At 73.9% G+C, this 56162-nt stretch carries 52 protein-coding genes and 2 tRNA genes; 30 read left to right on the top strand and 24 right to left on the bottom strand.

Annotated elements, in window-relative coordinates:
- Positions 1-71: 71 nt before the first annotated feature.
- From ACFV0O_RS10040 to ACFV0O_RS10015, 6 genes are all read right to left on the bottom strand, one after another.
- Positions 72-155, bottom strand: a tRNA-Leu gene (locus ACFV0O_RS10040).
- Between the two features lie 70 nt (positions 156-225).
- A complete protein-coding gene (locus ACFV0O_RS10035; protein ID WP_380338883.1) occupies positions 226-630 on the bottom strand; it encodes a type II toxin-antitoxin system VapC family toxin in 405 nt (134 codons plus the stop codon).
- 9 nt (positions 631-639) lie between these two features.
- Positions 640-837 carry a hypothetical protein gene (locus ACFV0O_RS10030; protein WP_380338881.1) on the bottom strand — a complete coding sequence of 66 codons (198 nt, stop codon included), beginning with the start codon at positions 835-837 and terminating at the stop codon, positions 640-642.
- A gap of 109 nt (positions 838-946) precedes the next feature.
- Complete coding sequence (locus ACFV0O_RS10025; RefSeq protein ID WP_380338879.1) at positions 947-1141, bottom strand: DUF397 domain-containing protein; 195 nt, start codon at positions 1139-1141, stop codon at positions 947-949.
- Between the two features lie 20 nt (positions 1142-1161).
- A complete protein-coding gene (locus ACFV0O_RS10020; RefSeq protein ID WP_380338876.1) occupies positions 1162-1293 on the bottom strand; it encodes a DUF397 domain-containing protein in 132 nt (43 codons plus the stop codon).
- Complete coding sequence (locus tag ACFV0O_RS10015; protein WP_380338874.1) at positions 1256-2203, bottom strand: Scr1 family TA system antitoxin-like transcriptional regulator; 948 nt, start codon at positions 2201-2203, stop codon at positions 1256-1258. Before ACFV0O_RS10015 ends, ACFV0O_RS10020 begins: the two co-directional genes overlap by 38 nt.
- Before the next feature lie 159 nt (positions 2204-2362).
- Here ACFV0O_RS10015 and ACFV0O_RS10010 point away from each other — a divergent pair, with 159 nt between their 5' ends.
- From ACFV0O_RS10010 to ACFV0O_RS10000, 3 genes are all read left to right on the top strand, one after another.
- Complete coding sequence (locus tag ACFV0O_RS10010) at positions 2363-2827, top strand: ATP-binding protein (protein ID WP_380338871.1); 465 nt, start codon at positions 2363-2365, stop codon at positions 2825-2827.
- A 15-nt stretch (positions 2828-2842) separates the two neighbouring features.
- Positions 2843-3415, top strand: coding sequence for a hypothetical protein (locus tag ACFV0O_RS10005; protein WP_380338868.1), 573 nt, complete (start codon positions 2843-2845; stop codon positions 3413-3415).
- Between the two features lie 85 nt (positions 3416-3500).
- Positions 3501-4619 carry a hypothetical protein gene (locus ACFV0O_RS10000; RefSeq protein ID WP_380338865.1) on the top strand — a complete coding sequence of 373 codons (1119 nt, stop codon included), beginning with the start codon at positions 3501-3503 and terminating at the stop codon, positions 4617-4619.
- A 101-nt stretch (positions 4620-4720) separates the two neighbouring features.
- Here ACFV0O_RS10000 and ACFV0O_RS09995 read toward each other — a convergent pair whose 3' ends face one another.
- On the bottom strand, positions 4721-5557 hold the full coding sequence (locus tag ACFV0O_RS09995) for an LLM class F420-dependent oxidoreductase (RefSeq protein ID WP_380338862.1): 837 nt from the start codon (positions 5555-5557) through the stop codon (positions 4721-4723).
- Between the two features lie 287 nt (positions 5558-5844).
- Between ACFV0O_RS09995 and ACFV0O_RS09990 the strand changes: the two genes are divergently transcribed.
- The 3 genes from ACFV0O_RS09990 to ACFV0O_RS09980 are packed head-to-tail and all read left to right on the top strand — an operon-like array spanning position 5845 to position 9523.
- Positions 5845-6048 carry a hypothetical protein gene (locus ACFV0O_RS09990; protein WP_380338859.1) on the top strand — a complete coding sequence of 68 codons (204 nt, stop codon included), beginning with the start codon at positions 5845-5847 and terminating at the stop codon, positions 6046-6048.
- Positions 6049-6103: 55 nt separating this feature from the next.
- A complete protein-coding gene (locus ACFV0O_RS09985) occupies positions 6104-7732 on the top strand; it encodes an AMP-binding protein (RefSeq protein WP_380338857.1) in 1629 nt (542 codons plus the stop codon).
- Positions 7733-7792: 60 nt separating this feature from the next.
- Positions 7793-9523: a DUF885 domain-containing protein gene (locus tag ACFV0O_RS09980; RefSeq protein ID WP_380338854.1), complete on the top strand. Its 1731-nt coding sequence runs from the start codon at positions 7793-7795 to the stop codon at positions 9521-9523.
- A gap of 191 nt (positions 9524-9714) precedes the next feature.
- Here the strand turns inward: ACFV0O_RS09980 and ACFV0O_RS09975 are convergent, their stop codons facing one another.
- Positions 9715-10497, bottom strand: coding sequence for an alpha/beta fold hydrolase (locus tag ACFV0O_RS09975; RefSeq protein WP_380338852.1), 783 nt, complete (start codon positions 10495-10497; stop codon positions 9715-9717).
- Positions 10498-10923: 426 nt separating this feature from the next.
- On the bottom strand, positions 10924-11886 hold the full coding sequence (locus ACFV0O_RS09970) for a GlxA family transcriptional regulator (RefSeq protein ID WP_380338849.1): 963 nt from the start codon (positions 11884-11886) through the stop codon (positions 10924-10926).
- A 95-nt stretch (positions 11887-11981) separates the two neighbouring features.
- On the opposite strand from ACFV0O_RS09970, the gene ACFV0O_RS09965 reads away from it, so the two are divergent.
- Entirely contained in the window at positions 11982-12578 is a 597-nt protein-coding gene (locus ACFV0O_RS09965; RefSeq protein ID WP_380338846.1) for a cysteine hydrolase family protein, read from the top strand.
- A gap of 12 nt (positions 12579-12590) precedes the next feature.
- Here the strand turns inward: ACFV0O_RS09965 and ACFV0O_RS09960 are convergent, their stop codons facing one another.
- Together ACFV0O_RS09960 and ACFV0O_RS09955 are read right to left on the bottom strand one after the other, a co-directional pair.
- Positions 12591-13115 carry a hypothetical protein gene (locus ACFV0O_RS09960; protein ID WP_360262397.1) on the bottom strand — a complete coding sequence of 175 codons (525 nt, stop codon included), beginning with the start codon at positions 13113-13115 and terminating at the stop codon, positions 12591-12593.
- Positions 13116-13203: 88 nt separating this feature from the next.
- Positions 13204-14016: an SDR family oxidoreductase gene (locus ACFV0O_RS09955; protein WP_380338843.1), complete on the bottom strand. Its 813-nt coding sequence runs from the start codon at positions 14014-14016 to the stop codon at positions 13204-13206.
- A gap of 103 nt (positions 14017-14119) precedes the next feature.
- Between ACFV0O_RS09955 and ACFV0O_RS09950 the strand changes: the two genes are divergently transcribed.
- Complete coding sequence (locus ACFV0O_RS09950) at positions 14120-15052, top strand: sigma-70 family RNA polymerase sigma factor (RefSeq protein ID WP_380338841.1); 933 nt, start codon at positions 14120-14122, stop codon at positions 15050-15052.
- A gap of 123 nt (positions 15053-15175) precedes the next feature.
- Here ACFV0O_RS09950 and ACFV0O_RS09945 read toward each other — a convergent pair whose 3' ends face one another.
- Positions 15176-15739, bottom strand: coding sequence for a DinB family protein (locus ACFV0O_RS09945; protein ID WP_380338838.1), 564 nt, complete (start codon positions 15737-15739; stop codon positions 15176-15178).
- 127 nt (positions 15740-15866) lie between these two features.
- Positions 15867-16442, bottom strand: coding sequence for a nucleosidase (locus ACFV0O_RS09940; RefSeq protein ID WP_380338836.1), 576 nt, complete (start codon positions 16440-16442; stop codon positions 15867-15869).
- 386 nt (positions 16443-16828) lie between these two features.
- Between ACFV0O_RS09940 and ACFV0O_RS09935 the strand changes: the two genes are divergently transcribed.
- The 10 genes from ACFV0O_RS09935 to ACFV0O_RS09890 all read left to right on the top strand — a co-directional run bounded on the left by ACFV0O_RS09935 (position 16829) and on the right by ACFV0O_RS09890 (position 30567).
- Positions 16829-18322, top strand: coding sequence for a hypothetical protein (locus ACFV0O_RS09935; protein WP_380338833.1), 1494 nt, complete (start codon positions 16829-16831; stop codon positions 18320-18322).
- Positions 18323-18344: 22 nt separating this feature from the next.
- Complete coding sequence (locus ACFV0O_RS09930; RefSeq protein WP_380338830.1) at positions 18345-19298, top strand: glutamate ABC transporter substrate-binding protein; 954 nt, start codon at positions 18345-18347, stop codon at positions 19296-19298.
- A 393-nt stretch (positions 19299-19691) separates the two neighbouring features.
- Complete coding sequence (locus tag ACFV0O_RS09925) at positions 19692-21053, top strand: hypothetical protein (protein ID WP_380338827.1); 1362 nt, start codon at positions 19692-19694, stop codon at positions 21051-21053.
- A gap of 5 nt (positions 21054-21058) precedes the next feature.
- The gene (locus ACFV0O_RS09920; protein WP_380338824.1) at positions 21059-23701 is read left to right on the top strand and encodes a tetratricopeptide repeat protein; all 2643 of its coding nucleotides are present in this window, start codon (positions 21059-21061) and stop codon (positions 23699-23701) included.
- 3 nt (positions 23702-23704) lie between these two features.
- Positions 23705-25024: a PP2C family protein-serine/threonine phosphatase gene (locus ACFV0O_RS09915; protein WP_380338821.1), complete on the top strand. Its 1320-nt coding sequence runs from the start codon at positions 23705-23707 to the stop codon at positions 25022-25024.
- Positions 25025-25132: 108 nt separating this feature from the next.
- The gene (locus tag ACFV0O_RS09910) at positions 25133-26488 is read left to right on the top strand and encodes a VWA domain-containing protein (RefSeq protein WP_380338819.1); all 1356 of its coding nucleotides are present in this window, start codon (positions 25133-25135) and stop codon (positions 26486-26488) included.
- A 73-nt stretch (positions 26489-26561) separates the two neighbouring features.
- Positions 26562-27845 carry an FHA domain-containing protein gene (locus tag ACFV0O_RS09905; protein ID WP_380338816.1) on the top strand — a complete coding sequence of 428 codons (1284 nt, stop codon included), beginning with the start codon at positions 26562-26564 and terminating at the stop codon, positions 27843-27845.
- Positions 27846-28001: 156 nt separating this feature from the next.
- The gene (locus ACFV0O_RS09900) at positions 28002-28919 is read left to right on the top strand and encodes an ABC transporter ATP-binding protein (RefSeq protein ID WP_380338813.1); all 918 of its coding nucleotides are present in this window, start codon (positions 28002-28004) and stop codon (positions 28917-28919) included.
- Entirely contained in the window at positions 28916-30061 is a 1146-nt protein-coding gene (locus ACFV0O_RS09895; RefSeq protein ID WP_380338810.1) for an ABC transporter permease, read from the top strand. Before ACFV0O_RS09900 ends, ACFV0O_RS09895 begins: the two co-directional genes overlap by 4 nt.
- A gap of 101 nt (positions 30062-30162) precedes the next feature.
- Positions 30163-30567, top strand: coding sequence for a globin (locus tag ACFV0O_RS09890; RefSeq protein WP_380338808.1), 405 nt, complete (start codon positions 30163-30165; stop codon positions 30565-30567).
- 140 nt (positions 30568-30707) lie between these two features.
- On the opposite strand, the gene ACFV0O_RS09885 is transcribed toward ACFV0O_RS09890, so the two are convergent.
- From ACFV0O_RS09885 to ACFV0O_RS09865, 5 genes are all read right to left on the bottom strand, one after another.
- Positions 30708-31400, bottom strand: coding sequence for a hypothetical protein (locus ACFV0O_RS09885; RefSeq protein WP_380338806.1), 693 nt, complete (start codon positions 31398-31400; stop codon positions 30708-30710).
- A gap of 44 nt (positions 31401-31444) precedes the next feature.
- Positions 31445-31957, bottom strand: a complete 513-nt coding sequence (locus tag ACFV0O_RS09880) for an acyl-CoA thioesterase (RefSeq protein WP_380338804.1) — start codon at positions 31955-31957, stop codon at positions 31445-31447.
- A gap of 128 nt (positions 31958-32085) precedes the next feature.
- Positions 32086-33750: an energy-dependent translational throttle protein EttA gene (ettA, locus tag ACFV0O_RS09875; RefSeq protein ID WP_360262381.1), complete on the bottom strand. Its 1665-nt coding sequence runs from the start codon at positions 33748-33750 to the stop codon at positions 32086-32088.
- A gap of 370 nt (positions 33751-34120) precedes the next feature.
- Positions 34121-35560 carry a Cys-Gln thioester bond-forming surface protein gene (locus tag ACFV0O_RS09870; RefSeq protein ID WP_380338801.1) on the bottom strand — a complete coding sequence of 480 codons (1440 nt, stop codon included), beginning with the start codon at positions 35558-35560 and terminating at the stop codon, positions 34121-34123.
- A gap of 353 nt (positions 35561-35913) precedes the next feature.
- Positions 35914-36525 (bottom strand): single-stranded DNA-binding protein, encoded by a 612-nt coding sequence (locus tag ACFV0O_RS09865; RefSeq protein WP_380339125.1) that lies wholly within the window; start codon positions 36523-36525, stop codon positions 35914-35916.
- A 643-nt stretch (positions 36526-37168) separates the two neighbouring features.
- Between ACFV0O_RS09865 and ACFV0O_RS09860 the strand changes: the two genes are divergently transcribed.
- Positions 37169-37244, top strand: a tRNA-Arg gene (locus ACFV0O_RS09860).
- A 269-nt stretch (positions 37245-37513) separates the two neighbouring features.
- Here the strand turns inward: ACFV0O_RS09860 and ACFV0O_RS09855 are convergent.
- Positions 37514-38125: a TetR/AcrR family transcriptional regulator gene (locus ACFV0O_RS09855; RefSeq protein WP_380338800.1), complete on the bottom strand. Its 612-nt coding sequence runs from the start codon at positions 38123-38125 to the stop codon at positions 37514-37516.
- 76 nt (positions 38126-38201) lie between these two features.
- On the opposite strand from ACFV0O_RS09855, the gene ACFV0O_RS09850 reads away from it, so the two are divergent.
- Positions 38202-38750, top strand: coding sequence for a GNAT family protein (locus ACFV0O_RS09850; protein ID WP_360262378.1), 549 nt, complete (start codon positions 38202-38204; stop codon positions 38748-38750).
- A gap of 151 nt (positions 38751-38901) precedes the next feature.
- On the opposite strand, the gene ACFV0O_RS09845 is transcribed toward ACFV0O_RS09850, so the two are convergent.
- Positions 38902-40416 (bottom strand): MFS transporter, encoded by a 1515-nt coding sequence (locus ACFV0O_RS09845; RefSeq protein ID WP_380338798.1) that lies wholly within the window; start codon positions 40414-40416, stop codon positions 38902-38904.
- A gap of 169 nt (positions 40417-40585) precedes the next feature.
- On the opposite strand from ACFV0O_RS09845, the gene ACFV0O_RS09840 reads away from it, so the two are divergent.
- From ACFV0O_RS09840 to ACFV0O_RS09830, 3 genes are all read left to right on the top strand, one after another.
- A complete protein-coding gene (locus ACFV0O_RS09840) occupies positions 40586-41281 on the top strand; it encodes a TetR/AcrR family transcriptional regulator (protein ID WP_380338796.1) in 696 nt (231 codons plus the stop codon).
- 35 nt (positions 41282-41316) lie between these two features.
- A complete protein-coding gene (locus ACFV0O_RS09835; RefSeq protein ID WP_380338794.1) occupies positions 41317-42126 on the top strand; it encodes an enoyl-CoA hydratase/isomerase family protein in 810 nt (269 codons plus the stop codon).
- A gap of 177 nt (positions 42127-42303) precedes the next feature.
- Positions 42304-42906: a hypothetical protein gene (locus ACFV0O_RS09830; protein ID WP_380338793.1), complete on the top strand. Its 603-nt coding sequence runs from the start codon at positions 42304-42306 to the stop codon at positions 42904-42906.
- A 70-nt stretch (positions 42907-42976) separates the two neighbouring features.
- Here ACFV0O_RS09830 and ACFV0O_RS09825 read toward each other — a convergent pair whose 3' ends face one another.
- Positions 42977-44203, bottom strand: coding sequence for an acyl-CoA dehydrogenase family protein (locus ACFV0O_RS09825; RefSeq protein ID WP_380338792.1), 1227 nt, complete (start codon positions 44201-44203; stop codon positions 42977-42979).
- 146 nt (positions 44204-44349) lie between these two features.
- On the opposite strand from ACFV0O_RS09825, the gene ACFV0O_RS09820 reads away from it, so the two are divergent.
- Both ACFV0O_RS09820 and ACFV0O_RS09815 read left to right on the top strand, forming a co-directional pair.
- Positions 44350-44976 (top strand): TetR family transcriptional regulator, encoded by a 627-nt coding sequence (locus ACFV0O_RS09820; protein WP_380338790.1) that lies wholly within the window; start codon positions 44350-44352, stop codon positions 44974-44976.
- Between the two features lie 115 nt (positions 44977-45091).
- A complete protein-coding gene (locus ACFV0O_RS09815) occupies positions 45092-46546 on the top strand; it encodes a cellulase family glycosylhydrolase (protein ID WP_380338787.1) in 1455 nt (484 codons plus the stop codon).
- 36 nt (positions 46547-46582) lie between these two features.
- Here the strand turns inward: ACFV0O_RS09815 and ACFV0O_RS09810 are convergent, their stop codons facing one another.
- Positions 46583-48607 (bottom strand): M3 family metallopeptidase, encoded by a 2025-nt coding sequence (locus ACFV0O_RS09810; protein ID WP_380338784.1) that lies wholly within the window; start codon positions 48605-48607, stop codon positions 46583-46585.
- Between the two features lie 153 nt (positions 48608-48760).
- On the opposite strand from ACFV0O_RS09810, the gene ACFV0O_RS09805 reads away from it, so the two are divergent.
- A complete protein-coding gene (locus ACFV0O_RS09805; RefSeq protein ID WP_380338782.1) occupies positions 48761-50488 on the top strand; it encodes a bifunctional 3'-5' exonuclease/DNA polymerase in 1728 nt (575 codons plus the stop codon).
- Positions 50489-50519: 31 nt separating this feature from the next.
- Here ACFV0O_RS09805 and dhaM read toward each other — a convergent pair whose 3' ends face one another.
- On the bottom strand, positions 50520-50915 hold the full coding sequence (gene dhaM / locus ACFV0O_RS09800) for a dihydroxyacetone kinase phosphoryl donor subunit DhaM (RefSeq protein ID WP_380338779.1): 396 nt from the start codon (positions 50913-50915) through the stop codon (positions 50520-50522).
- A gap of 193 nt (positions 50916-51108) precedes the next feature.
- Between dhaM and dhaK the strand changes: the two genes are divergently transcribed.
- Both dhaK and dhaL read left to right on the top strand, forming a co-directional pair.
- Positions 51109-52104 carry a dihydroxyacetone kinase subunit DhaK gene (gene dhaK / locus ACFV0O_RS09795; RefSeq protein ID WP_380338776.1) on the top strand — a complete coding sequence of 332 codons (996 nt, stop codon included), beginning with the start codon at positions 51109-51111 and terminating at the stop codon, positions 52102-52104.
- Between the two features lie 12 nt (positions 52105-52116).
- Complete coding sequence (dhaL, locus tag ACFV0O_RS09790) at positions 52117-52869, top strand: dihydroxyacetone kinase subunit DhaL (RefSeq protein ID WP_380338773.1); 753 nt, start codon at positions 52117-52119, stop codon at positions 52867-52869.
- A gap of 216 nt (positions 52870-53085) precedes the next feature.
- Here dhaL and ACFV0O_RS09785 read toward each other — a convergent pair whose 3' ends face one another.
- Positions 53086-54258 (bottom strand): PP2C family protein-serine/threonine phosphatase, encoded by a 1173-nt coding sequence (locus tag ACFV0O_RS09785; RefSeq protein ID WP_380338771.1) that lies wholly within the window; start codon positions 54256-54258, stop codon positions 53086-53088.
- Between the two features lie 223 nt (positions 54259-54481).
- Here ACFV0O_RS09785 and ACFV0O_RS09780 point away from each other — a divergent pair, with 223 nt between their 5' ends.
- Both ACFV0O_RS09780 and ACFV0O_RS09775 read left to right on the top strand, forming a co-directional pair.
- Positions 54482-54700: a cation transporter gene (locus tag ACFV0O_RS09780; protein WP_360262357.1), complete on the top strand. Its 219-nt coding sequence runs from the start codon at positions 54482-54484 to the stop codon at positions 54698-54700.
- Positions 54701-54774: 74 nt separating this feature from the next.
- The coding region (locus tag ACFV0O_RS09775; protein WP_380338768.1) for a heavy metal translocating P-type ATPase at positions 54775-56162 on the top strand (1388 nt) is incomplete at its 3' end.

Below are 56162 nucleotides of genomic sequence, written 5' to 3'. Positions count from 1 at the left end.
GCTCGGCGGGTCGTGCGCGACCAAACACCCCGCGGGCCGGCGCCTCACCCCCCCCCCCCGGCCGTTCGCTGTGCGCGAGGGGGGAGTTGAACCCCCACGCCCTTTCGGGCACTGGAACCTGAATCCAGCGCGTCTGCCTATTCCGCCACCCGCGCATCTGGGTGATGGGTTAACTATAGACCATCCCGAGGGGTACCTCCGACCACCTCCGGGCGACGGGGTGCACTACTCCGCACCCAGCACGCGCAGCCCGTGTTCCTCCCTGAAGTACGCATAGTCCTTCAGGTTCAACGTCGCCAGCGGAAGGTCGTAGGTGAGACAGCAGGCCGCGATCCACATGTCATTGACCGGACGCGGAAGGCCGGCCTTCAGGCCTGCGGCCGAGAGCCTGCCCCAGGTAGCGGCCACCGCCTCGTCGCCGGGGAGTACCGGGATGCCCGACAGCCAGTCCGCGAGCTCCTGCCGGCGCCTCCCGCCCCAGTCACGAACCTCGCTCCACTTCGCCAGTTCGCCGAAGGTCACGAACGTGATCACCGGTCGCCGACCCACCAGGCGGCTCGCCAGCGGATCGGCCAACCTGCGCTTGTGAGTCAGCGAAGCAACGTCGGTGTCCAGGATGACAGGTTGCACCTTGCTCCCTCAGGCCACATTCCGCTGACGTTCGGCACGCACGAATGCCAGGAACTCGTCCAACTCCTCGTCCGACTCGAAGGTGTCGGCTTGGAGATCGTCGAGAGAGCGGATCGGCTGCGTGTTCTTGGCAGCCAGCAGTTCTTCCACCGTGACCCGGGGGCGCACGGACGGGTAGATCGGGCGTTCAGCTTCCGCAGCGCTCATGGGTGACCTCCCGCTGGCGATCGGCTGGGACTTACGGGAACCATGATAGGGCCCCACCACGGTGGGTGACTTCGTCGGCACTGAACGCGAAGGCATCGGGGCCGAGGAGTCAGTCGCTGCCGGAGAGGACGCCGGTGCGGACGGCGCAGAGGAAGGAGTTCCAGGCGGAGGCGGGAAAGACGAGGACCGGGCCGTCCGGGTCCTTGGAGTCACGAACGGGGATGAGGCCGGGAAGTCCGGGGGCCACCTCGATGCAGTTGCCGCCGTTGGTGCCGCTGTAGCTGCTCTTCCGCCAGACCAGCATGGCCAACTCCCTGGTGAGCCCTACGCCGGAAAGTCGCCCTCACGGACGGCCGTCACGAAGGCTTCCCACGCGGCGGCCGGGAAAACGAGCGCCGGACCCTGCGGGTCCTTGGAGTCACGAACGGGGACGAGGCCGGGGAATCCGGGGGCCACCTCGATGCAGTTGCCCCCGTCGTTGCCGCTGTAGCTGCTCTTCCGCCAGACGGTCACGGCGAGCTCGTTGCTCATCATCTCTGAACCCCTCCAGCGCATCGGCGATCAGCCGAAGCGAATCGCGCTCCGACAGGCATTCGGCACGGAGCTGATCATAGTGGCGCTGGTACTTGGCCACAGTGGCGGAAGAATCGCTCAGATGCCCCTGTTCGAGGCTCTCCGAGTAGACCAAGTGCTGTCCATCCGGCAGCTCCAACAACACCATAGCCGTCTTGATGAGCCTCCGCCGATGCGCGAACGGCATCACATGCACGATGATGTTCCGGAGCTGAGCCACCCTCAACAGGTGCTCCATCTGGCATCTCATCACACTCGGCCCACCCACGACCGAACGGATGGCACTCTCGTCGAGAATGACGAGCAATAGCGGCCCATCCGGAACAAGGAACCGGCTCTGGCGACCGAGTCGAGCCCTGGTCAGCTCCTCGATCTCCTGGGGCTTTCCAGCTGCGTCGCCAGTCTCGAAGAGCGCACGCGCGTACCGCTCACACTGCAGCAGGCCGTACATGGTGCCGTCCTGCCACACCCTCATTCCGATGGAGATGGCCTCCACGTCCGCATATGCCTGGAACCAATCCGGGTGCTCGATCGATGCGCTCCAGTCGACCCGGCCGTACAGCCGCATCAGCAGGTCCCCGGCGTTCAACAGCTGCGAGACCTCCTCGACTTCCTCGATCGACGGCTTCCGCTTGCCGCTTTCGATCCGCGAGAGCACCGTCCGGTCGCAGTGCAGGAGCCTGCCGACCGCTTCCTGCGTGTAGCCCGCCGCCTCGCGGGCGTACTTGAGTTCCTCGCCGAACATGATCGCGGAGCTGGCGGTCGTCCCCCGCTTGGTCTTCCGCTGTGCCATGACTGCCCCCAGTTGTGCTCCGCACGTCCCGCACGTCGTTCTGGCGTCACCGTACCTCCGCAGCCTCGATGATTGACACCAGAACGCAGTCATTTGCATGCATAGCGTGATTGCGCACTACTCTCGCGCTCCCTCATACGCCCCCTGAGGTACTTCGCCATGCCCGTTTCGCGCCGCCCCCGCATGTTCTCTGCCCGGCTGGACTCCCGCACCGCCTCCACGCCGCTGGCCCGTCTCTTCCTGCGGGCCTACCTCGCCGGCCTCCCCTCCGGCGAGCGCTACGCCGACACCGCCGAACTCCTCCTCGGCGAACTCTTCGCCAACGCCGTCCAGCACTCCGACGCGCCCGACGACCGGTTGATCGGGGTCCGCTTCGCCGTCATCCGCGACCGCCTCCGCATCGAAGTCCACGACGCCGGCACCGGCCGCCCCTCCCTCTCCACCGCCCCCGCCGACGCCGACGCGGAGTGCGGACGCGGGCTGTTCCTCGTCAACGCGCTGGCCGAGCGCTGGGGTTGCTGCCCCCGCTCCGGCGGCATCGGCAAGTTCGTCTGGGCCCTGATCGCCCCCGCCCCCGCACCCACGCCCGCCCCCGCGCCCACGCCCGCCGCCCACGCCGTCTGAACGGAGGCCCCCACCATGCGACTCGCCCACACCGCCCGGCACCTCCTCGACGCCGCCGTCACCCCCGCCGCCGCCTACGCCACCCTCGCCCGCCGCACCGGCCACCCCCTGCGTGCCGCACAGGCGGTCTGCGCCGCGCTCGGCATCCCCGCCGCCGAGGCCACCCGCCGCCTCGACGACTGCCACGCCGCCCTCCTCGCCCACCCCCGCCCGGGCTCGGAGGCCGACACCGGCGAACTCCTCGAAGCCCTCGGCGTCTTCGACGTCCCCGCCGCCCTCACCGACACCGACCGCGCCGTCATCGACCTCTTCCTGACCGCCATCGACGCCATGGGCGGCATCCGCCCCGGCCACCGCCACGGCCTCGACCGCTGGTTCACCACCGGCAACCTCACCACCGCCTACCTCTCCCTCGCGGCTGCTCACCCCATGCCCCGCACCGGCAACCCGGCCCGCTACTGGACCACCCTCGTCACCGCCGGTGAACTCCTCGCCGCAGCCCCCACCCCCGACAGTCGCATCACCTACGCCCTCACCCACTGCCGCGCCCAAGCCACCACCCACACCACCCACACCACCAACCCCTGAGCCGGATCAGCCGCCGGAGATTCCCAACCCGCCCCGGGTGGTAGGCACTTCCACAACCACACCGGATCGGGAATGGGGCTGTGGCGTGCAGTGGGTCGAGTCGATGGTGCTGGCACTGTTCCCGCCGTTCGTGGCAGGGGTGCTCTACCGGCCCGTCATGGCGGTGTTCGACGTCCTCGACGTGTGGAAGGGGTGGTGGATCCCGCCGCAGATCGCCGGCCGCGTGCCGCGTGCCATCGTCCCGAGCACGGCCGACATCAGCGGTTACGGCCGCGACCTGCCGGCGCCGGTCGGATCAGCCCCGGCAACACTGCAGGAGCACTGGTGCCGTGGAATCCGGCGGTCCTGGGGAATCGAGACCTGGCTCCTGGTCTTCGCCATCCTTCCGGCAGCAGTGGCCGCCATGTTCGCCCTGACCGGCCTCTACCTCATTGTCTTCCCGAGCAGTGCGGAGGAGGCGGCGCTCTTCCGGGGCAATCTGCTGCAGACCTTCTCCTTCTGTGCCGGGATGGGCAGCGCGGCCGTGCTGTGGGTCTACCGTTCGATGCTCCTCTACCGGCGGCGGGTCGGCGAGAGTCTTCCGCTCACCTCAGCCGTCGACCTCGCCCGGCTGCTCCGCAAGTGCCAGGAGGCCTCCGTCGGGACGCTCCCCCTGCTGGAACTCGACCGACACGTCGCGCGCCACACCAACCGGCTGGGCTGGTTCGCCACGTACGGTGTCGACCGCGAACGGAGGCGCACCGCTCTGCGTCCGCACATCGCCGGGGTGCAACAGGCCCTGGAACGGGAGATGTCGACCGTCCTCCGGGAAGGGCCGGACGCCGTCCCCTGCCTGGCCCGGCTGGTCGCCACCCTGCTCGACCGGTCGGTGCAGGGCCGGTGGATGGGCCTGCTGGACGAGGCGGACCTTCCCGAGACGCCCACCGAACTGGTCACCGCTCGGGAGGACAGGCACGATCGCGTGGTCGTTCTGGCCGGCAGCGTCGCAGCGGTGGTCATCGTGGCCGCCGCGACCGCCGCCGACCTCCCGGCTTCGGTGGTCGCGCCGGCCGCGCTGACCGCTCTCATCGGCCCCGCCGCGATGTGGGGAAGCGAGAAGCTCGGCAGCCTGCGTGAACACCTGGGCACCGTACGGTCCGGCATCGGCACCCCAGCCGCCGAGCCGGCGGCAGGCACCCCGGAACCGCCCGCGCCCGCCACCTGACGGATCCGGTGTCGGCTCACCCATGCGTGGGCAGTCGACCCCGCCGACTTCCCACGCGTCACCTCGGCCCGGGCGTCGCCGTCCGGAACACCTCACCCGCCTCAGTGGGGCAGGCTCGCGTGCCTCTCCAGGAACGCGTCCACCTCGGCCGGGTCCTCCAGTGGCAGCGGGTAGACCAGCAGCCGGTCCACGCCGAGTTCCGCGTAGCGCAGTGCGGCGTCCGCTTCCACCTCGACCGGGTCGATCTGCACGAAGTTGATCTCCAACCGGCCGAGCCGGGCCGGGCGGGGCACCTCGGCGGCGGCCTTGCGCAGCCCGTCGAGGTGGGTGGCCAGGGCCTCCGGGGAGGGGCCGGCGCCGATCCAGCCGTGCCCCTTGGCGACCGCCCGCCGGTACGCGGCCGGGCTGTGCCCGCCGATCACGATCCGCGGGCCGTCGGGCCGCACCGGGCGCGGATGCGCGTCCACGTGGTCGAAGTTCGCGTACCTGCCGTGGAAGGCCGGCTCCGGTTCGGTCCACAACTGCCGCATCGCGTCCAGGTACTCGTCGGTCCGGCCGCCACGCTCGGAGAGCCGGACGCCCACCGCGGCCATCTCCGGTTCGAGGTAGCCGGGTGCGACGCCGAGGAGCACCCGGCCGCCGGACAGCACGTCGAGACTGGCGACCTGCTTGGCCAGGACCACCGGATTGCGCTGCGGGAGGATGAGGATCCCGGTGCCCAGCTCGATCCGCTCGGTCAGCGCGGCCACGTAGGACAGGTGCACCAGGGGGTCGAGGATCGGGTCGGTGGGTTCCATCGGCGATTCGGACACCCGGGGGCTGGGCAGCACCACGTGGTCCCCCACCCACCAGGACCGGTACCCCAGTTCCTCCGCCCGACGGGCCAGCCGCGCCGTGTCCGCCGGCCCCACCGTCGCCTTGGCACTCAGTCCGAACACACCCAGTTCCACGAGCCCCTGCCTCCGTCGATTCCCGTCCTGCGGCCGCCGGACGGCCTTGCACACGCCGTGCCGTCCGTCGACACGACCAACCGGCCGACTCGACCGCCCATTCCCGGCCGGCGCGCGACACTGACTCCAACCTGCCGTCCCCGCCCGTCCGTTGGGAGCGCGCCGGGTATCGCGACGACAGCCCGCACAAGCTGATCGACTCCCTCACCACCGCGCAGTCCCGACCCGCCACCATCCTCGCCGACCCGGGCCGTATCGACCCCCAAGCGACGCTCGTGCCGCCCGACACCGTCACCACCCCCGGCGTGCTCCGCCTCGACCGCGCCCCCACCGCCGTCGAGGTCCACCACGGCCCCGGCTGCCGCAGCGCACTGCTGCCCCGGCTCCCCTACCAGCCGGGGCACGCGATCGTCACCGCCCCGGACGAGCACTGGGCCGCCGTCACCGAGCACGCGTTCCCCTCCCCCTCGGCGTTCTGACCCGGACGGGCGAAAACTCCCGATCGGATACGAAGCACGGGGCTAGTCTGTGCCCATGGTTGCGAACGAAACACACCAAGTAGCCACCGAAGAGCCGGAGTTCGTCAGCGCCCCGGCCCTGATCCTCCGCTCCCTCGGCGCCGATCCCGGCCGGCCGGCGATCACCACCGCCGACGGCGACGTGATCACCGCCGGCGACTTCGCCGCCGCCACGTACCGCCTCGCGCACGAGTTCCTCGCCCGGGGCGCGGCCCGCGGCACCACCGTGACCCTGCTGACGGGCAACACCGCCGAGGCGCTGAGCGCCCGCTACGCGGCGGGGCTCGCGGGGGCCCGGGTGGTGAACCTGTACGACGGCATGAGCGCGCCGGTGCTGGCCGAGATCACGACGAGCGTGGACACCGGCATCCTGCTCGTGGACGCCGAACGGTACTCCACGGCCGCCGAGTTGCTGCCGCTCGTCGACGTCCCGACCGTCCTCACCCTCGGCCCGGGCCCCGAAGCGGCGGGAAACGGGACGGCGGGGAACGGAGCGACGGGGAACGGGGCAGCGGGGGGCGAGCCGATCGGCGAGGACGTCGTCGCCGCCTCCGCCCGCCGGCCCGCCGAGCCGCCGGCCGTCCGGATCGGCCCGGACGACGACCTCGGCATCCGCCACACCGGCGGCACCACCGGCATCCCCAAGGGCATCCGCAGCCTGCACGGCCCGTACCGGAGCGCCTTCGACGTGGCGTACGGCGGCGGCCGCGACGACGTCCCGCCCCGCCTCCTCGCCGCCACCTCGCTCGCGCACCTCGCCGGGGTGCTCGCCGACCTGACGTTCCACAGCGGCGGCACCGTGGTCATCCAGCGCTCCTTCGACCCGGGCGAGGTGCTGGCGGCCGTCGAACGCGAACGCATCACCGACCTGTGGGTCCTGCCGCCGCTGCTCTACCGGTTGCTGGACCACCCCGCGATCGGCCGCACCGACCTGACCAGCCTGCGCCGGGTCTCCTACGGGGGCTGCGCCGCCTCGCCGAGCCGGATCCGCGAGGCGATCAAGGTGTTCGGGCCGATCCTGGTGAGCGGCTACGGGCAGTCCGAGGCGCAGAACATCGCCGTGCTCCCCCCGCACGAGCACGACCGGATCGGCCACGGCGGCCGGCTCTCCGTCGGCAAGCCCCTCCCGGGCGTGGAGGTGGCGATCCGCGCCGCCGACGGCACCGGACTGCCGACCGGCGAGCAGGGCGAGATCCACATCCGCTCGACCACGGTGATGGCCGGGTACTGGAAGCGGCCCGACCTCACCGCCGAGGTCCTGCGCGACGGTTGGCTGAACACCGGGGACATCGGTTACCTCGACGAGGACGGCTACCTCTACCTGGCCGACCGCCTCAAGGACAAGATCATCGTGGTCGGCGGGCACGTCTACCCCGCCGAGGTGGAGGAACTGCTGCTCACCCACCCGGCGATCGCCCAGTGCGCGGTCTACGGCGTGCGCGACGCCCAGGAGGCGGAACACGTCCACGTCGCCGTCGTCCCCGCACCGGGGCAGCGGCCCGAACTCGACGACGTCCGCGCGTTCGTCACCGCCCACAAGGGCCGGATGTACGCGCCGGAAGCCCTGCACCTGCTGCCCGCGATCCCGCTGACCGCCGTCGGAAAGCCCGACAAGAAACTGCTGCGCGACTCCCACACGGGCTGACGACCACCCATGACGGCCGTACCCGTCGGCAAGCCCCGACGGTTACGCCATCATGGCGCCATGGCAGATGAAACGATCACCGCTCGCACCATCGCCGACCGCCACCTCGACCAGGTGGCCGCCCACGACCCCCTGGACGCAGCCTGGTTGGGCCTGCACCCGGGCGACGACCGGCAACCGGACCTCTCCCCGGAAGGACTCGACGCACGCGCCGACATCGCCCGCCGCACCCTCACCGCACTCGACGCCGCCACGGCCGGGCCCACCACCGCGGACCCCACCGCGGCCGGCACCGCCGCCGACCCCGCCGACCCCGCCGACCCCGCCGACCGCACCTGCGCCAGGCTGCTCCGCGAACGCCTGACCGCCGAACTCGCCGTGCACGACTCCGGCGAGAACTACCGCCAGCTGCGCAATATCAGCGGGCACGTCCACCAGGTCCGGGACATCTTCACCTACATGCCGACCGCCACCGACGACGACTGGGCCGCGGTGGCCGGCCGGATGCGCAACCTGCCCGCCGCGCTCGACGGGTACCGCGCGACCCTCACCGAGGGGATGTCCCGGCGCCTGCTCGCCGCACCCCGCCAGGCGTCCGCCGTCATCGACCAGCTGACCGCCTGGACCGGTGAGGACGCCGGAACCGCCGGGTGGTTCACCGACTTCGTCTCCCCCGGCCCCGAACGGCTGCGGGGCGAACTGGACGCCGTCGCCGTCCGGGCCACCGCCGCCGTCGCCGGGTTCCGCGACTGGCTGCGCGACACCTACGCGCCGGCCACCCTCGGCACCCCCGACGCCGCGGGCCGCGACCGCTACCGGATCGCCGTACGCCACCACACCGGCGCCGAACCCGACCTGGACGAGGCCTACGCGTGGGCCTGGGAGGAGTTCCACCGCACCGCCGCCGAGATGCGCACCGAAGCCGACCGCGTCCTGCCCGGTGCCGGAGCCCTGGAGGCGATGCACCACCTGGAACGGAACGGGCACGCGGTCGAGGGCGAGGAAGCGGTCCGCGACTGGCTGCAGCAGCTCATGGACGGGGCGATCACCGCCCTCGACGGCACCCACTTCGACATCACCGGCCCGCTGCGCCGCGTGGAGTCCAAGATCGCCCCGGCCGGGAGCGCGGCCTCGCCGTACTACTCCAGCCCCAGCCTGGACTTCAGCCGGCCCGGCCGCACCTACTTCCCCACCCTCGGGCGGGACTCCTTCCCCACCTGGCAGCTCGTCAGCATCTGGTACCACGAGGGCGTCCCCGGCCACCACCTGCAACTCGCCCGATGGGTCGCTCTCGCCGACCGGCTCAGCCGCTACCAGACCACCCTGGGCATGGTCAGCGCCAACGTCGAGGGCTGGGCGCTGTACTCCGAACGCCTCATGGACGAGCTGGGCTTCCTCGACGACCCCGCCCACCGCCTCGGCTTCCTCGACGAACAGATGCTGCGCACCATCCGCGTGATCATCGACATCGGCATGCACCTCGACCTGGCCGTCCCCGCCGACTCGGGCTTCCACCCCGGCGAACGCTGGACCCCGGAACTCGCCACCGAGTTCATGGCCACCTACAACGGCAGCCCCGCCGAACTGCGCGACAGCGAGATCGTCCGCTACCTCGGCTGGCCCGGCCAGGCCATCGGCTACAAGCTCGGCGAACGCGCCTGGCTCCAGGGCCGCGAAGCCGCCCGCCGCCGCCAGGGCGCCGCCTTCGACCTCAAGACCTGGCACATGAAGGCGCTCGCCCAGGGATCCCTCGGCCTCGACGACCTGACCGGCGAACTCGCCGCACTCTAGGACCCGATGTCGGACCCGCGTCCGAGGAACGTCGCAGGACCTTCGCCGAACCCCACGGAGATCCCCACCTGCTTTCACCCCACCGTGGGGTTTGGCTCAACGAAGTGCCACCCGGGTGCCGAGAAGGCAAGAGGGGTGGCGGCGCTGAGGGCCGCCACCCCTCCCCACCGGATCCACCCCTCCCCACCGGATCACCGGGACTCCAGGAACTCCCGAACCGTGCACGCCAGTTCGTCGGCGGCGGTGACCGGCAGCAGGTGGTCGCCGGCCAGCTCGACGGCCACCGTCGCGGGCCGGCGGGCGACCATCTCAGCCGCCTGCCCGGCCGGCACGACCCCCTCGGTGCCGCGCACCAGCAGCGCGGGGCAGTCACTCGCCGTCCAGTCCGCCCAGTGGTCGCCGTGGACCAGCTCCTCCGAGTCATACATGTCCTCCGGGTGGAACGGCAGCCGCCAGCCGCCGTCCGCGTCCTGCCGCAGCCGGTCCGCGAAGAACGGCGCCGCGGGCCCGAGCCCGGCGACCAGCTCCTCCCGGCTCGGCGCCCTGTACGCCAGCCCCAGCAGGAAGGCCAGCGGGTTCGGCCCCTCCAGCCCGAGCACCACCGGCGCCTCCACGTTCACGAGCGCCTCGACCCGCCCGGGGTGCCGGGCGGCGAACTGGTAGGCGTTGATCCCGCCGAGCGAGTGCCCCACCAGCACCACCCGCTCCAGCCCCAGGTGGTCCAGCAACGCCTCCAGGTCGGCCAGGTAGCCCTCCCGCGAGTAGTCCCCGGCCCGCTCCGACTCCCCCTGCCCCCGCTGGTCCGGCGCGATCACCCGCCACCCGCCACCCAGTTCAGCCGCGAGCCGCCCCCACACCGCCCCCTCCGACAGGTGCCCGTGCAGCGCCACCAACGGCCGGCCGGTCCCACCGAAGTCCAGGTAGGACAAGCGGCGGCCCTCGATGACCAGTTCCTCGCGGACGACGTCGTTCATTCCTGGTTCCCCCTCGCGCAGCGGCTGATGGGACGACCGTACGCCCGATTCATACGAATGTGCAAGACATGCGTGCAAGACAATCGTCCAACCCCGGGAGGCAACACCCGAGCACGCGCCCGACGGCCGCTGCACGCTGTTCCACGCCGTCCACGCCGACGTCCCGGACGACCAGCAGAACGACGTCCTCCGGAAGGTCCGGGACCTGCTCACCGGCGAAGGGCTCAAGGTCACCGAGTACCGGGAGAACCCGGCCGACAGCCCCTCCACCCAGCCGATCGCCGCCTTCTCCGCGCGGCACCCGAGCAGCCGGTACGTGGTGGACGTGGACAGCACGAAGGGGCACAACCGGATCTCCCTCGCCGTCCGCACGCCCTGTCTGATCCCTCCGCCCGACTCGCCGTCCCCCTCCCCGACCGGCACGCCCTAGTCCTCCTCCTCCCGCCCGCGGAAGGCCCGGCGGTACTCGCGCGGGGCGACGCCGACCCGGGCGGTGAAGACCGGGCGGAGGGAGACGGCCGAGGTGAAGCCGCAGCGGGTGGCGACGGTGTCGACGGGGAGGTCGCTCTCCTCCAGGAGGCGCTGGGCGGTGAGGACGCGCTGGTCGAGGAGCCAGCGGGTGGGGGTGGTGCCGGTGGTGGCGGTGAAGCGGCGGGCGAAGGTGCGTTCGGACATCAGGGCCGCGGCGGCCATGCGCGGCACGGTCCAGGGGGTGTCGAGGGAGGCGAGGACCTCGGCCCGGACACGGGAGAGCGGGTCGTCGGCAGTGGGGGCCGGGACCGGGGTGGGGATGAACTGGGCCTGGCCGCCCGCCCGGAAGGGGGCGGTCACCATGGAGCGGGCGATGGCCGCGGCGGTCTGCTGGCCGTGCGCGGTACGGACGAGGTGGAGGCAGAGGTCGATGCCGGCCGCGACGCCGGCCGAGGTCCACAGGCCGCCGCCGCCGGTGAAGAGCACCTCGGGGCGGACCGTCACCGCGGGGAAGCGGCGGGCGAGTTCGGGGGCGAGGGCCCAGTGAGTGGTGGCTTCGCGGCCGTCGAGCAGGCCGGCTTCGGCGAGGACGAAGGCGCCGGCGCAGAGCGAGGCGATGGGGACGCCCCGATCGCGGGCGGCCCGCAGGGCGGCGAGGAGGGCAGGGTCGCGGTCGGCGCCCGGGTCCTCGACGCCCGGGACGACGACCAGGTCGCAGTCGGCGAGCGCGGCCAGTCCGTGGTCGGGGACGCGTTCCAGTCCGCCGCCCAGCCGTACCCGGGCGCCGTCGGGGCCGCAGACCCGCAGGTCGAAGGCGGGCAGTCCGGGCCGGGTGGTCCGGTTCGCCCAGACCTCGCCGATCACCGCGTAGTCGAAGGTCCGGACGCCGTCGAAGATCAGGCAACCCACGGTTCGCATGGCAGGACCCTACGGCAGACCGGTGGCAGAAACCTATCGATGGGTGACTTCTCTGCCTCTCACGGCCCCGGCACCCACCCGAGCACGATGGACACATGACGAACACCGACGCCTTCGACGCCCCGCTCACCCTCGACCCCGACGCGGTCCTGCTGCTCATCGACGTCCAGAAGGGCTTCGAGGACCACGAGCACTGGGGTCCCCGCGACAACCCGCAGGCCGAGCAGCGGATGGCCGAGCTGATCGCCGCCTGGCAGGCCACCGGCCGCCCGGTCGTCACCGTGCAGCACGCCTCCGCGGCCGGGCCGCTGGTCCCGGGCACGCCGGGGTACGAGCTGAAGGACTTCGTCGCCGGGCTCACCCCGGACCTGCACATCACCAAGACCGTCAACAGTGCCTTCTACGGCACCCCGGACCTGCACGCCTGGCTGCAGGAGCGCGGCGCCCGCCAGCTGGTCGTCACCGGGATCATCACCAACGTGTGCAACGAGACCACCGCCCGGATGGCCGGCAACCTCGGCTACGACGCGATCTTCCCGACCGACGCCATGCACGCCTTCGACATGACCGGCCCCGACGGCACCACACTCACCGCGGCCGAACTCGCCCGCGCCACGGGCACGGTGCTGCACGCGATGCGGTTCGCCAAGGTGGTGACGACGGAGCAGGTACTGGAGGCGGCCAAGGCCTGAGGGCCGGAAGGCTCAGGCCCGGAGCAGCGGCTCGTACGCGTTGCCCTCCTCGGCGTTGAGCAGCACGTACGACGCCCCGAGACCGAACGCGACCTCCCGCAGCCGCGCCAGCGCCTCGGCCTCGGACGGGACTTCGAGGCCGAGCGCGGCGGCGGCCGCGTCCCGGTCGGCGTAGTGCCCGGGCTCCTCCTCCAGGTAGTCCTCGGCGGCCTCCGCGCTCTCCTCCACCGTCAGCCGCCGGCAGTCCCGCCACCACGGCACGGCCAGCAGCAGCCGGACCAGCTCCGGCACCCCGACGGCCAGCAGGGCGGCGCCGCCCTCGGAGTCGGCGTACAGGACGGGCCGTTCCTCGCCGCCCTCGCCGCACAGGAAGTAGGTGCCGCCCCCGCCGTCCTTGGCGACCGGCTCCAGGGCCTCACCGGAGGCGAGCACCACCTCCTCGACGTGCTCGTAGCGCAGGGAGGGGTCGAACTCGCCCGTACAGGTCAGGTAGTCGGCCGCGGTGTCGTTGGCGCGGATCGCGTCGAGGAGGGACATGGCGGCCACCCTACGGCGCACCACCGACAGCCCCGGGCCGCCCGCACGCCCCCACCACACGGACGGAGGGCCGCCCGCCCGGCGGCGCTCAGGCCGCCAGCCGCTCCGCCAGGAACTCCTCCCAGGTCCGCCGCCCGTGCTCCGCCCCGGCCGGGGCCAGGTTGTCCCCGGCCCGGTAGGCGCGCCCGACCTTGCCCGGCACCCGTACCGGCAGCTGCCGACGGCTGCGGCCCCGGGCCTGCAGGTACCGGCGAGTCAGCTCGCGCATCTCGTACACGGCGGGGCCGGCCAGGTCGGGCACCGCCCCGGCCGGTTCGGCCAGCGCCAGTTCGACCATCCGGGCGGCGACTTCGCGCACGTCCACGGGCTGCCAGCGGACGCCGCCGGGCGCGGGGACGACCGGCAGCTTCGCCAGCTTCTCGACGACGGTGAACGCCAGGTCGTGGAACTGGGCGGCCCGCAGGACCGTGTACGGCAGGCCGGAACCGGCCACCGCCTCCTCGGCGGCGTGCTTGGCGCGGAAGTAGCCGAGCGGGATCCGGTCCGCGCCGATCACCGAGATGTGGACCAGGTGCCGCACGCCGGCCTGCCGGGCGGCGGCGACCAGCAGCCGGGTGGCGGCGTCGTCGCCCTTCGGGCCGCCCGCGAGGTGCAGCACGGTGTCGACGCCGGCCAGTGCCCGGTCCAGCCGGGCGGCCGTCTCGGCGGGGTCGCCGAGCAGGTCGACGCACGCGTGGGACACGCCGTCGGCGGCGGGGCGCTCGTGCCGGCTGAGCACGCGCACCGGCCGCCCGGCGGCGCGCAGCAGCGGTACGACCTGTCGGCCGAGGGTGCCGGTGCCGCCGGTGACGAGCACGAGGCCGTCCGCCGCGGGCCCACCGTTCGCCGGGTTGTTCGTCACGGTCGTCTCCGATTCGTCCCGGGCGGGGAGTTGATCTCCCCGCCGCAGCCGTTGTTGGGTGGCTCCTGCTGCCCTGACCCCCGGCGACGAAGGAACGTGACACGTGGACGACGCGGTGGACGAGAAATCTGCCCGGACCGTGCTCTTCGAGGAGCAGCGCCCGCACCTGCGCGCGGTCGCGTACCGGATGCTCGGGTCGGTCAGCGAGGCCGAGGACGCCCTGCAGGAGGCGTGGCTGCGGTACGACCGCACCGACACCTCGGAGGTGGCGAACCTCGCCGGCTGGCTGACCACGGTGGTCTCGCGGGTCTGCCTGAACCTGCTGCGCACCCGCGCGCTGCGCCGCGAGGAGCCGCTGGAGCCGGCCGGGCCGGGCGGCGAGCCGGGGCCGCCGCGCATCCCGGACCCGCTGCTGCGGCGCGAGGGCGTGGCGGACCCCGAGCAGGAGGTGATGCTCGCGGATTCGGTGGGGCTGGCGCTGATGGTGGTGATGGAGTCGCTGTCGCCGGCCGAGCGGGTCGCCTTCGTGCTGCACGACCTGTTCGCCGTGCCGTTCGACGAGATCGCCCCGCTGATCGAGAGGACGGCGGCGGCGACCCGCCAGCTGGCCAGCCGGGCCCGCCGCAAGGTGCAGGGGCAGGCGCCCGCGCCGGACCCGGACCTCGGGCGTCAGCGGCTGGCCGTGGACGCCTTCTTCGCGGCCGCCCGCGACGGCGACCTGGACGCGCTGGTCGCCGTGCTCGACCCGGACGTGGTGCTGCGCTCGGACGGCGGGGCGGTGCTGGCCCGGCACACGGTGGTGCTCTCGGGCGCCGCCACGGTGGCCGGCCAGGCCGTCCTGTGGGGCACGCTGTCGCCGTTCGCCCGCCCGGCGCTGGTCAACGGCACGGCGGGGGCCGTGGTGATCGGCGACAACGGGCGGGCGCTGTCGGTCATGGCGTTCACGGTCGTGGACGGCGCGATCGTCGCGATCGACGTGCTCACCGACCCCGAGCGGCTGGCCGCGCTGGACCTCTCGGACTTCCGCGACCGGTAGGTGCCCGGAGCGGGCCGGGGCGGGCGGGCGGGAGTGGCCCGGAGCGGGCCGGAGCGGGCCGGAGCGGGCCGGAGCGGGCCGGGGCGGGCGGGCGACCGCCCTCCCGCTCCCGCCCGGCCGCGGTCAGCGCCCGACCGCGCCGTCCAGCTGTTCGCGGATGATGTCCGCGTGCCCGGCGTGCCGCCCGGTCTCCTCGATCATGTGGACCAGGACCCACCGCAGCGACGGCCCCTCGGCGGCGTCCGGCCGCAGGGAGCGCACGCCCGGCCGGTCGAGGTCCGGGGCGGCCGCCGCCACCGCGTTGGACCGGGCGATCGCGTCGCGGTAGGCGGCGACCTCGCCGGCGACGGTCGCGCCGTCCAGCGGGGCGTCGTCCGACGCGCGCGGCTTCTCGCCCTCGCCCTGGTAGGCCCACGCGAACCAGTTGTGCTCGACCACGGTCAGGTGCCGCACCAGCCACAGCAGGCTGGTGCCGGAGGCGACGCCGGGGCGGCGGGCGTCCTCGTCGGAGAGCCCCTCGACCTTGGCGATCACCGCCCCGCGCAGGTAGTCGAGGAAGGCCAGCAGGGTGGTGGGCTCGTCCGCGTTGGTGCTCGGCGGGCGGGTGTCGGTGAGCTTGCTCGGCGCGGTGGCCGCGGTGGCGGCGGTGGCCGCGGTGCTCCCGGCGTTCTCGGTGTTCTCTGTCACCGCGCCACCCTAGCCATCACCCGCGCTGCGGAACACGGGGTTTGAATGTCCGTCACCGATCGCCGCCACCGGCCGGCGTCACCACCCCGGACCGCTGCCCCCGTCGCCACCCGGACCGCTGCCCGCGTCACCAGCCCTGCGCCGCGACCCAGTCCGCGAGGTGCCGGGCGCAGTCGTCGACCGACTCCCGCCAGCTGTGCCCGGCGCCCTCCCCCGCCTCGTCGCTGACGTGCTTGACCAGTCGCACCGGCACCCCGGCCCGGTGGGCGACGGTGGCGACGGCGTAGCCCTCCATGTCGACCAGGTCGGCGTGCTCGGCGAGCCGGTCGCGGGCGGCCGGGTCGGAGACGAACAGGTCGCCGGTGGCCAGGACCGGCCCGTCGCCCTTGCCGATGACCAGCGGGGCGCCGTACTGGCGTCCGGTGAGCGCCTGCAGGGCGGCCGTGTCGAGGTCGTGCTGGATCACCTGGACCACGTGGTGGGTGCCCTCCCAGCCGGGGCGCAGCGCGCCGGCCGTGCCCAGGTTGATCACCTCGGCGGGCTTCTGCCCGTGCGCGAGGACGGCGGCCAGCGCGGCGGCGGCGTTGACCTTCCCGATCCCGGTGAGCAGCACGGGCAGTCGGTCGTCCAGGTGGGCGGCCTCCTCGCGGACGGCGACGACGAGCAGCGGGCGGTCGGGCGAGATCGTTCCAAGCAGGCGCATGTGTCCATCGTACGGAGCACGGGGGTGCCGCACCCGGGAGCGCGCGCCCACGAACGGAGCCCCGCGCTCCGCCTGTCGGGGGAACCGCGTAGGGTGCGGCCAGCGTCGGACGGTTCGCCACCTCTCCGCACGGGCGACGCCGTGGATCACGGCACGGACGGCGCCACGGACGACGACCGGACGACGACCCGGGCGGCGGCGGAGCGGCGGACGGGCGAGCGGACGGCCCGGGACGCGCGTGCGACCCGTGCGGGGGCGTGCGGAAACCGTGCACGACATGCTCAAGATCGGCGCAAGTCAGGTGTGGCCGGGGGGAGTCGCGGCCATACTGCTGCCATCGGCCGGGCCCCGGGGAACGGGTCCGGCCCCAGGGGAGGATGAGGCGGGTGGCGACACCAGTAGGCAACGGCGCTCCGGGCGCCGCGAACCCGGCACGGCCGGACCGGCCGTCGGGACCACCGGCCGCGGGGGGCGGCGCGCCGGTGCTCGTGAAGCCCGGCACGCCCCCGGCGGCCGTCCCGGGCGTGGTGCCGGCCCGGCGCTCCGGGGTGCTCGCCCCCACCGGCGTCCGCGCCCGGCTCGCGCAGGCCACCCGGACGGCGCCCGGCCGGCTGCGGCTGGCCGGGGTGGTGCTCGCGGTGGCGACGGTGGCGTTCGGCGGGCTCACCGCCTGGCAGTTGGAGACCAGGGCGCAGGCCGCCGACCGGGTGGTCTCGTACAGTCAGCCGCTCAGTCGGGACGCCGCCGAGATCCACCGCAACCTGGCCGACGCCGCCACCACGGCCGCGACCGGTTTCCTGCTGGCCGGTGCCGAGCCGAAGGACGTCCGGGACCGCTACGAGCACGACCTCGCCACGGCCGCCGAGCTGGTCGCCCAGGCCGCCGCCCGGACCACCGCGACCTCTCCCGCACAGGACTCGCTCGCCCGGCTGAACCAGCAACTCCCGGTGTACGCAGGCCTGGTGGAGACGGCCCGGGCCGACAACCGGCAGGGCATCCCGCTCGGCGGCGCCTATCTGCGGTACGCCTCCGAGCAGATGCAGACCGTCCTGCTGCCGGCGGCCGCGGAGCTGGCCGCCACCGAGAACGACGAGCTGGCGAACGACTACGCGGCGGCCAAGTCGGTGCCGTGGGGGGCGTACGGCCTGGCACTGATCACCCTGGCGGCACTGGGCTGGGTGCAGCTGACGCTGTTCCGCCGCACCAACCGGGTGTTCAACGTCGGCCTGCTGGGCGCCACCGCCGCCGTGCTGGCCGGGGCGCTCTGGCTCACCGTCGCCGGGCTGACCACCAACGCGGCGCTGAAGCGCAGCGACAGCGAGGGCGCGACCCCGCTGCGGTCGCTCAACTACGCCCGGGTCGACGTGCTGACCGCCCGGCTCTCGGAGAACCTGCACCTGGTCGCCCGCGGCTCCACCACCAAGTACGCCGACCAGTGGACGAAGGCCACCGAACACCTGGACGGGGCCGCGGTCAAGGGCGATCCGCTGGAGCGGCGCACCGGTTCGCTCCCGGAGGCCGTCCGGCTCGCGCCCGCGGCCGCCCAGCCGGACGTCCGGGACGCGGTGCAGCAGTTCGACGAGTGGCACGACCGGCACAACGAGGCCCGGAAGCTGGAGGTCGACGACGCGAACTACCAGGGCGCCCTGGACGCGACCGTGGCGGCCGCGGCCGACGCGCACACCGCCGACGCGGCCTTCAACGCCACCGACCGGGCGCTCGCCCGGGCCGCCGACATCGAGCAGGGCCGGTTCGAGCAGTCCGCGAAGGGCACCGGCGGGGACCTGCGCACCGCCGCCGTCGCGGCCGCGCTGCTCGGGCTGGTGGCCGCGGCCGCCGCGCTGCGGGGCCTGGGCCGACGACTGGCCGAGTACCGGTAACGGGCAAGGGGGAAACGGACAGATGCGCACGAGAACCGTACGGACCAGGCCCTTCGCCGCCCTGGCACTGCTGGCGGCCGGCGCCGCGGTGCTCGCCGGGGGCGGCCCGGTCGGCGCCGCGCCGACGACCACGACCGCCGCCGGCGCCGCGCCCCGGGCGGCGCAGCAGGAGGAGGGCCCCGCCGACACCTGCGACGTCACCAAGAGCGTGCCGCCGAGCACCGAGGACGGGCCGGCCGTGAAGGCCATCAAGGCCAAGCGCAGCCTGGTGATCGGCGTCGACCAGAACAGCTACCGCTGGGGCGCCCGCAACCCGAACACCGGCCAGATCGAGGGCTTCGACATCGACCTGGCCCGGGCGATCGGCGCGGCGATCATCGGCGACCCGGACAAGGTGGTGCTCAAGCCGGTGGCGACGGCCGACCGGATCGACGCGATCAAGAAGGGCCGGGTCGACCTGATCGTCCGCACCATGACGATCAACTGCAAGCGGATGGAGGACGTCGCCTTCTCCAAGCCGTACTTCAACATCACCCAGCGCGTCCTGGTGCCCAAGGCCTCCCCGGCGAAGACCATCGACGACGCGGTCAAGGGCCGGACGGTCTGCGTCGCCGACGGCTCCACGGCCCAGACCGTGGTCAACGGCATGAAGACCGCCGGACAGGTCGTCACCGTCGGGAACCAGCTGGACTGCCTGGTGCTGCTGCAGCTCGGCAAGGCGGACGCCGTCATGACCGACAACGGCCTGGCGGCCGGTCAGGCCGCCCAGGACCAGACGGTGCGGATCGTGGACGGCGAGGCGCAGCCGGAGGTGATCGGCGTCGCCATGCTGAAGGAGAGCCCGGACCTGACCGCCCGGGTCAACCAGGTGCTGGCCGACTACTACGCGCGCGGCGACTGGGCCCGTTCGTACGAGCACTGGCTCAAGCCGTACATGCTCAACGACGCCGACCACTACTGGCCCGGCACGCGCTGAGGACCGAACGCGGGAGGGGCCGGGGACCGAACGCGGGAAGGAGCCCGGTCCGAACCGGGGGACGCGCCCGGGAACGCCGCCCGGGAACGTCGCCCGGGAACGCACGGTGACACGGCCCGGGAAGGGGAACAGGAGGCGGACCGGGAGGCGGGCCCGGAGGCCGACCGGGGGCGCACGGACGACCACACGAACGACCGCGCCGGGGCACCGTTCGGGCGGCACGGGCCCGGGGCGTTGACACCGTCTTGACGCCCCGCGCCCGTTCCGCCCGAACGGTCACCGGCTAGGGTTCGGGACGATCACCGCGGGGAGACCCGTGGTGGACAGGGGGGTTGTCGTGGGATCGCCCGTCGTACGCGTCGGGATCGCACGCGAGGAAGGAAGGACACCGCGGTGGCGGCATCGGCTGGCCCGGTACTGAGCCGGGAGGAGGTGGACCGCGCGCTGGCGCGCCTCGGCGCGGAGCGGGACGCGGTCGAGTCGGCGCTGCTCGCCCTGCAGGACCACCCGGGCCTGCGGCTGCTGGACGGCGCCGAGCTGTCCGGGCGCACCCTGGAGCGCTGGTCGGTCGCCGGGAAGGGTCTGCCGCTGCTCTGGGCGCTGTTCGACCGCTACTCCGAGGCGTTGGCCTCGGCACGCGCCGTGCGGGCCCGCAAGGCCAAGCCCGGCGGACCCGAACTCGCCGAACTGAGCGAGCTGTTGACCGGTGACGCGGTGACCGTTCCGGGCGGTGCGGTGCCGGACGGTCCGCACCTGCTCGGCGCGCCCGCCAAGCTGGTCGAGCGGATCAGCCTGGACGCGCTGATGACCCGGATGAACTCCTGGTACGCGACCGTGCTGGAGGTGGTCAGCGCCGCCGACGCGGTCTGGTCCGCGTTGCCGGCCCGGATCGACCTGCTGCTGGCCGAGCTCCACCGGGTGCGGACGCTGGCCGGGTCGCTCGGTGTGCGGGCCGGGGGCCACCCGCTGGCCGACGACCTGGTGGCGATCGAGAAGGACCTCACCGAACTGCGCACCGAGGTGCACGGGGACCCGCTGGCGCTGTGGCGCCCGGCCCGGGTGCCCGCCCAGCGCGGCACGGTCCCGGAGGGTTCGGCCTTCGCCGGCCCCGCCGGGGTGGTCGACACCGAGCGGTTCGACCGGGCCGGGCGGGCGCTGGACGGCGTCCGGCTGGAGCTGGAGGACCTGCTGCGGCTGCGCGACGAGGCCGAGGAGCGGCTGCAGGGCGTCGGCGACCTGCTCCAGCGGGCCGACGCCACCCTGGCCGAGGCCCGCCGGGCGCGCGGCGAGGTGCTGGCGAAGATAGCGGCCAGCGACGTCCCGGCGGTGCCCGGCCCGGCCTCGGCGCTGCGCGAGCGGATCGTCGCGGCGCTGGACCTGCGCCAGGCCGGGCAGTGGGGCCGGCTGGCGCCGCTGCTGGACGCGCTGGAGGACGCCGCCGCCAAGGAGCTGGGCCGGGCCCGGCAGTCCCTCACCGAGGTGACCCAGCCGCTGGCCGTCCGCGCCGAGCTGCGCGGCCGGCTGGACGCCTACAAGGCGATGGCGGCCCGGCTGGGGGTCTCCGAGGACCCGGAAGTGATCGAACGGTACGAGAAGGCGCGCTGGCTGCTGTGGAGCGCGCCGTGCGACCTGCGGGCGGCGGCCGCCGCGGTGGCCCGGTTCCAGCAGTCCCTGCGGCCGGCCCAGACCGAGGCCGCGCAGGCTCAGGAGGCGGCCGGCCAGGCGCCGGTCGACGGACAGGTTCAGGGGGGCTGAGGTTGATGGGCGAGACGTGCGTACGGCCTGACTGTTCCGGCAGCGGCCGGATCGACGCCGACGGCTACTGCGACGAGTGCGGGCTGGCCCCGGCGGGCGGGACCACCGTGACGGCCGGGGCGTCCGCGGCGGGGACGGCAGCAGGAACAGCCGCCGGGCCGGCGACGGGAGCAGCCGCCGGGCCGGCGACGGGAGCGCCGGCGGGGGCCGGTGCCGTCGGCCCCGGCTCGGCCTGCCCGCGCGACTGCTCCGGCACCGTCGACGCGGACGGCTACTGCGACGAGTGCGGCCTCACCCCGCCCGGCCCCGACACCGGCGTCACCCAGCCCTACGTCCCGTCCGCCCGGGTCTCCTCCGCGGCCTCCGGGCGCAGCGGCTCGGTCCGCTCGACCCGCAGCGGCTCGGCCCGCTCGATGTCCGGCCGTTCCCGCTCGCACCGCTCGACCCGCACCGGCAGCAGCCGCTCGGTCTCGGTGCGTTCCACCCGGGGCAGCAGCAGCGCGGGCACCCGCAACCGGCTGGGCGCCGGCCTGGTCACCGTGCCGACCGTCGAGACGGCCGATCCGGCCGCGGCGGTGCTGGACAATCCCGAGGTGCCCGAGCGCAAGCGGTTCTGCTCCAAGTGCGAGGCCCCGGTGGGCCGGGAGAAGAACGGCCGCCCGGGCCGCCCGGACGGCTTCTGCACCAAGTGCGGCACGCCGTACTCGTTCACGCCCAAGCTGCGCCGGGGGGACCTGGTCGGCGGGCAGTACGAGGTGGTGGGCTGTCTGGCGCACGGCGGGCTCGGCTGGATCTACCTGGCGGTGGACCGGCGGCTCGACGACAAGTGGGTGGTCCTCAAGGGCCTGCTGGACACCGGGGACGAGGACGCGCTGGCCGCGGCCGTCGCCGAGCGGCGTTTCCTGGCCGAGGTGGACCACCCGAACATCGTCCGGATCATCAACTTCGCCGAGCACCCGGACCTGCGCACCGGTGCCACCGACGGCTACATCGTCATGGAGTACGTCGGCGGCAAGTCGCTCAAGGACATCGCCAACGACCGCCGCACCCCGGACGGCCGGCGCGAGCCGCTGCCGGTCGAGCAGGCGATCGCGTACGCCCTGGAGGCGCTGCCCGCCCTGGGCTACCTGCACGGCCGGGGCCTGGTGTACTGCGACTTCAAGATCGACAACGCGATCCAGAGCGGCGACACGCTCAAGATCATCGACATGGGCGCCGTCCGCCGCCACGACGACGACGGCCCGATCTACGGCACCATCGGCTACCAGGCCCCGGAGATCGCCACCGACGGCCCCTCCCCCGCCTCCGACCTGTACACCGTGGCCCGCACCCTCGCGGTGCTCACCTTCGACTTCCAGGGCTACAGCGGCATCCACCGCGACTCGCTGCCCGGGCCGGAGGACGTCGAGGTCTTCGCCCGGTACGAGTCCTACTACCGCCTGCTGGTGCGCGCCACCGACCCGGACCCGGCCCGCCGCTTCTCCTCCGCCGAGGAGATGGCCGACCAGCTGACCGGCGTGCTGCGGGAGATCCTGGCCCTCCAGAACGACCGCCCCTACCCGGCACCCTCCACCCTCTTCGGCCCCGAACTGCGCGTCGTGGACACCGAGTTGGTGCTGCCCACCGAACAGGCCGGGCAGCTCCGGGTGGCCGGCCTGGACCCGGCCGGCGCCGCCCTCGCCCTGCCCATCCCCCGGGTCGACCCGAGCGACCCCAACGCCGGCTTCCTCGCCACCCTGCTCTCCCCCGACCCCGAGGAGGCGCTCGTCGCCCTGGCGGGCGCGCCCGTCGTCTCGGTGGAGAGCCGGCTGCGCGAACTGCGCGCCCTGCTCGAACTCGGCCGCCACCGCGACGCCGCGACCCGCCTCGACGAGCTGGAGCGGGACCACCCGGACGACTGGCGGGTGGTCTGGTACCGCGGCCTGACCGCCCTGGTCGGGGCCTGCCCGGACCAGGGCGGCGACGAACCGGCCGGCCCGCCCCGGGCGGCGGACCCCGAGCACCCCGAGGCGGACGGACGGGACACGGCCCTGCGGGCCGGCGCCGAGGCCTTCGACGCGGTCTACGACGCCTTCCCCGGCGAGGCCGCGCCCAAGCTGGCCCTCGCCATCTGCGCCGAACTGCTCGGCGACGACGGCGACGCGGCCGAGTTCTACCGGCTGGTGTGGGCCACCGACCAGGCCTACCTGAGCGCCGCCTTCGGGCTGGCGAGGGTCCGGCTCGCCGAGGACGACCGCTCCGGCGCGGTCCGCGTCCTGGAGTCCGTCCCGGCCACCTCCAGCCAGTACACCGCCGCCCGGATCGCCGCCGTCCGGGCCCGGCTGCGCGAGCGCCCCGCCACCGACGAACTGGCCGGTGACCTCGGCGCGAGCTCCGCGCAGCTGACCGCGCTGCGGCTGGACGACCGCCGCCGCGAGGAGCTCTCGGTCGAGGTGCTCGGCGCGGCCCTCGGCTGGATCGGCGCCGGGTCGGCCGGGGCCGGGCCGACCGCCGACCTGGTGGTACTGGGACGTCCCGCACAGGAGCGGGAACTGCGCTTCGCCCTGGAACAGTCCTACCGGGTACTCGCCCGGTTGGCCGACCGGGCGGAGATCAGGATCGAGATGGTGGAGCGGGCCAACCGTGCCCGTCCCAGGACGTGGGTGTAGCCGATGCCGCAGCAGACCGAGTGCCCGAGCTGTTCCGAGCCGATGGACCGTGAGGACGCCTACTGCGGCTCCTGCGGGGCCGGTCGGGACGGCCGGGCCGCCCCGGGCGCGATGCCCGCGGGCTGGGCCGCCGCCCGGGGTGAGGCCGTACCGCAGCAACGCGGACCGGTCTGCGTGCACTGCGGGCAGCCGCAGGTCACCGCGGACGGCTACTGCGAGGGCTGCGGCGGCGCCCAGCCGCGCCCGCGCGACCACATGGAGAAGGCGCTCGCGGGCGTCGCCGGGGTCAGCGACCGCGGCGTGCGCCACCACCGCAACGAGGACAGCTTCACCGTCGCCGCGAGCTCGCTGCCCGGCGGCGAACCGGTCGTGGTCGCCGTGGTGTGCGACGGCGTCTCCTCCTCCGACCGCCCGGACGAGGCCTCGGCGACCGCCGTCGACGCCGCCTCCGAGTCGCTGCTGACCTCGCTGGAGGCCGGCCGGGACCCGAACGAGGCGATGCGTTCGGCCGTCGCCGACGCCGCCAAGGCCGTCGCCGACCTGGCGACCGACGGCGCCGGCCCCACCCGGCCCGACCTCAACGCGCCCGCCTGCACCTTCGTCAGCGCGATAGCGGTGGGCAGCCGGGTCACCATCGGCTGGGTCGGCGACACCCGCGCGTACTGGATCCCGGACGACCGCGCCGCCGCCGAGCCCTTCCGGCTCACCCAGGACGACTCCTGGGCGGCCCGGATGGTCGAGGCCGGGCTGATGAGCGAGGCCGAGGCCTACGCCGACCCGCGCGCGCACGCGATCACCGGCTGGCTCGGCGCCGACGCCGAGGAGGTCGTGCCGCACACCCTCGACTTCACCCCGCACGTCCCCGGCGTGGTGCTGATCTGCACCGACGGGCTGTGGAACTACGCCGAGGCGGCCACCGACCTGGCCTACTACGTGCGCCCGGACGCCCGCGCCGAACCGCTGGCGACGGCCCAGACCCTGGTGAAGTTCGCGGTCGCCGCCGGCGGCCACGACAACATCACCGTCGCGGTGCTGCCGATCGACCCGCCCGCCGTGCCCGTCGAGGAGGCCGACCCGACCCCCACGGCGCTGGACCTGCCGGTGCTGGAGCGCCCGGGGCCGGCCGCGCGCCCGGTCCCGGAGGACGACGAGGACCACGACCCGACCCTGCCGGACATCCCGGTGATCGGCTCCCCCGCCGCCCCGCTGCCCCCGGCACCGCCGGTACCGCCCGCACCGCCGGCGGTCCCGCCGGCACCGCCCGCCGCACCGCCCGTCCCGCCGCCCGTCCCGCCGCTGCCGCCGCACCCGCCGACGGCCTGACCCGCCGTCCGGCCGCCGGCCCTGCGCCATGGTCCGCCGGCCCGGCCGGCGGACCGCCCCGCGTCCTGATCGCATCCACCCCCTCACCCGACGGGAGCCGACCGCCCCATGGCAACACTGGCGAAGCCGAACCTGCCCAGGTTCGACGTGGAGATCTTCCAGAACGAGTACCTGGCCGACGGCGCCCGCGAGGTCAACGCCATCGTCACCGTCACCTCGACCGGCGGAGGCACCTCCGGCGGCCGCCCGCTCGGGATCGCCGACGCCGGACCGGCCGGGGCCGAGGCGGCCACCGCCGTGGTGGTCCTGGTGGACTGCTCGGGGTCGATGGACTACCCCAAGAGCAAGATCAACGGCGCCCGGGAGGCCACCGCCGCCGCCATCGACGCGCTGCGCGACGGCACCGCCTTCGCGGTGGTCGCCGGCACCCACGAGGCCCGCGACATCTACCCCGGCGACGGCACCCTCGCCACCGCCTCCGCCGCCACCCGCGAGCAGGCCAAGGAGTCGCTGCGCCGCCTCACCGCGGCCGGCGGCACCGCGATGGGCACCTGGCTGGCCAAGGCCGACAAGCTCTTCCTGACCCGCCGCGACATCGCCATCCGGCACACCATCCTGCTCACCGACGGCAACAACGAGCACGAGTCGGCGGAGGACCTGGCCCGCACCGTCGAACGGGTCAGCGGCCACTTCACCGCCGACTGCCGAGGCGTGGGCACCGACTGGCGGATCGACGAACTGCGCACGATCTCCTCGGCGCTGCTCGGCACCGTCGACATCGTCGCCGAGCCCTCCGGCCTCGCCGAGGACTTCCGCTCGATGATGGCCGGCGCGATGGGCAAGCAGGTCGCCGACGTCGCGCTGCGGATCTGGACCCCGGCCAACGCCACCGTGAAGTTCGTCAAGCAGGTCGCCCCCGCCGTCGAGGACCTGACCGCCCGCCGAACCGAGGCCGGGCCCCGGGCCGGCGACTACCCCACCGGCTCCTGGGGCGACGAGAGCCGCGACTACCACGTCTGCGTGCAGGTCCCGGCCGCCGTGGTCGGCAGCGAGATGCTCGCCGCCCGGATCAGCCTGGTGCTGCCCCCGCAGGTCGGCAGCGGCACCCCCGAGGTGCTCAGCCAGGGCCTGGTCAAGGCGGTCTGGACCGACGACCTGGCGTCCTCCACCCGGATCAGCCCGCAGGTCGCCCACTACACCGGGCAGGCCGAGCTCGCCTCCTCCATCCAGGAGGGCCTGGAGGCCCACCGCGCCGGCGACGTCGACCGCGCCACCGCCAAGCTGGGCGCCGCCGTCCGGATCGCGCACGCGACCGGGAACGAAGGCACGTTCAAGCTGCTGCAGAAGGTGGTGGACGTGGTGGACCCGAAGGAGGGTACGGTTCGGTTCCGTAAGAACGTGAGCGAGGCCGACTCGATGACCCTCGAGACCCGGTCCACCAAGACGGTACGTGTGAAGAAGTGACCGCTGAAGACGTGACCGGGCCGGCACCCCGGCGCGGCGCCGCACCGAGCCGGCCCGAAACGAGGGGGACCTGATGCCGATCTGCCCGAGGGGCCACGAGTCGCAGGCCGAGGACTGGTGCGACTTCTGCGGCTTCCCGATGACCCCGCCGGCCCCGGCCCCGGGCGCCCACGGGGGCTACCCGGGTGCGCCCGGCACCGGACCCGCACCCGGCGCACCCGCCGGGCACCCGGAGCACGGCGGTGCGCCCTACGGCCCGCCGCCGGTTCCCCCGACCGCGCCGCCCGGGGCCGTGCCCCCGCCGCCGCCCGCGCCCTTCCCGCCCGCGGGCCCGACGCCCCCGCCGGGCGCCTACCCTCCCCCCGGCGCCTACCCGCCGCCCGGGGCCTACCCGCCCGCCGGCCACGCGGCGGCGCAGGGCCTCACCGAGGGCCTGACCGTCTGCCCGATCTGCCGCAGCCCGCAGACCGGCCGGTTCTGCGAGGAGTGCGGCTACGACTACGAGCTCTCCACGCCCTCGCACCGCCAGGCCCCGGCCGCCGGCGCGCCCGCGCCCGGCCCGGCCCAGCCGCCCCCGCTGAACATCCCGGCGGCGTACGGCGGCGCCCCGCAGCAGCCGCAGTCCCCGTACGGCCAGGCGCCGCACGAGCAGGCGTCGCACGAGCAGGCCCCCGGCCGGCAGGCCGTCGCCCCGCCCGTCCCGCAGCAGTCGCAGGCCCCGGCGCAGCCGCACACCTACGGCTACCCGCCCGTCGGCGGGCAGCAGGGGACGGCGCCGGAGGCCGCGTTCCCCGAGGCCCCGGTCCGCGAGGACTCCGGCCCGGTGTACGCCCAGCCGGCCGGCCCCGGCCCGAACAACCGCGGCGGCGACTTCGGCACGTCCTTCCACCTCGCCCCGCCGCAGCCGCAGCACCCCCAGCACGAGGCCGCCCCGGCCGAGCCGGTGCGGACCACCTGGATCGCCGTGGTCGCGGCCGACCGGGACTACTTCACCGACATGATGGCCCGCAGCGGCCCCGAGGCGGCCGGCCTGTTCTTCCCGCCGTACTGCCCCGAGCGCCGTATCCCGCTGACCGGCCGCGGCCAGCTGCGGATCGGCCGGCGCAGCCAGCACCGGGGCACCGTGCCGGAGATCGACCTGTCCGTCCCCCCGGAGGACCCGGGCGCCTCGCACCAGCACGCGCTGCTCGCCGAGCAGGCGGACGGCAGCTGGGTGCTGGTGGACCAGGACTCGACCAACGGCACCACCATGAACGGCGGCGCGGAGCCGGTCGCCCCGCACACCGCGGTGCCGCTGAACGACGGTGACCGGATCCACATCGGCGCCTGGACGACCATCACGGTGCACCGCGCCTGACACATCCCTGAGTGCGCGTCAGCGACAACTCCGGCCGGGCCGGGCGGAATTCAACATTTCGCCCGGCCCGGCCTTTCTTCCCGATTCCTCAAAGGATCCCCAAATCCCGGTCCACGGTGTGCACAGGACGCCCCGGAACCCCTATTCTCAGGGCACATGACTGCAGCTATATCCGCCGACGGCATCCGTCAGCGGTACGGGGATGTGCAGGCCGTCGACGGGGTGTCCCTCACCGTCGAGGCCGGCGAGTTCTACGGGATCCTGGGCCCCAACGGCGCCGGGAAGACCACGACCATGGAGATCCTGGAAGGCGTCCGTCAACCGGACGAGGGCCGGGTCGAGCTGCTGGGGATGGCTCCCTGGCCGCGCAATCCGAAGCTGCTGCCGCGAATCGGCGTGCAGTTCCAAGCTTCCGCTTTCTTCCGGAAACTGACGGCCCGGGAGACCATCCGCACCTTCGCGTCGTTCTACGGGGTCGGCCCCAAGCGGGCCGACGCGATGCTGGAGCGGGTCGGTCTCGCCGACAAGTCCGAGACCCTGACCGACCAGATGTCCGGCGGCCAGGCCCAGCGCCTGTCGATCGCCTGCGCGCTCGCCCACGACCCCGAGCTCGTCTTCCTGGACGAGCCCACCACCGGTCTGGACCCGCAGGCCCGGCGCAACCTCTGGGACCTCCTGCGCGACATCAACGCCGAGGGCCGCACGGTCGTGCTGACCACGCACTACCTGGACGAGGCCGAGGTGCTCTGCGACCGGGTCTCGATCATGGACCACGGGAAGATCCTGCACACCGGCGCCCCGGCGGCGCTGATCCGCGAGATCGACGACACCGTCCGGATCAGCGTGGCCTCCGGCCAGCTGCCGGTCGACCGGGCCCGCGAGCTGCTGACCGCGGGCGGCGCCGACATCGCCACCCTGGAGGACGACACCGTCTCGCTCTCCGTCTCCACCCGCCTTCCGGGCCCGGTGCTCAGCGTCCTGGCCGAGCAGAACGCGCTGCGCGGCCTCGAAGTGCGCGGCGCCACCCTGGAGGACGTCTTCCTCCAGCTGACCGGACGGGAGTTCCGCGCATGACCGCCACCACCCCCACCGAGCCGAAGGTCCCCGCCCAGCGGGGCGGTCCGGCCGGCGCCACCGGCGAGCGGGAGCGGGTCAGCGCGTTCTGGAGCCTGTCCCGCGCGATGCTGCTCGGCATGAAGCGCGACCGCACCGCGACCTTCTTCATCCTGCTCTTCCCGCTGGTGTTCCTGGTCTTCTTCGGCACCGTGACCAAGGGCGCCGGCAGCCCGCACGCCAAGGTGGCCCAGGTCGGCGCGGTGAAGCTGTTCGACTCGATGCAGGGCGACGCCCGGTCCGGGCTGAACGAGGTCCTCACCATCACCAGGGCCGACGACGAGGCGGCCACGCTGGAGAAGGTCCGCAAGGGCGACTTCGACGCGATGATCACGCAGGGCCCGGACGGCAAGGTCGAGCTGCGCTACAGCGCCGCCGACACGGTCCGCGCCGGCGCGCTCCGGGGCATCCTCGACTCGGTGGTCCAGAGCGCCAACCAGGCGGCCACCGGCCAGCCGCCGGCCTACGTGCTGGACGCCCAGCAGGTCGAGGACAAGTCGCTCAAGCCGATCCAGTTCCTCACCCCCGGCCTGCTCGGCTGGGCCGTCGCCACCGGCGCGGTGTTCGGCGCCGCGCTGACGCTGGTCAACTGGCGCAAGACCAAGGTGCTGCGCCGACTGCGGCTGGCCCCGATCAGCGCGGGCACGGTCATCAGCTCCCGGGTCGTGGTCTCGCTGCTGACCGCGCTCCTGCAGAGCGCCGTCTTCCTGGTCGTCGCCACGAGCTTCTTCGGGCTCAAGCTCACCGGCAACTGGTGGCTGATCATCCCGCTGGTGGCCTGCGCGACGCTCGCCTTCATGTCGATCGGCCTGCTGGCCGGCTCGGTCGCCAAGACCGAGGAGGCAGCCAACGGCATCTCCCAGGTCATCGTGCTGCCGATGTCCTTCCTGTCCGGCTCGTTCTTCCCGCTGGACGGCGCCCCGGGCTGGCTGCAGACCGTCTCCAAGGTCATGCCGCTGCACTACCTGGTCGAGTCCGCCCAGACGGTGCTGACCCGCGGCGGCGGCGTCATGGACGCCCTGCCGACCATGGGCGGCCTGCTGCTCTTCGCGGCGGCGCTGACCGGGGTCGCCTGGAAGCTGTTCAAGTGGGAGGACGTCTGACGGTCCCGCACCGACGGTCGATCCCGACGGGGTCGTACGCCTCCGGACCCGCGCCCTTGGTCCTGGTGTACGACCCCGTCGGCGTCTGCGACCATGGTCGGGTGAGAGAGATCCGGCGGGGCACGTTGAGCGAGGAGACCTTCTTCGACCAGGTCGGCGGTGAGCCGACCTTCCGACGTCTGGCCCACCTGTTCTACGAGGGCATCGCCGAGGACGAACTGCTGCGGCCGATGTACCCCGAGGACGACCTCGGCCCGGCCGAGGAGCGCATGGCGCTGTTCCTGATGCAGTACTGGGGCGGCCCGCGCACCTACAGCGACCGGCGGGGCCACCCCCGGCTGCGGATGCGGCACGCGCCGTTCAAGGTCGACCGCGCGGCCCACGACGCCTGGCTGAAGCACATGCGGGCAGCCGTCGCGGGTCTGGAGCTGGAGGCCGACCACGAGCGGCAGTTGCTGGACTACCTGACGTACGCCGCCGCCTCGATGATCAACACCGAGGGCTGAGCGGAGCGGCGGCCCTCCCGGGCCGCACCGGCCCCGGATCGTGCCGGCCCTGGATCCTGTCGGCCCTGGATCCTGCCGTCCGCGGATCCTGCCGGCCCCGGCCGCGTCGGCCGATCGGGCGTGCTGTCGGACCGGACGTGCTACCCGACCGGGCTGAGCCCCAGCCCCGCGCCCGGCGCGGCCACGGTGCGCACCGCCACCGAGCCCGCCGGGGCGCTCAGCCGCAGCCAGCCCCCCGCCCGGTGCACGGAGAGCGGCACACCGGGCTTCAGGAAGCCCATCACGTGCGCGGCGTGCACCGCCCGCAGCGGCAGCTCCGGCAGCACGGACACCGGCCGGGACCAGATCTCGTCGGCCAGCGCGTCCAGCACCGCACGGGTCCGGTGGTGCACCGGCACGGCCTCGCTGCGCTCGCGGAACTCCCGCACCCCGGCCATGAGTTCCGGGTACACCTCGGCCACCGGCGGGGCCCCGGCCGGCCGCCAGCCGGTGCGCGGCGGCAGCAGTCCGGCCCAGGCCGGGCCGGTCACCGGCGCGGGCAGCGCGACGCTGCCCGCCTCGTCGTCCACGCCGTCCAGCAGTCGGCCCGCCGAGACGGTCAGGTCCACCGCCTCGTCGAGGCCGCCCAGCCGCGCGGTCCGGATCGCCAGCGCGCCCGAACCGCCCAGCGGCAGCCGCCCGAAGACCGCCAGCACACCGTCCCCGCCGCCCGGCCCCACCGCCTGCAGGCGCACCGCGGCCGCCTTGTCGAAGCGCAGCAGGCGCAGCAGGAAGGCGGAGAGGTCGGCGGCCTCCCCGGCGTCGGTCAGGGCGAGGCGGGCGGTGACGGTCAACGCAGCTCAGCTCGAATCATCACGTGGCGGTCGGTCGGCGGCGGTCAGACGGCGGCGGGCACGGCGGCGGCCTTCGCGGCAGCGGGCACGGCGGCCTTCGCCGCGGCGGGCACCGCGGCGGTCCTCGCCTCGGCGGGCTCCTCCATGAAACGGCCGAGGAACTCCCGCTCCACGGGCGAGATCCGGCGCGGCCGGCCCTCGGCCAGGTCGTAGGGCACGACCACGGTGGACGCCCGGACGTACACGGTCTCGGTGCCGTCCTCCGCGACGTCCTTGACCTCGTACGAGACGGTCAGCGCGGCGCCACCGATCTTCGTCACCCAGGTCTCGACGGTGACCGGCTCCGGCCGGTGCACCAGCGGGCGCTTGTAGTCGATCTCGTGGCGCGCCACCACCGAACCGCCCGCGAACTCCCCGGCGCCGGCCGCGGCGGCCTGGGTGAACATGAAGTCGATCCGGGCCTCCTCCAGGTAACGCAGGAAGACCACGTTGTTGACGTGCCCGAAGGCGTCCATGTCGGACCAGCGCAGCGGGCAGGCGTAGATGTGGCGAGCCACGGGTGTTCTCCTCGGTTCCGGTCGCCCGCCGCCGCCGTCTCCTCGCGGACGACGGACGGTGGCGATGGGCCGCGGCCCGGCAGGCCGCCCCGGAGGGCAGTCTGCCGGGCCGTCGTGACAGCTGGGTGTCAGCCTCGGGTCAGCTTCTTGTACGTGGCCCGGTGCGGACGGGCGGCGTCGGCGCCGAGCCGCTCGATCTTGTTCTTCTCGTAGGACTCGAAGTTGCCCTCGAACCAGAACCACTTGCTCTCGCCCTCGTAGGCGAGGATGTGGGTGGCCACCCGGTCCAGGAACCAACGGTCGTGGGAGATGACCACGGCGCAGCCGGGGAACTCCAGCAGGGCGTTCTCCAGCGAGGAGAGCGTCTCGACGTCGAGGTCGTTGGTGGGCTCGTCGAGGAGCAGCAGGTTGCCGCCCTGCTTGAGGGTGAGCGCCAGGTTCAGGCGGTTGCGCTCACCGCCGGAGAGCACACCGGCCGGCTTCTGCTGGTCCGGGCCCTTGAAGCCGAAGGCCGACACGTAGGCGCGGGACGGCATCTCGACCTGGCCGACGTTGATCCAGTCCAGACCGTCGGAGACGACCTCCCAGAGGGTCTTCTTCGGGTCGATGTTGGAGCGGGACTGGTCGACGTAGCTGATCTTGACCGTCTCGCCGACCTTGACCGTGCCGCTGTCCGGGGTCTCCATGTCCTGGAGCATCTTGAACAGGGTGGTCTTGCCGGCGCCGTTCGGGCCGATGATGCCGACGATGCCGTTGCGCGGCAGGGTGAAGCTGAGGTCGTCGATCAGGACCTTCTCGCCGAAGGCCTTGTTGAGGTTCTCGACCTCGATGACGACGCTGCCCAGACGCGGGCCCGGCGGGATCTGGATCTCCTCGAAGTCCAGCTTCCGCATCTTGTCGGCCTCGGCCGCCATCTCCTCGTAGCGGGCCAGACGCGCCTTGGACTTCGCCTGGCGGCCCTTGGCGTTGGAGCGGACCCACTCCAGCTCTTCCTTGAGGCGCTTGGCGCGCTTCGCGTCCTTCTGCCCCTCGACCTTGAGACGCGACTGCTTGGTCTCCAGGTAGGTCGAGTAGTTGCCCTCGTACGGGTAGGCGCGGCCGCGGTCGAGCTCCAGGATCCACTCGGCGACGTTGTCCAGGAAGTACCGGTCGTGGGTGACGGCGACGACGGTGCCCTTGTACTTCTCCAGGTGCTGCTCCAGCCAGTTCACCGACTCGGCGTCCAGGTGGTTGGTGGGCTCGTCGAGCAGCAGCAGGTCGGGGGCCTCCAGCAGCAGCTTGCAGAGCGCGACGCGGCGCTTCTCGCCACCGGAGAGCTTGGTGACCGGCCAGTCGCCGGGCGGGCAGCCCAGGGCGTCCATGGCCTGCTCCAGCTGGGCGTCCAGGTCCCAGGCCTCGGCGTGGTCCAGGTCCTCCTGGAGCTTGCCCATCTCGTCCAGCAGCGCGTCCGAGTAGTCGGTCGCCATCAGCTCGGCGATCTCGTTGAAGCGGTTGAGCTTCCCCTTGATCTCCTTGACGCCGTCCTCGACGTTCTCCAGAACGGTCTTGGACTCGTCGAGCGGCGGCTCCTGGAGCAGCATGCCGACGGTGAAGCCGGGCGAGAGGAAGGCGTCGCCGTTGGAGGGCTGCTCCAGGCCGGCCATCATCTTCAGCACGGTGGACTTACCGGCGCCGTTGGGGCCCACGACGCCGATCTTCGCTCCGGGGAGGAAGCTGAGCGTCACGTCGTCAAGGATGACCTTGTCTCCGTGAGCCTTGCGCACCTTGCGCATCGTGTAGATGTATTCCGCCACGTGAGATCGCTCCGGCGTCGTCGGGAGTAATTCGGGTTTCAGCGTTCCATTGTGCCGCACCCGGCCGCGGGTCCCGAACCGCCGTGGTGCCCCTCCGGGGTATCCCCGGCCCCGCCGGCGCGTGCCGGGGCCCGCGCCGGCCGCCTCCCCCGCGAACGCCCGGGCCCGGTCCCGGACGATCACGGAGGTCGGAGCCCGTGGAACGCGGAAGCCCGGCCCGGTGGAGCCCGGAAACCCGACCCCGCGGAGCGCGGAAACCCGGCCCCGTGAAACGCAGAAGCCCGGCCCCCCCCCGCGATTGCGGGGGGCCGGGCCGGGCTCTGCGTCAGGGCTTCAGGGGGTCAGCGCCCCCGGGGCCCGCGGAGCCGGGTCAGGCGGTGGTGCGACCGTGGCGGCCGCGGCGGCGCAGGACGAAGACTGCGGCGCCACCGGCCACGACCAGGCCACCGGCGACGGCGGCGAGGATCGGGGTCGAGTCATTGGCACCGGTCTGGGCCAGGCCACCGGTGCCCGGGGCGGTGCTGGTCGGAGCCGGGGACGGGTGGCCGGCGCCGGTGCTCGGGGTGCCCGAGGGGGTGCCGGTCGGGGCCGGGGTGCCCGACGGGGTGCCGGTCGGCGTGCCGGTCGGGGTGCCCGTGCCGGTCTTGCAGTCCAGGACGCCCTCGAAGTCGCGGCTGTAGCCGTTCGGGCCGGTGACGGTGATCTTGTAACCGGTCTTCTCGGCGACCGGGACGAGCACGCTCTCGGTCTTGCCGGGCTGGACGGTCACCTGCTGCTTGCCGACCGTGACGGTACCGGCCTCGTCACCACCGTTGGTGACGGAGACGCGCACGCCGTTGTTGGCGCACTCGACCTTGGCGGTGCTGTCGATCAGCGCGCCCTTGCCCTGCTTCCAGGTGGCCTTGGCCGCGTCCGCGACGTTCAGCTTGGTGGAGCCGGCCAGGATCATGGTCTGGCTGTGGTCCTCACGGGTGTAGCCCTTGCTGAGGAAGACACGACCGCTGGGGACCACGGTGGAGGCGGTGGCGTTCACCGTGACCGAGCCGTCCGGGGTGCCGGCCGGCACGTCCAGGAACAGCTGGGTGTCCTTGGCGATCGGACCGGCGACCGAGCCGCCGACCGGCTTGTTGTCCTTGTCCAGCAGCTTGACCTTGTCGGCGGCGTCGCCGCTGACGGCCAGCTTCACCTCGGAGGCGCTGGAGTTGAGGGTGAACGGGCCGAGCTTGGCGCCGGACTTGCCGGAGACCGAGTCCGGGCTGAGGCTCAGCGAGGGCTTGGGCTCGGCGGCGATGCCCTTGTTGGCGGCGCCGGTCAGGTAGTCCCGGAGCTTCTTGGCCTCGGGGCTGCGCGGGGTGGCGTTCTTGTTGTCCGAGTACTTCCAGATCGCGGCCTGGGTGCCCGCGGCGGCGTCCTCGGGGGTCAGGCTGCCCGCACCGGCGGCCTTGGCGAGCGCCGTGAGGTCCTTGACCTGCGGGTACGAGTTCTCCAGGATCCAACGGATCTTGGCGGCGGCCTCGACCTTGTTCTTGTCGCCGAGGGAGCTGGAGGCCCAGTCGGACTCCTGGTACTGAATCTTCTTCCGGATGTCGACCGGGAAGCCGAAGTCGATGCAGTAGGTCTGCAGCTCGCCGTCGGCGGTCTTGAGGGTGAACAGGCCGCCGTCGACCGTGCCCTCACCGTCGACGTCGATCTTCTCGCCGAGCATCGTGGGCTGCACCACTGCGGTCACGCCCGAACCCGGGGTGTCCGCCGCGACTGCCGCACCGGCGACGAACAGGCCTCCGCCCAACGCCACGCTGGTCGTGAGCATGACAGTGGTTATCCGGGACAGACTCCGCCCCTGCCTCTTGAACATCTGGGATCCCTCCGGGCCGGGCCGCTCCGAAGGGCAGCCCGCCGACTTGCCGTGCCGCGCGTGCCCCCTGTGGCACTGCTGCGGGTATGAACCAGACGAATCCTATTGACCCCCAGAGGTCCCGAAACCCCCATGCGAAATCAGGACGATTCCGTATCTGGATCGTTATCAATCCCCCCAGATTCCACACAAGCTGACGGTCGACCAGAAAATCTCCGGCCACTTTCCGTTATCCGCCGGGATTGCGCGTGCGGGCACAACAACCTTCTCGATCAACATATTTGTCGACAGGGAAGGTCACCGACCCGTCAGTTCGGCGCATCCGGCCCGACACCTTCCCGATCCCCCTCGGACACCTCCTCCTGCCCACCCGTCACCGACCGCAGGCCCGGCGGCAACGCCCGCGGGCCGGACCCCGGAGCGGCCTCCGCCGCCACCGCCGGCGCCGCCGCGGCCGCCCTGCGCGCCTCCAGTGCGCTCACGATCCACTCCGGCACCACCTCGGCTCCGGGCTCCGCCCCGGCCTCCGCCCCGGCCGACCTCGCACCGACCGCCGGCTCCCCGCGCACCCCGGCCGCCCAACGGAACGCCGAGGTACCACGGGTGAGGTCGTGTCCGACCGATCGGGCGTCGATCTCCGCCCGGCTGCGCCGCGCCTCCCCGTCCACCCACTCCCGCACCCGCAGCCGACCGCTCACCAGCACCGGATCACCCTTGGCCAGCGAGCCGATCAGGTTCACCGCCAGCGCCCGCCAGGCCGTCACCGTCACCCACTGCGTCCCGCCGTCCACCCAGCACCGGCGCTGCCGGTCGTACCGCCGCTCGGTGCAGCCGATCCGGAAGGTGGCCGTCGGCACCCCGCCGGAGGTTTCCGCATAGCTCACCTCCGTCGCGACATTGCCGAGCACCGTCACATGCATCTCGTTCACAGCGCACTCTCCGTTCTCGCCGATGCACCGTACGGAATCGACCGGTGCATCCGGAGCATGCACTTCGGGAGAAATTCGGGCCAGTGACTTCCTAAATCCTGTGGATAACTCGGCCCTGTGGAACAGCTGTCACTCGCAGGGGTGAATTTCAGCCTCCGGGGGGCGCTTCGCCCCCGTCTCTTCGCGGCCATGACAACAAACCCGCTGATCGACGCCGGGGGCCGACGCGCGCCGGAACGCCCGCCGGCGACCGTCCGCGCACGTCATCCGACCGGTGCGGCCGCGATTACCGCCCCCCACCCTCGCCGCCGGCGGCACATTCTCCGTGTCGAATCCATAACGGGTGAGGAGGCAGCCCCGTAACGAGTGCACAACGTCCGGCGCCGAAGACTCCCAGACCGCTGCACTCACGGCGTTCACCTGCGATTATCGGACCGCTCCACCAAACCGACACACCAGCGACGGTGTCGTCACACCCGGCCGAGGAACTGGACACCCTTATCCTGTCCCCGACAGGGCGAGGGCCCACCGACCCCCACCCCCACCCCTCGGGCACGGGGCGGACAGCGCGCGCCCAGGCGCTAGCCGCCCGGTCCCGGCCACGGTCACGCCCACCGAGGGTGTCGCCCGTCCCGCCCCCATAGCTCAGCGGATAGAGCACCCGCCTTCTAAGCGGTAGGTCGCAGGTTCGAATCCTGCTGGGGGCACCACCCTGCAATTCCCGCAGGCCGCCACGCCATTCGCGACCATGCGTAGCCGGCCGGGTCCGCCCGGTAATGTCCGGCACCCACCGCGCATAACCCGTGACAATCCGTGTCATGCCCGCTGCGAAAACTCCCGGCGGCCATTGCCGCGCCGCTCCGGGAATCGCCCCGGTGGCAATCGTCCGGCCCGGACAATCCCGCCAGGCTCCGCGAACGGCGGAAATCCCGGGCGAATCCCCCACCCGGGAGCATTCCGCCGGCCCGCCGACGGCCGGTCAGCCCGCCAGCCCCGCCAGGTGGGCGTCCAGCAGCGCGATCTGCCGCGCCGGCGGGAACTCCCCCGGGGCGAACAGCGCCTGCACCACCAGCCCGAGCACGAAGGCCTGCGCCCCGGCGGCGACTTCGGCCGGATCGGCCCCCGCCGGGAGCTCGCCGAGCCGCTGGGCGTCCGCGACGAGCTCCGTGAGCGCCACCCGCGAGCGGGCGTACCGGCCCCCGTGGGCGTCCGTCAGCTCCGGATCGGCCAGGGCGTGGTCCCAGGAGCCGACCCAGATCCGGTTGCCCGCCGCGGCGTCCTCGTCCAGCGGCAGCACGTCCAGCAGCGCCGCCCGCAGCCGGGGCAGTCCGGCGGGCGGCGGCGGGCTGCCGTCGGCGGGCGCGGTGCGCCGGGGCCGTTCGCCCGAGCGCCGGTCCAGCTCCTCCAGGGCGTGCCGCAGCAGTGCCCGCTTGTTCGGGAAGTAGTGCGTCAACAGTCCGGTGGAGGCACCCAGCTCGGCGGCCACCGCGCGCAGGGTCAGTCCCTCGAAGCCCCGGGCGGAAAGCACCCGCCACACCCCCTCGGACACGTCCGAGCGGCGGGCGTCATGGTCTCCACGGGCCGGTGTCATGGGGGCTATCGTACATACCAAACGTTTGTTATGAATGATTCCGACCAGCCGCGCACCACCCGTGAAAGGCCCGCCCGTGTTTGCCGTACCGCTCACCGACACCGCCGAACTGCGCCCGCTGGAACCGTGGCAGGCCCCGGAGTTCCTGGCCCACATCGACCGGGCCCGCGCCCACACCGACCCGTGGATCCCGTGGGCCACCTTCTCCACCGACCCGGAATCGGCCCGCGCCACCCTGCAGCGCTACGCCGACGGCCAGGCCGCCGACCAGAAGCGGATCTTCGGCATCTGGCGGGACGGCACCCTGGTCGGCGGCGTGATGTTCGTCGGATTCGACACCACGTCCGGCGTCTGCGAGATCGGCGCCTGGACCGAGCCGGCCGGCGAGGGCGGCGGGCTCATCACCGCCGCCGTCCGGAAGCTGCTCGACTACGCCTTCGTCACCCGCGGCCTGCACCGCGCCGAGTGGTGGTGCACCTCGGTCAACGCCCGCAGCCGCGCCGTCGCCGAGCGGGTCGGCATGAAGCGGGACGGCGTGCTGCGCGAGTGGTACCTCCACAACGGCGTCCGCCTCGACAAGGAGATCTGGGCGATCCTGGCCCACGAGTGGTCTGCCCGGGCCTGAGCCCCCGGCGCCGCCCGGGCCCGGACCTGGCGCACGGCGACGGCCCGGTGGACTCCCCCCAGTCCACCGGGCCGCTCGTCGCTCCGAGCCCTGACGACCGCTCGGGCCGCCGCGCTCCCCGCTCCCCGGCCGTTCAGGCCCTTCAGGCCCTTCAGGCCGCGAGCACCGGCCGCTCCCCTTCGGAGCGCTCGGTCTCCGACGCGCCGCCCGCACTCCCGGCCGACCGCAGCCGCAGCGCCAGCAGCAGGGCCACCGCCAGCAGCCCGCCGGCCGAAAGGAACACCACGTCCACCGCGTCGGTGAAACCGACCAGAGCGTGCTCACGGGCGGCGCCGGTGAGCGTGCGGAGCGCACCGACCGTCCCTCCGGGCTCGCCCGCCTGGTAGACCCGGGTCAGCACGGTGCCGAACAGCGTCGCGCCGAGTGCGCTGCCGAGGGTCTGGAAGAAGCGCACCCCGGTGGTCGCGACGCCGAGCTGGTGGGCGGGTGCGGCCCCCTGCACCAGCATGACCAGCTGGCCGATCAGCTGGCCCAGCCCGCAGCCCAGCAGGGCGAGTTCGGCCAGCACCACCCACAGCGGGGTGGTCGGCCCGGTGAGGCCGAGCAGGGCCAGGGCGAGCGCCGCGAGGCCGGCCCCGGCCACCAGGAAGGTCCGCGGCACGTGGCCGCGGGCGGTCAGCCTGCCGACCAGCAGGCCGACCGCGGTCATCCCGGCCGCCATCGGGATCAGGTAGAGGCTCGCCGTGGTCGGCTCGACGCCGCGGGCGATCTGCAGGTAGATCATCACGTAGACGATCGACCCGGTCATGGCCACCCCGACCAGGCCCTGGATCGCGAAGCCCAGCCGCACCGCACGGATCCGGAACAGCGACAGCGGCAGCACCGGTTCCGCGGCGGTGGCCTGACGCCACAGGAAGAGCACGAAGGCGGCCAGGGTCGCGGCGCCGAGCCCGAGGATCACCGGGGAGGTCCAGGCGTGGTCCTTGCCGCCCCACTCGGTGATCAGCAGCAGCCCGGTGGTGAAGGCCGCGGCGAGGGCCGCGCCGAGGAAGTCCAGGCTGCCCCGGCCGGCCGCCGCCGGCAGCTTGAGCACCAGGGCGGCGCCGACCAGGACCAGCAGGCCGAGCGGCAGGTTGACGTAGAAGATCCAGCGCCAGCTGAGGTGGTCGGTGAGCAGCGCCCCGATCAGCGGGCCGACGGCCATGCCGAGGCCGGCGACGATGCCGCCCGCCGCCCCGCCCTTGCCCCCGCCCTCCTGATCCGGGTCCCTGAGGTGGGCCATCACCACCATGGTGACGCTCATCAGTCCGCCGCCGCCGATGCCCTGGACGGCCCGGAAGGCGATCAGCTGCTCCATGCTCTGCGCGGCCCCGCAGAGCGCGGAGCCGAGCAGGAAGGCGCCGACCGCGCCGAGCAGCACGCGCTTGGCGCCGTACAGGTCGCAGAGCTTGCCGTACAGCGGGAGCAGCGCGGTGGCGGCCAGGGCGAAGGCGCTGACCAGCCAGGGCAGTCGGTCGACACCGTGGACGGGGTCGAGCTCGCGGACGATCGGCACGCTGGCCGCCGACACGATGTTCATGTCGAGCACCGCCAGCACGATCGTGACCAGGCAGATCAGCATGCCCAGCCCGCGCCGGGCCGGTGTCATCAGGGTGGTCGGTGCCATCGTCAGGTCCCCCCAGGGTCGGTGGAGTTCGGTCCGGACCGGGTCGGCCCGGCGGAACGGCACCACCCTGACAGTATTTTTGGACCAGGTCAATCCTTGGGCTCGGGACACATTTCATCCAGGCATATTGATAATCCTGGTCAATCCTTGATCCTGGTACAGTCACCCCATGGCATCCCCCTCCGGCTTCGAACGCGGCCTCGATCACGGCTTCGACCTCGACGCGCTCCCCCTGCGCGAGCGCAAGAAGATCCAGACCGGCATCCGGCTCTGGCGCACCGCCGTCACGCTGTTCGCCGAACGGGGCTTCGACCAGGTGTCGGTGGCCGAGATCGCGGCCGCCGCCGACGTGTCCAAGATGACCGTCTTCAACTACTTCCCCACCAAGGAAGACCTGGTCATGGGCCCGATGGAGCAGCACATCGACGAGCCGGCCCGGGTGGTGCGCGAACGCGCCCCGGGCAGCTCCGCGGTGGAGGCGCTGCGCGCGCACTACCTCGCCGCGCTGGCGGTGTTCGACCCCTCGACCGGCCTGTCCGACGACCGGGTCGTCCTCGACGTGGTCCGGGTGATCCACCAGACCCCGACCCTGCTCGTGCGCGCCACCGCCGGCTTCGACCGGAAGTCCCAGACCCTGCTGGCCGCCGAACTGCTCGCGCAGGACCCGGACCACGACGAGTTCACCGCCAAGGTCGCCGCCGCCCAACTGCTGGCGGCCCAGCTGACCCTGACCGCCGACAACCAGCGCCGGATGCTGGCCGGCGAGCGCGCCGAGGACGCCCTGCCCGCCGCGCTCGACGCGGCCCACCGCGCCTTCGCCATGGTCGAACGGGGCCTCGGGGACTACGGCGCCGGCACCGCCTGAGAGAGTGGGCGCACCACGACCGACCGGAGGTGCGCATGGACCAGCCGCTGCTCACACGGGACCGCTCCGCCCTGCCCGCCCGGGCGGAGGGCCTCCACGCGTACGTCGGCGAGGACGGCGTCGCGGTGCTGGAGTTCGCCCGCCCGCACCGCCGCAACGCGGTGACGCTGGCGATCTGGGCGGCGCTGCCCGAGGCGCTGGAGCAGCTCGCGGCCCGCACGGACGTGCGCGCCCTGCTGCTGACCGGCGCCGGCAACACCTTCAGCGCGGGCGCGGACATCGGCGAACTCGCCGAGGTGTACGGCGACCCGAAGCGCGCGGACGCCTACCACGCGGTCAACGTCGCCGCCGAGGAGGCGCTGGCGGCGTTCCCGCACCCGACGATCGCGGTGGTGCACGGTGCCTGCGTGGGCGGCGGCTGCCAGCTGGCCGTCGCCTGCGACCTGCGGTTCGTCGCCGAGGACGCCCGGCTGGGCATCACCCCGGCCAAGCTCGGCGTGGTCTACCCGGCGGTGCCGACCCTGCGGCTGGCCCGGCTGGTCGGCCCCGCCCGCGCCAAGTACCTGCTGTTCTCCGGCGAGTTGGTGGCGGGCCGGGACGCCCTGCCGCTGGGCCTCGCCGAGCGCGTCCTGCCGGACGCCGAACTGGACGCCGCCGCGCTGGACTTCGCCCGCGTGCTGACCCAGCGTTCGCCGCAGACCATCGGCGCCGTGAAGGCCGCCCTGGCCGTCCCGCCCGAGCGGGCAGCCGAGGCACTGGCCCCCTGGGAGCGCCGTTCCCGCGAAGCCCCGGACGTCCACGAGGGCCTCGCCGCCTTCCTGGAGGGCCGCCCGGCGCTCTTCTGAGCAGCCGCTCCCGGCAGCGGCCCTCCTGCCGGCCGGGGACCCGGGACCGCCGGCCCGGAGACGGGGCGGCTCCCGTACGATCGTCCGGCCGGCGTCGAACCGCCACCCGACCGCTCCGCCCGGCCCTCCGCCCGGCCCCCGCCCGACCACTTCTCCCGACTCCGGAGCGACACCCCGATGACGACCGAGGCCCCGACCACCCCCGGCCCCCGGACGATCTGGGCCCGCCGCATCACCGACGGCGTCGAGCCGAAGAACGTGATCATCGCCCTGCTCCCGCTGCTGGGCGGCCTGCGCTACGGCTGGCCGGGCATCGGCTGGGCGGCCTTCGCGGCCCTGTTCGCGGCCGTCATCCCCACCGTGTTCATCCGGCGCGGCGTCCGCAAGGGCACGGTGGAGGACCGTCACGTCGGCCACCGGCAGAGCCGGCTGACCGTCCTTCCGCTCATCATGGGTTCGGTGCTGCTCAGCTTCGCGGTGATGATCCGGCTGGACGCCCCGGCCGACCTGACCGCCCTGGTGCTGGCGATGTTCGCCTCACTGATCCCGATCCTGGTGATCACCGCCTGGTGGAAGGTCTCGGTGCACACCGCGGTGACCGCCGGCGCGGTGGTCTGCCTGGCCGTCGCGCTCGGCCCGCTCTGGCTGCTGCTCTCCCCGCTGGTCCCGCTCGTCGGGTGGTCCCGGGTGGTGCTGCGGGACCACACCGTCGCCCAGACGGTCGTCGGCGCGGTGGTGGGCGCGCTCACCGCCGGACTCGCCTTCTGGGCCGCCCGCTAGGTCCTGTCCGGCCGAAGGCCGTTCCGCCCCTGGCCCCCGAGGGTTCGGCACGGAACGGCCGGTGCGCCGCTCAGCGGATCGGCACCCCCGAGATCGCCCGGGCGATCACCAGCCGCTGGATCTCGCTGGTCCCCTCGAAGATCGAGTAGATCGCGCTGTCCCGGTGCATCCGCTCCACCGGGTACTCCCGGGTGAAGCCGTTGCCGCCGAGGATCTGCATCGCCTGCGCGGTGACGTACTTGGCCGTCTCGCCCGCGTACAGCTTGGACATCGAGCCCTCGGCCGCGGTGAACGGCTGGTTGGTGACCGCCATCCAGGACGCCCGCCACACCAGCAGCCGGGCCGCGTCGATCCGGGTCTTCATGTCGGCGAGCTGGAAGGCCACGCCCTGGTTGTCGATGATCGGACGGCCGAACTGCTCGCGCGTCTTCGCGTAGTCCAGCGCCACCTCGTACGCGGCCCGGGCGATGCCGATCGCCTGCGCGCCGACGGCGGGGCGGGAGGCCTCGAAGGTGGCCATCGCCGCATTGCCCTTGCCGCCCGGGCGCTTGACGCCCTCGCGGGCCCGGGCCAGCCGCTCGTCCAGCTTCTCCTTGCCGCCGAGCAGGCAGCTGCCGGGCACCCGGACGCCGTCCAGCACCACCTCGGCGGTGTGCGAGGCCCGGATGCCGTGCTTCTTGAACTTCTGGCCCTGGCTCAGTCCGGGCGTGCCGGGCGGGACGACGAAGGAGGCCTGTCCCTTGGCGCCGAGCTCCGGGTCGACGGTGGCGACCACCACGTGGACGGCGGCGATCCCGCCGTTGGTGGCCCAGGTCTTGGTGCCGTTGAGCACCCACTCGTCCTTGGCCTGGTCGTACACGGCCCGGGTGCGCAGCGCGGAGACGTCGGAGCCGGCGTCCGGCTCGGAGGAGCAGAACGCGGCCACCTTGAGGTCGTCGGGGGTGCCGAACATCTGCGGGGTCCAGGTGCCGATCTGTTCGTCGGTGCCGTTGGCGAGCACCGCGACGGCGGCCAGCGTGGTGCCGACGATGGACAGCCCGATACCGGCGTCGCCCCAGAACAGCTCCTCCATGGCGATCGGGATGCCGACGCCGGAGGGGTCGAAGTACTGCTGGGCGTAGAAGTCGAGCGAGTAGATGCCCAGTTTGGCGGCCTCCTGGATGATCGGCCAGGGGGTTTCCTCGCGCTCGTCCCACTCGGCCGCGGCCGGGCGCATCACGTCGGCGGCGAAGCCGTGCAGCCAGTCGCGTACGGCGAGCTGGTCCGCGCCCGGGTCCAGCGAGAACGTGCTGCTCATGGGTGCTTGCCTCCGAAGACGTGTGCGGCCGACCGGGGTGTTACCTCGGGTAACATCGTCGGAGTCTGCTACTGATTGGTAACCGGTGTCAACGCCCGTGCCGGGTACCGACACCGGGTCAGTCCCCCGACTCCGAGGAGCAGCGCATGTCCCGAGAGCCCCGCCGCGAGCAACTGCTCAACGCCGCCGACCGGGTCATCCAACGCGAGGGGCCCGGCGCCAGCATGAACGCCATCGCCGCCGAGGCCGGCATCACCAAGCCGATCCTCTACCGGCACTTCGGCGACCGGAACGGCCTGATCGGAGCACTCACCGAGCGCCACACCGGCGGCCTGCTCGCCGCCGTCCGGGCCGCCCTCGCCGAACCGCTGGAGCGCCGCGACCGGGTCGAGCACGTGCTGGACACCTACCTCGCCGGGATCGAGGCCCGCCCGCAGGTCTACCGGCTGCTCACCCACCCCGAGCCGGGCGACCCGAGCGGCGCCGGCAACGCGCTCGCCCCCGCCCTGCGGCAGATCGCCGAGGAGATCACCCGGGCCGTGCAGAACCAGGTCGACCTCGGCGCCGACCGCGACCTGCTCGCCGAAGCCTGGGGCCGCGGCATCACCGGCATGGTGCTGGCCGCCGGGGACTGGTGGCTGGAGACCAGGCCCTGCTCGCGGACCCGGATGGTGCAGGCCCTGGCCGACCTGCTCTGGGGGCGCCTGGCCGCCGCCGCGGACCTGCCGACCGCCGTCCTCCCGACCGCGCCGGTCGAGCCCGCCGCGGACTGACCGCCCACCGGCCGAACTCCCCTTCTGCGCACGACCCCTGTGCGCACGACCCTTGTGCGGCACACGACAGGCCGGGCATCATCGGGCCCCCGTCCCCCCGCCGTGCGAGGTCCCGATGCGCCTGCGCCGCACCGCCGTTGCCCTGCTGCTCGCCACCACCGCCGTCCTCACCGCCGCCCCGGCCCAGGGCGCCCCGGCCCAGGCCCCCGGCGGCCACCGGGACCGCTTCCCCACCGGCACGGCCGCCGCCCCGGACGGCCGCACCGCCCTCACCGACGCCCGGGGCCGCCGGCTCGGGCTGCGCGGCTTCAACCTCGACAAGTACGCCGAGGCCACCCCTGCCGACCTCGACGCCGTCGCCGCCCGGGGCTACACGCTCGTTCGGCTGCCGGTCTCCTGGACCAGGCTGGAACCCCGGCGCGGCCGCCTCGAAGCTGCCGAGCTGAACCGCCTGCGGCAACTCCTCGACCGGGCCGACCGCCTCGGCCTGCTCGTCCTGGTCGACTTCCACCAGGACGTCTACGGGCCGAAGTTCGGCGGCGGCACCAACGGCATCCCGGTCTGGGCCACCCGGGACGACGGCCTGCCCTTCACCCCCGACCCGGACGACTGGTTCGCCGGCTACTTCCAGCCCGCCGTCCAGGCCGCCTTCCGCCACCTCTACGACGACCCCGACCTGCGCGCCTGGCAGGCCGACTTCTACACCCGGCTGGCCCGCGAACTGCGCGGCCACCGCTCGCTGTTGGGCTACGACCTGTTCAACGAGCCGTTCGGCCCGGTGGACGGCGACCCGAGCGACCCGGCCGTGCTGGCCGCCGCCTCCGCCGCCCTGGAGCGGGGCCGGCTCGCCGACATGTACCGCCGGCTGATCTCCGCCGTGCGCCGGGCCGACGACCGCGCCTGGCTGTTCGTGGAGCCGACGGTCCTGGTCGGCCAGGGCGTGCCGACGCAGCTGCCCGGATTCACCGACCCGCGCCCAGGCGCGCCCCGGCTCGGCTACGCGCCGCACTTCTACGACACCGCGGTCGAGAACGGCGCCGACTGGGACCCGTCCGACGGCTTCGTCGAGCAGTACTCCGCCGCGATCACCGCCTACCCCGCCGCCCACCGCCTGCCGGTCCTGGTCGGCGAGTGGGGACCGCCGAACTCCCGCACGCCGGGCAACCGCGAGCTGGTCCGCCGGCAGGTCGCCGCGATGGACGGCTTCGCCGAGGGCTGGACGATGTGGTACTGGTGCCGGGGCACCGGCGGCTACTGCGCGCTCGACCCGGCCGGGCGGCCCGCCCCCGGCGACGAGCCCGCCTTCGGCCCGTTCCCGGCCGCCGTGGCCGGCAGCGGCGTCCGCACCGACGGCGGCACCGTCCGCTGGAGCTCCGACGGCACCGGGCAGGACAGCGAACTCGTCCTGCCGCCGGACGCGTTCCCGCACGGCGCGGGCGTCGCGGTCTCCCCCGCCGGTGCCCGCGTCGAGGTCGAGCAGCCCGCGGCCGGGCGTGCGGGAACCGTACGGATCCGGCTCCCGCACGCCCGCCCGGGCACCCCCGTGGAGGTCACCCTCACGGCGCGCTGACGCCCCGCCGCGGCGGCCCCGGGTGGTGACCCGCGGCTACAGCAGCCCGCGGCGGGCCAGCAGCGGCCCGGTCTCCGGCGCCCGGCCGACCACCGCGCGGAAGGACTCCAGCGGGTCCCGGGCGAATCCGCGGGCCAGCAGCTCGCGCCGGAACAGCTCGCCGCTCTCCCGCACCGGCCGCCCGTTGCCCTCGAACCACTGCACGGTGTCGGCGTCCAGCACCTCCGACCAGATGTAGGCGTAGTACGCCGCGCTGTAGCCGCTGGCGAACACGTGCTGGAAGTACGTCGTGCGGTAGCGCGGCGGCACCGCGTCCACCGCGACGCCGGCCGCCGCGAGCGCCCGTGCCTCGAACTCCTCGGCGTCCGCGATCTCCTCGCCCTGCGGCACGGTGTGCCAGGCCCAGTCCAGCAGCGTGGCCGCCAGGTACTCCACCGTCCGGAAGCCCTGCCCGAAGCCCTCGGCCGCCGTCATCCGCTCGACCAGCTCGGTCGCCAGCGGCTCCCCGGTCTCGTGGTGGCGGGCGTAGTTGGCCAGCACCTCCGGCCGGACCATCCACATCTCGTTGACCTGTGACGGGAACTCCACGAAGTCCCGCGGCACCGCGGTGCCGGAGAACAGCGGGTACCGCACGTCCGAGAACAGGCCGTGCAGCGCGTGCCCGAACTCGTGGAACAGCGTGCGCACCTCGTCCCAGGACATCAGCACCGGCTCGCCGGGCGCCGGGCGCGGGATGTTGAGGTTGTTCAGCACCACCGGCCGCTGCCCGGTCAGCCCGGACTGGACGACCAGCGAGTCCATCCAGGCGCCGCCGCGCTTGGACGCCCGGGCGTGGAAGTCGCCGATGAACAGGCCCAGTCGGGTGCCGTCCTCCTCGAACACCTCGAAGACCCGCGCGTCCGGGTGGTGGGCCGTCAGGTCCGGCCGCTCGGTGAAGCTCAGTCCGTACGCCAGGTTCGCCGCGAAGAAGACGCCGTCGCGCAGCACCCGCTCCAGCTCGAAGTACGGGCGCAGCGCCGCCGCGTCCACCTGGAAGGAGCGCTGCCGGACCTTCTCCGAGTAGTACGCCCAGTCGTGCGCGGCGATCTCCCCGATCCCGTCCACGGCGGCCGCACCGGCCAGCTCGGCCGCCTCCCGGCGGGCGTTGGCCACGGCCGGCCCGACCAGGCGGGCCAGCAGGGCGGAGACCGCCCCGACCGTGCCGGCCGTCTCGTCCGCCACCACGTACGCGGCGTGGCTGGCGTGCCCCAGCAGCGCCGCCCGCTCGGCCCGCAGCCCGGCCATCCTGATCGCGATCGGCCCGTTGTCCCCGCTCCCGCGGCCGAGCGAGGCGGCGAGCAGCCGCTCGCGCACCGAGCGGTCGGTGAGCTGCGCCAGCTCGGGCTGGGTGGAGGTGTTCTGCAGGCTCAGCACGTACTTGCCCTCGTGACCGAGCACCCGGGCGTTCTCCGCCGCACCGGCGATCGCGCCCTCGGACAGGCCGGCCAGTTCCTCGGCGGAGTCCAGGACGAGCGCGGCGGCGCGGGTCGCGGCGTTCACGTTCTGCTGGAACGTCGTGCCCAGGGCGGCGAGTTCGGCGTTCAGCCCGCGCAGCCGGTCCTGCTCGGCCTCGCCCAGCCGGGCGCCGGAGCGCACGAAGCTCGTGTACCGGCGCTCCAGCAGCCGCAGCGACTCCGGGTCCAGGCCGAGCGCGTCGCGGGTCCCGTACAACGCCTCGATCCGGGCGAACAGCGCGCGGTCCAGGTGGATCGCGTCGTGGTGGGCCGCGAGCAGCGGGCTGACCTTGGCGTCCACCTCGTCCAGCAGGTCGGTGGTGTCGGAGGACGACTGGTTGCGGAACACCGCGTCCACCCGGTGCAGCAGTTCCCCGGAACGCTCCAGGGCCACCAGGGTGTTCTCGAAGGTCGGCGGGTTCCGGTCGGCGGTGATCGCCGCGATCTCGGCCAGCTGCTCGGCCGTCCCGCGCTCGTAGGCGGGCAGGTAGTGCTCCTCCCGGATCTCCGCGAAGGGGGGCAGCTCGTAGTCCAGCGTGCTGGGCCGGAAAAACGGGTTCTCGGTCATTTCGCCGACCATACGCGGTGTCACCCACCCTGCCTATGCGGCCCTCACCCGTTGTCGTACCCACGCGTTAACGTCAGCGCAGGACACCCGTAAGCCCGCACATCCGTGCCCGTACCCGCACGCCCCGCCGCGCGCCGGAGAGGAGCAGCCCCCGTGGCACCCAGGACGGCCCTCGCGCCCGACCCGCACGGCCCCGGCGGCCGGCTCCAGCCGCTGGACGACGCGGGCGCCCCGCTCGGCCCGCCCGAAACCGTCCCCGACCTCGCCGCCGCGGTCGCCGCCCGCGAGGCCGCCGGGAGCGGCGCCCCGCCCGCGCCGCGCTGGGTCTGGGCCACCACCGACTCCGCGTACGCCCCGCTGCTGGCTCGCCTGCCCGACCGGCTCGCCCGCTGCCACGACCTGCGGCTGGTCGAGGCGCTGCTGCTGGCGCACGAGGGCCGGTTCGGCGCCCCGCGCTCGCTCGGCGCCGCCTGGGCCCGGCTGCGCGGCCTGCCCGTCCCGGCGGACCTGCCCGAGCCCGGCCCGGCCGACGCCGACGACGGCCAGGACACCCTGTTCGCCCCCGACCGGCTGCAACTGCCCCCCGGCGCCGACCCGCTGGAGGCCGTGGTCGCCGTCCACGCCGAACAGCAGCGGCGGATCGCCGCGATCGCCGACCCGGCCGCCCGCCAGCGGTTCCGGCTGCTGGTCGCCGCCGAGTCGGCCGGCGCCCTGGTGGCCGCCGAGATCGCGCAGGACGGCCTGCCCTGGCGCGCCGACGTCCACGACCGGCTGCTCACCGAACTGCTCGGCCCCCGCCCCGCCGTCCCCGGCACCCAGCCCCGGTTGCTCGCCGACCTCTCCGTCGAACTCCAGCAGGCCCTCGGCGCGAAGCCGTTCAACCCGGACTCGCACACCCAGGTGCTGCGCGCCTTCGCCGACGCCGGGATCCAACTGGGCTCCACCCGCTCCTGGGAGCTCAAGGGCGTCGACCACCCGGCCGCCGAACTGCTCGTCCGCTACAAGGAGCTCGCCCGGATCCACGTCGCGCACGGCTGGGCCTGGCAGGACGCCTGGGCCCGCGGCGGCCGTTTCCGGCCCGAGTACGTCGTCGGCGGCGTGGTCTCCGGCCGCTGGGCCAGCCGCGGCGGCGGCGCCCTGCAGATCCCGCGCATCCTGCGCCGGGCCGTGGTCGCCGACCCGGGCTGGCTGCTGGTGGTCGCCGACGCCGCCCAGCTGGAGCCCCGGGTGCTCGCCGCGCTCTCCCGGGACGCCGGGCTGGCCCGCTCCGCGGCCGGCGGGGACCTCTACGAGGCGCTCGCCGCGACCGCCTTCCACGGCGACCGGGAGAAGGCGAAGCTCGGCCTCCTCGGCGCCATGTACGGGCAGACCAGCGGCGACATCGGCCCGCTGCTGAACACCCTGCGCCGCCGCTACCCGGCCGCGATGGGCTACGTCGAGGCCGCCGCCCGCACCGGCGAGGACGGCGGCGTGGTCGCCTCCCGGCTCGGCCGGGTCTGCCCGCCCGCCACCGCCGACTTCCTCGACCTCACCGAGGCCGACGCGGCGGGCGAGGCCGGCGGCCGCACGGCCCGCGCCCGCGGCCGCTTCACCCGCAACTTCGTCATCCAGGCCAGCGCCGCCGACTGGGCCCTCGCCCTGCTGGCAGCCCTGCGCCGGCGGCTGGCCGAACTGCCGTCGGCCGGCCCGGCGGACCGCCCGCACCTGGTGTTCTTCCAGCACGACGAGGTGATCGTGCACACCCCGGCGAACCTCGCCGACGAGGTGGCCGCCGCCGTCACGGAGGCCGCCGACGAGGCCCGCCGGCTGGTGTTCGGCGACACCCCGGTCCGGTTCCCGCTCACCACGGCGGTGGTGGACTGCTACGCCGACGCCAAGTGAGTCTCGCCGAACCAGGTGCACGGCGCCCGGGTCAGGACAGCTTCCGGAATCCCCGCGCGTCCTCGGCCGCCGCGACCACCTCGGCCAGCCCCGCCCCGGTCGAGGCGGTGACGGCGGCGGCCACCGCGCCCTCCACGAACGGCGCGTCCGCCAGCCGCACGCCCGGCCGCGGCTCGTCCTCCAGCACGGTGACGGCGGTGAGCACCGAGCTGCCGAGGTCCGGCAGCACGACCACGCCCGCCCCGCCGTCCGCCCGCGCGATCGCCCCGGCGATCAGCTCGTAGCTGGTGCCGAGCCCGCCGTCCTCCGTCCCGCCGGCCACCACCACCCGCACGCCGTCCGGGGCGAGTTCGCCGAGCAGTTCGCGCAGCCCCTCCGCGAGCCGGGCGCTGTGCGAGACCAGGACGATACCCACGTTTCCGCTCATGCCGACGACCCTACGGCGCGGTCCCGCTGCTCCGGGAGAGTGACCGGAATCGCGCGTGTCGCACCCCGTGCCCGCCGCCCCCGTCTGGCGTAGCGTCGGTCCGGGGCCCCGCCCCGCACGACGGGCCCCACCGGCGTCCGCGGCCGCAGCGTCCCCACCGAGGTCACCGAGGTCACCAAGGGAGCGAAGAGCGTTGAAGAAGCTGATCAACACCCCGGAGGGCGTCCTGGAGGACGCGCTGGCCGGAGTCGCCGCCGCCCACCCGGAGCTGACGGTGGACATCCCCAACCGGGTGATCTCCCGGGCCGCCCGCCCGGCCGGGCCCAAGGTCGTGCTGATCTCCGGCGGCGGCTCCGGCCACGAGCCGCTGCACGGCGGCTTCGTCGGCCCCGGCATGCTCGACGCCGCCTGCCCCGGCGAGGTGTTCACCTCGCCCGTCCCGGACCAGATGCTGGCCGCCGCCAAGGCCGTGGAGACCGGCGCCGGCGTCGTCTTCGTCGTGAAGAACTACACCGGCGACGTGATGAACTTCGAGCTCGCCGCCGAACTCGCCGCCGAGGAGGGCCTGGAGGTCCGCACGGTCCTGGTCAACGACGACGTCGCGGTCGAGGACTCCACCTGGACGGCCGGGCGGCGGGGCACCGGTGCGACCGTCCTGGTCGAGAAGACCGCCGGCGCGCTGGCCGAGCGCGGCGCCCCGCTGGACGAGGTGGCCGCCCTCGGCGAGCGGGTCAACGCCGCCTCCCGCTCCTTCGCGATCGCGCTCACCGCCGCCACCGTCCCGGCCGCCGGCAAGCCGGGCTTCGACCTGCCCGAGGACGAGATCGAGGTCGGCGTCGGCATCCACGGCGAGCCCGGCCGCCGGCGCGAGAAACTCCGCCCGGCCCGCGAGCTGGCCGCGGAGGTGGTCGAGACCATCCTGACCGACCACCACCTGACCGCGGGCGACGAGGTGATCGCCCTGCTCAACGGCCTGGGCGCCACCCCGCTGCTGGAGCTGTACGTGGTCTACGGCGAGGTCGCCGCCCGGCTCGCCGAGCACGGCATCACGGTGGCCCGCAGCCTGGTCGGCAACTACGTCACCAGCCTCGACATGGCGGGCTTCTCGCTCACCCTCACCAAGGCCGACGCCGAACTGCTGGACCTCTGGGACGCCCCGGTCGACACCCCCGCCCTCAAGCGGGCCTGAGGAGGATTCGCGATGGACCCCGACACCCCGCCGTCCGGCCCCGCGCCATCCGACACCGCAGCGTCCGGCCTCACGCCGGCCGACACCGCAGCGTCCGGCCTCACGCCGTCCGACACCGCGGCATTCGACACCCGGCTGGCCGAGGCCTGGATCGGCGCGATCGCCGCAGCCGTCGAGAAGGAGCAGTCCCGGCTCACCGAGCTGGACTCCGCGATCGGCGACGGCGACCACGGCAGCAACCTCCGGCGCGGCTTCACGGCCGTCCTCACCGCCCTCGACGGCCTCCGGCCCGCCGACCCCGGCGCCGTCCTCACCAGGACCGGCACGACGCTGATCTCCAAGGTCGGCGGCGCCTCCGGCCCGCTCTACGGCAAGGCCTTCCGCGCCATCGGCGCCGCCCTGCCCGGGCCCGCCGACCCGGCCGCCCTCGCCGAGGCGCTCTCCGCCGGACTGGACGCCGTCCGCCTCCTGGGCAGGGCCGAACCCGGCGACAAGACCATCGTGGACGCCTGGACCCCGGCCGTCGCCGCCTTCCGGGCCGCGGCCGCCGCCGGAGCCACCCTCCCCGGAGCCGCAGCCGCGGCCGCCGACGCCGCCGAACAGGGCGCCCGCGACACCATCCCCCTCCAGGCCCGCAAGGGCCGCGCCTCCTACCTCGGCGAACGCAGCATCGGCCACCAGGACCCCGGCGCCACCTCCACCGCGCTGATCTTCCGCAGCCTCGCCGACACCACGGCCGACGCCACCGACGCCACCGCCGGCTGACCCGCGCCGACGGACCGCCGGCCCCCTGCCGCTTCCCGCGCTCCGGCCAGGGCGCGGGACAGCGGGAGCCGGCGGACGGCGGCGGGGAGCACCGGAAGTCAGCCGGAAGCGCGGGCCCCACCGCCGAGCCGCCCGGCCCCGGGCCGCCCCCTGGGCACCGACGGCCCGCCAGGCACCGACGGCCCCCCGAACACCGACCGCCCCCGCCGAGGCCGGTCAGCCGTCCGTCCGCGCGATCAGCAACAGCAGTGCGTCGTCCCGCAGGTCCCCGCCCGTGTGCGCCAGCAGGTCCCCGTAGACCCGCCCCACCGCCGCCTCCAGCTCGCCCTCCGAGCGCGCGGCTCCGTGGACCAGCGCCCCGACCCGCTCCGCCAGCGGGTAGAACTCCCCGCTCGTCCGGTGCCGCGCCTCGATCACCCCGTCCGTGCAGAGCACCAGCACGTCGTCCGGTCCGAACGGCTGCCCCCAGGTGGCCGGCTCCCCCGCGGCCAGCCGGCCGAGCCCGAGCGGCACCCACGGGTCCGGCGATTCGAGGACGTGCGCCCGGCCCTGGTCGTCGACCCTGATCGGCGGCACGTGCCCGTACTGCAGCAGCTCCATCACCCCGGGCGTGCGGAACTCCGCGAACAGCGCCGTGGTGAACTCCCCGTCCGGTACGTGCCGTTCGACGCTGGCCTCGATCCGCGCCGCGACGCCCCGCAGCCCGGCCTCGTCGTAGGCGGCCTCCCGGAACGCGCCCAGCACCACCGCCGCGGTCTGCACCGCGGCCAGCCCCTTGCCCCGGACGTCCCCGACCGCGACCCGCGTCCCGTGCGGTGTCTCCAGGACGGAGTACAGGTCCCCGCCGATCCGTGAGGCGTCGGCCGCCGACACGTAGCGGACGGCCAGCCGCAGCGGCCCGACGACCGGCCCCGGCAGCCGCAGCAGTGCCCGCTGGGCGGCCTCGGCGACGGAGCTGACGGCCGCGAAGGCCGCTGCGCGCCGCATCCGGAGCCTGGCGACCCAGGCCGAGAACAGCGTCACCACCAGGTAGCTGACCATCGCGCCGTAGAGGAAGCGCGCGTCGTTGATGTTGTCGACCTCGTCGTAGTGACTGAGCCCGAACACCGCGACCAGTCCGAGCGCGCAGACCGCGAGCAGTTCGCGGGGCCGGAGGGTCAGCGCCGCGACGGTCGGCACGACGGTCATCAGCGGTGCCAGGTAGCGGTCCTTGCCGGAGAGGAAGTCGGCGAGCGCGACCAGCAGCATGGCGAGCAGCGCCGGGGCGGCGCGCCGCCAGAGCGGCACGTCCTGGAGGTCGGCGGCCAGCAGGGCGCGGCGCTGCCGGGCCGGGGGCAGTCCGGCTGCTTCGGGAGCCGAGGGTGACTGGGCGCGGCGGATCGGAAACACATATCGAACATAAGGGACGATCACGACGCGCACTCATCCGCCCACCCCTCCGGCGTCGCACCGTTCCCGGGCGCCTACGCTCGGCTGTCGGGGCCCGCCCGCCGGTGTGCTGCACCCCACCGATCCCCGCGATACCCCAGAGGGGTATGGTGTCAGCAGAGTCGTTGACAAGAGTCCGGGCCCGGACCGACCCGCCCGGGCCACCCAGACCTCGGAGGCCCCGATGTCCAGCACCATCACCTACACCGTCTCCGGCATGAGCTGCGGCCACTGCGAGAAGGCGATCAGCGAGGAGCTCTCCGCCCTGACCGGGGTCACCGAGGTCGCCGCCGACGCCAAGGCCGGGACCGTGACGGTCTCCTCGGCCGCGCCGTTGGACGACGAGCAGGTCCGCGCCGCCGTCGACGAGGCCGGCTACGAGCTGGTCGGCCGTAGCGCCTGAACCGCCGAGGTGGCGGGGGGGGGCGCCCCCCCGCCCCCCCCCCCCCCCCCCCCCCAGCAAGGAGCTGATCCGCAATGAGCACCTCCGCCCCGGACGTCGAGGCCCGGGACCGGGTCGAGCTGTCGATCGGCGGGATGACCTGCGCTTCCTGCGCGGCCCGGATCGAGAAGAAGCTCAACCGGATGGACGGCGTCGAGGCGACCGTCAACTACGCCACCGAGACGGCCCGGGTCGTCCACGGCCCCGGGGTCACGGTGGCGGACCTGATCGCCACGGTCGAGCGCACCGGCTACACCGCCGAGCTCCCCCCGCCCCCCGCACCCGCCGCCCCCGGACCGGAAGGCCCGGCCGCCGCACCCGGGCAGCCCGCCGCCGACCCTCCCCCAGCCTCCGGCCGGGGGTACCCCCAGCTCGACCGGCTGCTGACCAGCGCCCTCCTCAGCCTTCCGGTGGTCATGCTGTCGATGGTCCCGGCCCTGCAGTTCACCAACTGGCAGTGGCTCGCCTTCGCGCTCACCGGCCCGGTCGTGGTGTACGGCGGCCTGCCGTTCCACCGCGCCGCCTGGACCAACCTCAAGCACGGCGCCGCCACCATGGACACCCTGGTCTCGCTCGGCACCCTGGCCGCCTTCGGCTGGTCGTTCTGGGCGCTGTTCTGGGGCCACGCCGGCATGCCCGGCATGCACCACGACTTCTCGCTCTCCGTCGCCGACACCGACGCCTCCTCCACGCTCTACCTGGAGACCGCCGCCGCCGTCACCGTGCTGATCCTGCTCGGCCGCCACCTGGAGGCCCGCTCCAAGCGCCGGGCAGGCGCCGCGCTGCGCGCCCTGCTCGACCTCGGCGCCAAGGACGTCACGGTGCTGCGGGGGGCGCGCGAGGAGCGCCTGCCGGTGGACCGGCTGGCCGTCGGCATGCGCTTCGTGGTCCGGCCGGGCGAGAAGATCGCGACCGACGGCGTGGTGGTCGAGGGCGGCTCCGCGGTGGACGCCTCGATGCTGACCGGGGAGTCCGTCCCGGTCGAGGTCGGGGTCGGCGCCGGCGTCACCGGCGGCACCGTCAACGCCGGCGGGCGGCTGGTGGTCGAGGCGACCGGGGTCGGAGCGGACACCCGGCTGTCCCGGATGGGCAGGCTGGTCGAGGAGGCCCAGAACGGCAAGGCCGCCGCCCAGCGGCTCGCCGACCGGATCTCCGCGGTCTTCGTCCCCGTGGTCGTCCTGATCGCCCTGGCCACCCTGGTCAGCTGGCTGCTGGCCACCGACAGCCCCACCGAGGCCTTCACGGCCGCGGTCGCGGTGCTGATCATCGCCTGCCCGTGCGCCCTGGGCCTGGCCACTCCGACCGCGCTGCTGGTCGGCACCGGCCGTGGCGCCCAGCTCGGCATCCTGATCAAGGGCCCCGAGGTCCTGGAGACCACCCGCAAGGTCGACACCGTCGTCCTGGACAAGACCGGCACCGTCAC

The sequence above is a fragment of the Kitasatospora sp. NPDC059577 genome (assembly GCF_042735475.1).
In the GTDB taxonomy this organism is placed as follows: Bacteria; Actinomycetota; Actinomycetes; order Streptomycetales; family Streptomycetaceae; genus Kitasatospora.
The sequence above is the reverse complement of the archived record's forward strand: the minus strand, read 5'-3'. Positions and strand labels throughout refer to the sequence as shown.

Bases quoted from the DNA above. Each gene is read 5' to 3' on its own strand.
- ACFV0O_RS09895 (WP_380338810.1), top strand. From the start codon at position 28,916: ATGACCGCCACCACCCCCACCGAGCCGAAGGTCCCCGCCCAGCGGGGC.
- ACFV0O_RS09845 (WP_380338798.1), bottom strand. From the start codon at position 40,416: ATGGCACCGACCACCCTGATGACACCGGCCCGGCGCGGGCTGGGCATG.
- ACFV0O_RS09840 (WP_380338796.1), top strand. From the start codon at position 40,586: ATGGCATCCCCCTCCGGCTTCGAACGCGGCCTCGATCACGGCTTCGAC.
- ACFV0O_RS09940 (WP_380338836.1), bottom strand. From the start codon at position 16,442: ATGCGCCTGCTTGGAACGATCTCGCCCGACCGCCCGCTGCTCGTCGTC.
- ACFV0O_RS09815 (WP_380338787.1), top strand. From the start codon at position 45,092: ATGCGCCTGCGCCGCACCGCCGTTGCCCTGCTGCTCGCCACCACCGCC.
- ACFV0O_RS09910 (WP_380338819.1), top strand. From the start codon at position 25,133: ATGGCAACACTGGCGAAGCCGAACCTGCCCAGGTTCGACGTGGAGATC.
- ACFV0O_RS10015 (WP_380338874.1), bottom strand. From the start codon at position 2,203: ATGGCACAGCGGAAGACCAAGCGGGGGACGACCGCCAGCTCCGCGATC.
- ACFV0O_RS09835 (WP_380338794.1), top strand. From the start codon at position 41,317: ATGGACCAGCCGCTGCTCACACGGGACCGCTCCGCCCTGCCCGCCCGG.
- ACFV0O_RS10030 (WP_380338881.1), bottom strand. From the start codon at position 837: ATGAGCGCTGCGGAAGCTGAACGCCCGATCTACCCGTCCGTGCGCCCC.
- ACFV0O_RS09780 (WP_360262357.1), top strand. From the start codon at position 54,482: ATGTCCAGCACCATCACCTACACCGTCTCCGGCATGAGCTGCGGCCAC.
- dhaL (WP_380338773.1), top strand. From the start codon at position 52,117: ATGGACCCCGACACCCCGCCGTCCGGCCCCGCGCCATCCGACACCGCA.
- dhaM (WP_380338779.1), bottom strand. From the start codon at position 50,915: ATGAGCGGAAACGTGGGTATCGTCCTGGTCTCGCACAGCGCCCGGCTC.
- ACFV0O_RS09915 (WP_380338821.1), top strand. From the start codon at position 23,705: ATGCCGCAGCAGACCGAGTGCCCGAGCTGTTCCGAGCCGATGGACCGT.
- ACFV0O_RS09960 (WP_360262397.1), bottom strand. From the start codon at position 13,115: ATGTCCCTCCTCGACGCGATCCGCGCCAACGACACCGCGGCCGACTAC.
- ACFV0O_RS09825 (WP_380338792.1), bottom strand. From the start codon at position 44,203: ATGAGCAGCACGTTCTCGCTGGACCCGGGCGCGGACCAGCTCGCCGTA.
- ACFV0O_RS10025 (WP_380338879.1), bottom strand. From the start codon at position 1,141: ATGCTGGTCTGGCGGAAGAGCAGCTACAGCGGCACCAACGGCGGCAAC.
- ACFV0O_RS09870 (WP_380338801.1), bottom strand. From the start codon at position 35,560: ATGCTCACGACCAGCGTGGCGTTGGGCGGAGGCCTGTTCGTCGCCGGT.
- ACFV0O_RS09855 (WP_380338800.1), bottom strand. From the start codon at position 38,125: ATGACACCGGCCCGTGGAGACCATGACGCCCGCCGCTCGGACGTGTCC.
- ACFV0O_RS09985 (WP_380338857.1), top strand. From the start codon at position 6,104: ATGGTTGCGAACGAAACACACCAAGTAGCCACCGAAGAGCCGGAGTTC.
- ACFV0O_RS09830 (WP_380338793.1), top strand. From the start codon at position 42,304: ATGACGACCGAGGCCCCGACCACCCCCGGCCCCCGGACGATCTGGGCC.
- ACFV0O_RS09975 (WP_380338852.1), bottom strand. From the start codon at position 10,497: ATGAACGACGTCGTCCGCGAGGAACTGGTCATCGAGGGCCGCCGCTTG.
- ACFV0O_RS09810 (WP_380338784.1), bottom strand. From the start codon at position 48,607: ATGACCGAGAACCCGTTTTTCCGGCCCAGCACGCTGGACTACGAGCTG.
- ACFV0O_RS09980 (WP_380338854.1), top strand. From the start codon at position 7,793: ATGGCAGATGAAACGATCACCGCTCGCACCATCGCCGACCGCCACCTC.
- ACFV0O_RS09905 (WP_380338816.1), top strand. From the start codon at position 26,562: ATGCCGATCTGCCCGAGGGGCCACGAGTCGCAGGCCGAGGACTGGTGC.
- ACFV0O_RS10005 (WP_380338868.1), top strand. From the start codon at position 2,843: ATGCGACTCGCCCACACCGCCCGGCACCTCCTCGACGCCGCCGTCACC.
- ACFV0O_RS10010 (WP_380338871.1), top strand. From the start codon at position 2,363: ATGCCCGTTTCGCGCCGCCCCCGCATGTTCTCTGCCCGGCTGGACTCC.
- ACFV0O_RS09930 (WP_380338830.1), top strand. From the start codon at position 18,345: ATGCGCACGAGAACCGTACGGACCAGGCCCTTCGCCGCCCTGGCACTG.
- ACFV0O_RS09900 (WP_380338813.1), top strand. From the start codon at position 28,002: ATGACTGCAGCTATATCCGCCGACGGCATCCGTCAGCGGTACGGGGAT.
- ACFV0O_RS09970 (WP_380338849.1), bottom strand. From the start codon at position 11,886: ATGCGAACCGTGGGTTGCCTGATCTTCGACGGCGTCCGGACCTTCGAC.
- ACFV0O_RS09920 (WP_380338824.1), top strand. From the start codon at position 21,059: ATGGGCGAGACGTGCGTACGGCCTGACTGTTCCGGCAGCGGCCGGATC.
- ACFV0O_RS09865 (WP_380339125.1), bottom strand. From the start codon at position 36,525: ATGCATGTGACGGTGCTCGGCAATGTCGCGACGGAGGTGAGCTATGCG.
- ACFV0O_RS09965 (WP_380338846.1), top strand. From the start codon at position 11,982: ATGACGAACACCGACGCCTTCGACGCCCCGCTCACCCTCGACCCCGAC.
- ACFV0O_RS09820 (WP_380338790.1), top strand. From the start codon at position 44,350: ATGTCCCGAGAGCCCCGCCGCGAGCAACTGCTCAACGCCGCCGACCGG.